Source organism: Streptomyces pimonensis, assembly GCF_041380215.1.
Lineage (GTDB): Bacteria > Actinomycetota > Actinomycetes > Streptomycetales > Streptomycetaceae > Streptomyces > Streptomyces pimonensis.
Map to the genome: position 1 here is coordinate 110,791 of NZ_JAHWZY010000003.1, position 56,035 is coordinate 166,825.

Consider the following 56,035-nt stretch of genomic DNA (forward strand, 5'->3'; position numbering starts at 1 on the left):
GCGACCAGCAGCAGACCCCGGCCCCCCTCGTCCCAGGTCTTGGCCCGACGCAGGTGCGGCGCCGTGTGGCTGGTGTCGGACACCTCGCAGATCAGTGTCGAGGCGTCGTGGATCAGCCGCAGCCGGATGGGCGGGGCGCCGTACCGGATGGCGTTGGTGACCAGCTCGCTCACCACCAGCTCCGCGGTGAACGACGCCTCGGTCAGCGCCCAGGTGGCCAGTCGGTCGAGGACCTGCTTGCGGATGGGGGCGACCAGCGCCGGATCGGCGGGGATGTCCCAGGTGGCGACCTGAGCGGACGGCAGACCGCGGGTACGGGTCAGCAGCAGGGCCACGTCGTCCGTCGCACCGCCCGGCGCGAGCATGGTGTGCAGGACCCGGTCGCAGGTCTCGTCGAGCGGGCCGGCGGCGTGGGACAGCGCCTCACGGAGCAGGACGTGACCGGCCTCGGTGTCCCGTCCGCGGGACTCGACCAGCCCGTCGGTGTAGAACGCCAGTACCGCGTCGTCGGGCAGCTCCAGCTCGACCGACTCGAAGGGCAGCCCGCCCAGGCCCAGCGGCGGTCCGGAGGGCAGTTCGAGGTGCCGGGCCGGGCCGCCCGGCGGGATCAGGACCGGCGGGGGATGCCCCGCCCGGGACAGCGCGCAGCGCCGTGACACCGGGTCGTACACCGCGTACAGACAGGTCGCGCCGACCTCGCCCGTCCCCGGGGCGCCGTCCGACTCGTGCGAGAGGTGGAGCACCAGGTCGTCGAGATGGGTGAGCAGTTCGTCCGGCGCCAGGTCGATGTCGGCGAGGGTGCGCACCGCGGTGCGCAGCCGGCCCATGGCCGCGGACGCCTGGATGCCGTGTCCGACGACGTCCCCGACCACCATGGCCACCCGCATCCCGGACAGCGGGATCACGTCGAACCAGTCGCCGCCCACCCCGGAGCGCGCGGCCGGCAGGTAACGGGTGGCCGCCTCCACGGCGGCCGTACGCGGCAGGGCGCGGGGGAGCAGGCTGCGCTGGAGCGCGAGGGTGGTCTCGCGTTCCCGGGAGTAGCGGCGGGCGTTGTCGATGCAGACGGCGGCGCGCGCGGTGACCTCCTCGGCCAGCAGCACGTCGTCGTGGGTGAACGCCTCGGGGCGGGTGAAGCGGGTGAAGGCGGCCACTCCGAGGGTCGTGCCCCGCGCCTGGAGCGGGACGGACAGCATGGAGTGGACGCCGAACTCCCGGACCTGCCGGGCACGTGTCCCGTCCACCGCGAGCCACGGGTCGAGATCGCCGGACGGCACCGAGGCCACGATGCTGTGGCCCGCGACCAGCGAGTCCGCCTGCGGCGCGGCGGCCGGGTAGACGACCACCTCGCCCATGCGGGCGACCGACTCGGGACTGCCGGGTGTGAGGGACCGGTGGGCGACCCGGCGCAGCGAGACCGGCGTGGTCAGCGGGCCGGTGGGCTCGCCCCCGGGTTCCTCGGGCTCCAGCAGGTCCACGCTGACGAAGTCGGCGAGGGCGGGCACGCACACCTCGGCCAGTTCCTGCGCCGTCCGGGTGACGTCCAGGGTGGTGCCGATACGGATGCTGGCCTCGTTGACCAGCTGCAGCCGTTCCCGCGCCCGGTACTGCTCGGAGAAGTCGTGGGCGGTCACGCACACGCCCCGCACCCGGCCGGACCGGTCGGTGAGCGGGGCGAGCCGGGCCAGCCAGGCGTGCGCGCGGTTCTCGCTGGTGGCCTTCATGTGCGTCTGCATGTCGTACGGCCGTCCGGTGCGCAGCACCTGGCGCAGCTGCCGCTCGAGTTCGGCGTGCTGCGGCCGGCCGCCGATGTCGGTGGGCCTGAGCCCCCGCAGATGGGGGGCCGGCAACGCGAGGAGGTGGGCCATGGCGTCGTTGACCCCGCGCAGGCGCAGCCCCTCGTCGAAGACCATCGTGGCGCAGGGCGACTGGAACACGGCCGTCCTGACCAGCGGGTCGTCGGGCAGCTCCTGGTCCGTGGTCCCCAGCGGGGTGACGGCGAGCCATTCCCCCGGACGGTCATCCGCCGGCTGTCTGTGGTGGGCGAGCACCCACGTCGTGACGGTCCTGCCGTCGCGGTGCCGTAGGGCGAGGGCGCCGTTCCAGCGGGCGGCCGGGAGCCGGGGCGGGCCCGACTCCCCGGCCAGCAGCACGGCGGCCGGGCGGCCGACGACCTCCTCGGCCGTGTGCCCCAGCAGCAGGCGGGCGCCCTCGCTCCACCGCGCGAGCGTGCCGTCGGCGGCGATGACGGCCCGGGCCGTCACGGCATCGTCGAACGGGTCGTCCGGCCTCATCGTCGCCACTCCATCGCGCACACTCACCGTGAACCGGTGCATCGCCTGAGTTCCAGCCTAGTGGTTAGCGGGGCGGCGCGGACCGCGAACCTCCGCCCCGGGCGGTCGTCACCAGTCCTGTCCCAGCCGTTGACGGAGTGTCACCCCTGACACGACCATGGTCCGCGTACGGAGATGGGAGCGCTCCCATATACGCTTCCGCGCCCCCGCACCTCCCCAAGAGGAGCCCAGACGTGAACAGACGCAGAACCGCCCTGCTGTCCCTGACCGGACTGCTGGCGACCGCGCTCGCCGCGCTGCCCGCCGCCCAGGCCGGGGCCGACGAGGTGGAGCAGGTCCGCAACGGTGCCTTCGACAACGGCACCGACTCCTGGTGGGCCTCCGCCGGGGTCGCCGCGGGCCCGTCCGAGGGCCGCCTGTGCGCCGACGTCCCCGGCGGCACCGCCAACCGCTGGGACGCGGCCGTCGGCCAGAACGACATCACCCTGGTGAAGGGGGAGTCGTACCGCTTCTCCTTCAGCGCCACCGGCTCGCCCGCCGGCCATGTCGTGCGGGCGATCGTCGGCCTGCAGGCGGCGCCGTACGACACCTATGGCGAGGTGTCCCCGCAGCTCAGCGTCTCGGGGGACACCTACTCGTACACCTTCACCTCACCCGTCGACACCGCTCAGGCCCAGGTCGGCTTCCAGCTCGGCGGCAGCGCGGACCCCTGGCGGTTCTGCGTGGACGACGTGTCCCTGCTGGGCGGGGCGGCCCCCGAGCCGTACGAGCCCGACACCGGTCCCCGCGTCCGGGTCAACCAGGTCGCCTACCTGCCCTCCGGGCCGAAGAACGCCACCCTGGTCACCGACGCCGGCGAGCGGCTGCCCTGGCGGCTGAAGGACGGAGCCGGCCGGGTGGTCCGCACGGGCTGGACGGTGCCGCGCGGCACCGACGCCTCCTCGGGACAGAACGTCCACTCCCTCGACTTCGGCTCCTACCGGGGGCGCGGCACCGGCTACACCCTGACCGCGGACGGTGAGACCAGCCGGCCCTTCGACATCGACGCGAGCGCCTACGAGCGGCTGCGGCTGGACTCGGCGAAGTACTACTACACCCAGCGCAGCGGCACGGAGATCCGCGACGACCTGCGCCCCGGCTACGGCCGCCCGGCCGGACACGTGGGCACGGCTCCCAACCAGGGCGACAGCCGGGTGCCCTGCCGGCCCGGAGTCTGCGACTACACCCTCGACGTCACCGGCGGCTGGTACGACGCCGGCGACCACGGCAAGTACGTCGTCAACGGCGGCATCAGCACCTGGGAGGTGCTCAGCACCTACGAACGTGCCCGGCACGCCCGCACCGGCGAGGCGGACAAGCTCGGCGACGGCACGCTGGACATCCCGGAGAGCGGCAACAAGGTCCCGGACATCCTCGACGAGGCCCGCTGGGAACTGGACTTCCTGCTGAAGATGCAGGTTCCCGAGGGCGAGCCGCTGGCCGGCATGGCCCACCACAAGATCCACGACGAGCAGTGGACCGGGCTTCCGCTGCTGCCGAGCGACGACCCGCAGAAGCGGGAACTGCACCCGCCGACCACCGCGGCCACCCTGAACCTCGCGGCCACGGCCGCCCAGGCGGCACGGCTCTACCGCTCCTACGACAAGGAGTTCGCGGTCACCACCCTCGCGGCGGCCCGCAAGGCCTGGACGGCGGCCCTCGCCCACCCGGACCTCCTCGCCGACCCGGACGACGGCATCGGCGGCGGCGCCTACCCCGACGACACCGTGGCCGACGAGTTCTACTGGGCGGCCGCGGAACTGTACCTCACCACGGGGGAGCGGCAGTTCCAGGAGTACGTGCTGAACTCCCCGGTGCACACCGCCGACATCTTCGGCCCGACCGGCTTCGACTGGTCGCGCACCGCCGCGGCCGGCCGGCTCGACCTCGCGACCGTGCCGAACCGGCTGCCCGGCAAGGACGAGGTCCGCCGCTCCGTGATCAAGGGCGCCGACGGCTACCTCGCCACGCTGAAGGCCCACCCGTACGGGATGCCGTACGCGCCGGCCGGCAACGTCTACGACTGGGGCTCCAGCCACCAGGTGCTCAACAACGCGGTCGTCCTCGCCACCGCCTACGACCTCACCGGCGCCTCGAAGTACCGGGACGGCGCGCTGCAGAGCATGGACTACATCCTGGGCCGCAACGCCCTCAACATGTCGTACGTCACCGGTTACGGCGAGGTCAACGCGCACAACCAGCACAGCCGCTGGTACGCCCGGCAGCTCGACCCGAACCTGCCGAACCCGCCCGCCGGCACGCTCTCCGGCGGACCCAACTCCAGCATCCAGGACCCCTTCGCCCAGTCGAAACTCCAGGGCTGCGTCGGTCAGTTCTGCTTCGTCGACGACATCCAGTCCTGGTCCACCAACGAACACACCATCAACTGGAACGCGGCCCTGACCCGCATGGCCTCCTTCGTGGCGGATCAGGGCTGACGCCCGCTCCCGGCCGGGGCTGCGGCCACTCGGCCGCAGCCCCGGCCGGTACCCCTTCCCGTACGGCTTGACCTGTGTGTATTTACGATTCAGTACCCGAGCGGTACCGTAAGGGCATGCCAGCTCTCAACGTGGAGTTCAGCGACCGCGAGCTCGAGGACCTGCGGCAGATCGCCAAGGAGCGCGGTACGTCCATGAAGGCGCTCGTGCGGGAGGCGGCCGCGGCGGACATAGCCCGCCACCGCGCCCTGCAGGAGGGCGCGGAAGCCTTCCGCCGGTTCTTCGCCTCCCACGCCGACGAGTTCGCCGCCGCCTTCCCGGACGACGAACCCTCCGCCAGGCGCGAGGGACGGGCTGCCTGACCGATGGCGTCCGTGCTCCACATCGACGTGCCCTGGCTGCTCCAGCGGCACGAGGAGGTCCTCCCGGACCAGCCCACCGTCAACGACTTCTCCGCCCTGGTCGCGGCCGTCGCCCGCCATCGGGTGGACCCGCCCCGGCTGGGCGTCGACTCCGATCCGGCCTGGCGGGCGGCGGCCCTGCTGCACACCCTCGCCGTGCTCCGGCCGCTGCCCTCGGCCAACGCCCGCTTCGCCTGTGCCACGGCGGTCGCCTACATGTTCGTCAGCGGGGCCGGCATCGACCCGCCCTACGGCGCCCTGGTCGATCTGGCGCGGGACCTGATCTCCGGCGAGACGGACATCTACGGCGCGGCCGACCGGCTGCGCTCCTGGCAGATCTGAACCGCGCCGGACGGACCGCGCGGGATACCGGAAGCCCTTCGGGCCCCCTGCCGGGGGCGGGAGGGCCGGGGGCGCCGTCTTCGCACGCAGGAGGGGCGCCGGAGTGCCGCCACTGCCGGAACACGGCCGAGCAACCGAGCCACTTCGAGGGCGGACTGGGCACGCCTCTCGCCGAGGCGGTGCTCGGGTGGGGGCCCGGCGCTACCTCGACTCGCGCCCGGGGCGCACGACGGCCGGCCCGCGCGGCGGACGCGCCGCCCGTCGCCGGCGCGGGGCGGGCGGCCCGGCAGCGGGCCGGCACCGCGTGCTGTCCCGCATCCCCGCCCCCCGGACGGCTGACGGGCCTCGCGTTCCCGGACCCGGTGCGCTCCACCAGGACCCTGCTCACCGGCCTCGGCGCGGTGTCCGCCGGGGTGCTGGTGAGCGTGCTCATCGCCGGGTCCTCCCCTCCCCGGACGGCGGCGCCGCCGACCCGACGGGCTCCACCGGAGCGGCGGGCGGCCGCGCGGCCGTGCCCTCCGCCTCCCGCCCGGCGTCGCCGGGATCCCCACCGCGCCGGAACGGACGCGGCTTCGCAACGTCGCCTCCGGCCTCTGCCTCGACACCCGGGACGAGCCCCGGGACGGCTCCGGGACCCGGCTGGCGGACTGCTGCTCGGCGTGGACCCAGCAGTGGGCGTACGAGGACGACGGGCTGCTGCGCAGCGTGGCCGACCCCGGTCTGTGCCTGGACTCCCGCAAGGGCGCCGGTGCCGTCGTCCTCGGCGCCTGCGCCGACCCCGGTGGCCAGCGGGCGACGTGCGGTACGACCCCACCGTGCAGGGCGAGCTGGTCCCCGCTGGGACGTCCGGCTGACCCTCACTCCGGCGGCCCCTGACGCGAACGCCGACATCGTCGTCGAGGCGCGCGACCGGACCGTGGACCAGCGCTGGATTCCCGAGCCGGTACGGACGGACACGGCCTCCCTGCCCGTCAGCGGCGCGGACACCTCGCCGGCCCGGCACGCGAAACCGGCCGAACCGGTCATGTGATCCCCGGCCGGGGCGGGGACCCGGCCCGGAGGGCCGCCCCGGCCCGTGTCGTGGCGGATCAGTCCGTCGTCTCCGTGAGGACCCCGGGGCCGGTCGCGGACGGGGTGGCGCGCCTCGACAGAGCCATGGTGAGGCCGGGTTCGGCGAGCAGGCAGCGGATCACGTGCTCGACCCCGCCTGTCCGTCGAGGCCGAGCCCGTACCCCCTGCTTCCCGGTGAGCCCGGAGAGCGTCAGGGGATGTACCTCGTGCCCGCCCGCGCGCAGTTCGTCAGCCACCTCGCCCCACGCCCGGGCCCCGGACCGGCCACCCACACGGATCGAGTCGTGCCCGCACCGCGGCGAACGCCACCGACAACACCGTTCACCCGCCGGCGCCGGGCTCCGCCCCCTCCGGCTCGTTGTCCGGCCCCCGCTCCCGCACCCGCCAAACGTGTTCCAGCGACTCGCGCAGCTCGCTGAGCCGGTCGTCGGTGTGCCGCTGGACCAGGTGTACGCACCAGGCCAGTGCCTCGCTGCGGCTGCGGGCCGCCCCGCCCGCGATGAGGGTGTCGGGGACCTGCCGCTCCGGCTGGCGCAGCCGGGTCGTGACGGGCGCCGCCACCTGCGTGAACAGGACGCGCTGCCCGTCGCACTCCACGCCCCGGGAGACCTTCCGGGGGAGACCTTCCGGCCGAAGCGGCGCTCGGCGTCCCGGGCGACCGCGATCCGGTCGTTTCGGGTGCGTTCCCGGAACTCCTGGACGCGGCCCCCGACCGCCGCCTCCCGCTCGGCCGGCGAGGCGTCCCTCCCCCTCCGGGGACCGGGAACGCGGTCGATGGCGGTGATCTCCTCACGGTCGACCGTGACCTCGGTCAGCTCCTCGAAGAGATCGTCGGGGAGCCGGCCGGCGAACCAGCCCCGCAGTTGTTCCCGCTGCTCCTCCGCCCTCATGTAATGACGATTACTCGCCCGGTTCATGAACACAAGACGTCATGGAACGGTCTGCGGAGAGCGGAATCGGAATGTTTCAGGCCGATTAACGAGTGGCCGCATTCCGGCCATCTGGCCGCTTCGCGCATCCGGTCCCCGTGCGGTTACCGGGCTCCGCCCCGCGCGTTCCGTGACTTCGAGCCACTGATTCAACACGCAAGGTTACTGGAATCGACATGCCCGATGTGAAGTTCCGGAGCGGACTCGGCAGACTCCGGCACGCCGGTTCGGCACCGACCGAGCACGAGCCGGCGACTCGTCGACACGAGCGGAAGGATGCACACAATGCGGAACACCGCGCGCTGGGCCACCACCCTCGGCCTCACGGCCGCCGCAGTCTGCGCACCCCTGTCCGGGGCGGCGCTCGCAACCCCGGGGACCGCCCCGTCCGTGCTCTACGCCCCCTCGGCCCTGGTGCTCACCGTGGGCCACGGCGAAAGCGCGACGACCGTCATGCCCGAACGCGCGGTCACCCTGACCTGCGCCCCGGGTCCCTCGGGCACCCACCCGGCCCCGGGAGCGGCCTGCGCGGAGATGAACCGCCTCGGCGGCGACCTCGACACCCTGACGATGCGGGAGGGCGTCCTCTGCACCAAGGAGTACGACCCGGTGCTCGTCACCGTCGACGGGGTGTGGCGGGGACAGCGCGTCTCCTACGAGCGGGTCTTCCCCAACGCGTGCGTGATGAACGCTCACGGTTCGAGCGTCTTCGCGTTCTGAGACCGGGATCGCACGGTTTCCCGTGACCGCGCGGCGGCCGATGGGCTGGGGAGTACCAGGCCTCCCGCGGAACGTGCGATCCCGCGCAAGGAGGCCGGCGGGCGGAGTGGGGCCGCCCGCCGGCCGCCGGGCCCTCACGCGGCCCGGCGGCTCAGGCCCGGTCCCGGTGGCTGGTGTCGCACCACGGATACCGCCGGCTGCGGCGGCAGGTGCACAGGGCCACCCGGAAACGGTCGGAGGCGACGACCGTGCCGTCCTCGAGCTCGACCTCCACCGGCCCCTCCACCAGCAAGGGGCCCTTGCGCCGGACGGTGACGCGACGGGGGGCGTCAGACGGGGAGTTCGGCACGGATCACCACCAGCTCTTCCTTGTCGTCGGTCACGGACAGCAGCCCCCGCTCCCGCAGCCAGCGCTCCCTGCCCCGCAGCACCGGGCCGAAGTCGATGCGCCGGCGCCGGATCACCGCGGCCTTCGTGCCGGCCGCCCGCAGCCCGCCGACCGTCAGCTCGGGGTCGCTGAGCACCGACTGCACCAGCAGCAGGACTCCGCCCGGCCTCAGCAGCGCGGGCGCCTCCCGGCAGATCCGGTCCAGGACGAGCCGTCCGTCGCCGCCCGCGTCCCAGGCCCGGGCCGCGCCCCGCGGCAGCGAGCCGTCGCCGGGTGCCGGAACGTACGGTGGATTGGCGAGGATCAGGTCGAACGACTCACCCCGCACCGGATCGAACAGGTTGCCGCGCCGGACCCGGACCGGCACACCGGCCCGCAACGCGTTCAGTCGCGCCGCGCACACCGCCCGCCGTGAGACGTCGACCGCGGTCACCCGGTAGCCGCGCCGGGCGGCCTCGACCGCCAGCGCGCCGGATCCCGTCCCCACGTCGAGAACGTCCGCGTTCTCAGGGACGGGCTCGTCGGACAGGACATCGGCCAGCAGCTCGGTGTCCTCTTGAGGGGCGTACACGCCCGGTGGCGCCAGTGGAGTCACGGATCGCCGAGTACCCCCGCCGTCAAGAAACATGGGCGAACTCCTGGGGCAGGGGAGTACGCAGCGACGACCGGCCGGCGCTCCAGTCCGCGAGCAGCCTCTCGCCCAGGCGGTCCTCGGCGAACACGGTGGCGTCCACGCCGAAGGCGATGTCCGCCGCGAGGTGCGGCTCCGCCTCCAGCAGACCGGCGATGACCTCGTGGCGCACCACCTGCTCGTGCACCGCGTCCGCCTCCACGTGCTCGTCGTAGAAGTGCTCGGCGGCCGGCCCCGCGCCCGTGCGGCGCATCGCCTCGGCGAGCCGTCGCGAGCCGGGCGACGAGGTGATCTCGACCGTCGCGAAGTGGCCCACCAGGGCGCCCCTGAGGGAGCGGTGGAGACCGAAGAGGGACATCAGGTTCACCGTCACGAGCAGTTCGGCGCAGGCCGCGTCCAGATAGCGGCCGTACGTGGGGTCCAGACCCAGGTCCGTCATCAGATCGGCGAAGAGACGGGCGTGCACCCGGTCGGCGCGACCGCCGCCGTACTCGTCGAACTCGACCGCCGCCATCGCCGCCTTGGCCCGGCCCCACAGCCGGGGCAGCACCCACGCGTGCGGGTCGGCCTCCTTCAGGTGGTACAGGGACCGCTGGACGGCGTACTCACGGACGTGCCACAGTTCGCCCTCGTCGCGCAGGAAGTGGCTGACGCCCGTGCCGTCCACCGGTTCCACCAGGATGCCGGCGAGCGCCTCGTCGACGTCGTCGTGCCGCCGGGCGTCCGCGCGCAGCGCGGTGAGGAAGCGCTCCTCCAGGGCGGCGCGGACGCGCAGCAGCTCCGGGTCCCATTCACACTCCGCCGCCACGCCCGCGAAGCCGCGGTAGTGCAGCTCGTAACAGAGGTACAGGGCGAGCTGGAAGTCGTCGCCGTACACGGGGGCGGCGGTGATCTCCTCGTCGGCAGGCAGCGGGCCGACGGCCCGCAGATGGTCCTCGACCGCTCTGCTCAAGGGGCCGCGCGGCGCCGGCAGCCGGGGTTCTTCGCAGGTGTGCTCCATGGGCCCCGTGTACCCGGACGGCTCGCGGACACCCCCGTCCGCGAGGCAACCGGCCGCCCGCGGGACACTCCGTGACCGTACGGAGGCACCTGGGATCGACTGCACCCTCGAGAAGTCACCGGAGACCTCCGGGGCCGAGGCGCCGCCCGGGACCGTCGTCGGGCAGGTGCGGAAGGACGGCGTGCAGGCCGGCGCCGTCCGCGCGGCGGACCCCGGACATCGCTCCGGGCGGGGGCGGCGGGGCCGCGCACGAGGACGACGCCCGTCCCGTCCACGGGGAGATCCTCGCGTCCGGGACCCTCGTCCTCGCCTCCCGGCCCGGCTCGGGCAGCCCTCGTCGGCGGCCGAACGGGTTTCGGAGCGGACGGGCGCGGTGCTGTCCGAGCCGGACGACGAGGGCCGGCCGGTCTTTTGCAACCGGGCGGCGGAAGCCGTCGTCCCCGGGGACGGGGACGACGCACACCGTGTGATCGGCGAGATCGCCGGCGTCCTTGCGGGCCTCGGCTGCACCGTCCCCGGCCAGGCGCGGACCTGCTGCAGGCCCCGGACCCGGACCGGGCTTCCCGGAGGGCGGAAGCGGTCACGGCTGGTCCCGCAGGACCGCCCGCGCCATGGCCGCCGGCCTGCTGGACGTCGCCCGGGCCCCGGCGGCGCCGCCCTCTCGGCCCGCCGCCGCGGCAGCACCCGCTAGTCGCCCCGGGACTCCTCCTGCGCCTCGATGTTCGGGGTGAGGGCGTCTCCCCCCTCACCCCGGTGGTGGCGCCCGGCGGAGCCCTCGGCGTGCCGCTCGGCGTCCTCGACCTCGCGCAGCACCTCCTCGACGGCCGTCTCGGGCTTCTTGCGGTCGTCCTGCTCGGACACGGGTCTCTCCTTACGTCGTACGTCGGGGTCAGCCGTGCGCGGTGGCGATGCGCAGCGGTACGGGGTCGGCGGCCGCCGCATCCTTCTCGTTGAGGCGGGTGATCTCCGCCCACCAGGAGGGGCCGTCCTCGATATGGCGCAGCAGCACCCCCTCGCGCAGCGCCCAGGGGCAGATCGTCACCGTGTCCAGGCCGGTCAGCTTCATTGCCGTGTGCCCCACGACCGCGCCCGCCAGGCTCTGCGCGGAGCGCGGGGCGGAGATCCCGGGCAGCCGGGCGCGTTCGGCGGCGGACAGGGCGGCCAGCCGGTCGATCGCCCTTCGCAGGTCGGTGCAGGACAGCTCCCGCTCCACGAACGGGCCGTGCCGTCCGGGCGCGGCCCCGCACAGCCGCCCCAACTGCTGGAAGGTGCGGGAGGTGGCCACCGCCGTACGGGGTCCCTCCCAGCGGATCCGGGCCGCCACGTCCCGCAGCTGGTGGCGCACCCGCCGGCGCAACGCCCGCACCTGCTCCCGGGAAGGCGGATCCGCGTCCGCGAAGTGTTCGTGGGTGAGCCGGCCCGCACCCAGCGGCAGGGAGGCGACGAAGTCGGGCAGCCGGCCGCGTCCGAAGGCGACCTCCAGCGAGCCCCCGCCGATGTCCAGCAGCGCCAGCGGCCCGCAGCGCCAGCCCATCCAGCGCCGGGCCGCGAGGAACGTGAGCTCGGCCTCCACCTCGCCGGGCAGCGTGCACAGGTCGACGCCGGCCCGGGCCCGGACCGTGCTCAGCACCTCCTGCCGGTTCGGGGCGCTGCGCACCACGGCGGTCGCGAACGCCAGGGGCCCCGGCGCGCCCCACCGCGCGGCGGTCCTGTCCGCCGCGGCGACGGCGTCCACGAGGCGCTCCACGGCTTCCTCCGGCACCGGCTCCCCGGGCGTGACCTCATCGGACAGCCTGAGCGGCCACTTCGCCGTGTGCACCGGCAGCGGCGCCCCGCCCGCCGTGTCCGCCACGACGAGTCTGACGGTCTTCGATCCGACATCCATCACGCTGGTTCGCATGGCCCGTGGGTACCCGCTTACCGCGCGGAGCAACGGGCGGGCTCCCGCATACGGCGAAGACGTGCCACAGGCGTGACCGTACGGTGACCGTCCGTCGACGTGTGCGCCGTGGACGCCCGGCAGCTCACGCCGGCTGCCGCCGCACCAGCTCGTGCAGCCGCCCGCCGGTGCTGGCCTGGAGCCGGTCCGGCAGGCGACTGCTGGACCACCTTGCCGTCCTCGGGTACGGGACGGCTGTCCCGTCACCGGGCGCGCCCCGGTGGCCGAGGCCCACCGCGGGCGGTCGGTGTGGCCGGGGCCGGACGACCTCGCCGCACAAGCGCAGTCGCGGCGCGTGCCCAGCCGTGACTTCTTCCTGGCGGCGCTGCCCGTGCGCGGCGGCGGCTTCCTGCTCGCGGTCGGCGGGCGCGCCGACGGCTTCGACGCCGACGACCGCCTCTGTCTCGGCCTCGTCGCCGAGGCCCCCGCCCTGCCCGCGCAGGCCGCCCCCGCCGAGGGCGTCTCCCTGGGCCCCGACGGCTTCATCCTCGCCATGGACACCGGGCGGGTCCGGGGCGGCGAGGACATCCTGGAGCTGTTCGGCATCGACCCGGACGGCTTCGACGGACGGGTGGACACCCTGCTGGGCCTGACGGTGCCGGAGGACCTGCCCTCACTGATGTCCGCCGTCGAGGCCGACCACATGACGATCGGCGACCGCGAACTGGAGTTCCGGGTGCTCCAGCCCGCCGGCCCGCCCAAGTGGCGACCCTTCCGGTCAGCGGCGGCCAGCAGGTGTGGGAGGAGTTCGTGGTGCGGCCCTGACGGTCGCCGGGAACACCCGCGCCCGGTGACCCCACCGCTCCGCCGGGCATCCGGGGCGCCACCGGGAGACAGAGAGGGAGACGTCAGGGCACAGCACGTGCGCGACACCACGACCGGTGCTCCGGCGATCGTCGGGCCGCGCACCTCGGTCGCGGAGGCCGCCCGCATCATGCGCGACCGCGGCCTCGGGTCCGTCCTGGTGACCGACGGCGCCCGGCTGCGCAGGCGGTCGTCGCGTCCCGGTCCGCCCCACCGCCGGGAACCCGCCGGGAACCCGCCGGGAACCCGCCGGGACGACCGCCGGCCGACCGGCCCGCCGGGTCGCTCGAGGCGTGGCGCCGCACCGGGGGAGCGGCACCGCATAGTCTGCCGCCCGTGCGACTGCTCCTGACCTCCGACACCCACCTGCCGAAGCGCGCCAAGCGGCTGCCCGCGCGGCTGCTGGACGAACTTCTTCGCGTGGACGTCGTGTTCCACGCGGGGGACTGGGTCGACACCGCCACCCTCGATCTTCTGGAGAGCCGCAGCTGCAGGCTCGTCGGCGTGTACGGCAACAACGACGGGCCCGCGTTGCGGGCCCGTCTGCCGGAGACCGCGTACGCGGATCTCGACGGGGTGCGCTTCGGCGTGGTCCACGAGACGGGCCCGGCGCGGGGGAGGGAGAACCGGTGCGCCGCCCGCTTCCCCGGGGTCGACGTGCTGGTGTTCGGCCACAGTCACATCCCGTGGGACACCACCGCTCCCACAGGACTGCGTCTGCTCAACCCGGGATCGCCGACGGACCGCCGTCGGCAGCCCCACTGCACCTATATGACCGCCACGGTCGCCGGGGGCCGGCTCACGGAGGTGGAACTCCACCGGCTGCCCCGGCGCTGACGGGCCGGACCGCTTCGTGTCGGTGGAAGCGGCCCGGACACTGCGAGTGGATGCGCTCTCACGGACCTCCTTCCCACGATCGGAGGTGGTACCGGGCGACTACCCCCTCCCGCGGGACTCACACGCGTGTCTCCGGGTTTCTCTCCCGTCCGTCCGGTCGGCGTCCCGTCGTGACCGGTGGGAACCAGGGGAGCCGGGTGGATCAGGTGGCTGGAGGGGCCGGAGGGCCGCGCTCTCCGTCACGATCGGCGGAGCGTCCGGCCGACAGGGTGTCGATACTGGTTGCCGCGTCCGGTCGGGCGGGGTGTGCGACGATTTGTCCGTCAGTGTGCTGTCGTGCGTCCCCTTCGGCGTACCGCACGCGCGACCGCCCACCACGCACGCGCGAGCATGTCGCACCGGGAGTGCCCCCATGTCTGACCGGCCGACCCCCCCGAGGGCTTGAACACCCACCCGTACGGCGCCGAGCTCTCTCGGGACCCTCTCCGGGACGCCGTGCCCGGTACGGAGCTGACGCGACGCGGGCTCCTCGGACTCGGCGCAGCGCCGGGGCCGGACGCGGCGGGCGACGCGGACGCCGCCGGCCCGCGGGCACGGCAAACAGGGCCCCGCGCCGCTCACTCGGCCGTCGCGAGGAACTGCGTGGCGGCCAGCTCGGCGTACAGCGGATCGGCGGTCACCAGCTCCCGGTGCGTGCCGACGGCCCGTACCCGGCCCGCGTCCATCACCACGATCCGGTCGGCCGCCGTCACCGTGGACAGCCGGTGCGCGACGACCAGCACCGTCGTCGTGCGCGCCACGTCGGCGACGGTGTCCCGCAGTGCCGCCTCGTTCACCGCGTCGAGCTGCGAGGTCGCCTCGTCGAGCAGCAGCAGCCGGGGGCGGCGCAGCAGGGCGCGGGCTATGGCGACCCGCTGCCGCTCACCACCGGACAGCTTGGTGCCGCGATGCCCGACGAGGGTGTCGAGCCCGTCCGGCAGCCGGGACACCAGTCCGTCGAGCCGGGTCGTCCTCAGCACCCGCGTCAGGGTGTCGCCGTCCGTCTCGGGGTTGCCCAGCAACAGGTTGTCCCGCAGGGAGCCCGACAGCACCGGCGCGTCCTGCTCGACGTACCCGATCGAGGCCCGCAGCCGCGGCAGCTCCCAGTCGGCCAGGTTCCGGCCGTCCAGCGTGATCACGCCGGAGTCGGGCTCGTAGAACCGCTCGATGAGGGAGAAGACGGTGGTCTTGCCCGCTCCGGACGGACCGACGAACGCCGTCATGCCCCGCGCCGGCACGGTGAACGTCACCCCGTGGTGGACGTACGGCAGGTCGTCGGCGTACCGGAAGCGGACGTCCTCGAAGGCGAGCGCGGCGGGTTCGGCGCCGGACACGGGCAACGGCGCGGGCCCGGCGGCAGGCTCGGCGGGAAGCCGCAGCGCCTCCTGGATCCGGGCGAGGGCGGCGCTGCCCGTCTGGTACTGCGTGAGCGCGCCGACGACCTGCTGGATCGGCGCCATCAGATAGAACACGAACAGCAGGAACGCCACCAGCGTCCCGATGTCGATGGCGTCGGTCGCCACCCGCGCGCCGCCCACCGCGAGCACCGTGATGAACGCGACCTGCATCGCGAGCCCGGCCGTGTTGCCCGCCGCGGCCGACCACTTGGCGGCGCGCACGCTCTGCCGCCACGACTCCTGCGCGGCCTCGTGCAGCGTGCGCTCCTCCCGCGGCTCGGCACCGGACGCCTTGATCGTGCGCAGCGCGCCGAGTACCCGCTCCAGCGAGGCGCCCATCACGCCGACCGCGTCCTGCGCCTGCCGGGAGGCCCGGTTGATGTGCGGCACGATCACGCCCAGCACCGTGCCGGCGAGCGCGATCACGCCCAGAGTGACCCCCAGCAGCACCGGGTCCACGAATCCCATCAGCGCCACGGTCGCGATCAGTGTCAGCCCGCCCGTGCCGAGACCCACCAGCGAGTCCGTGGTCACCTCACGCAGCAGGGTGGTGTCGGAGGTGATGCGGGCCATCAGGTCGCCCGGCTCACTGCGGTCGACGGCGGTGACGCGCAGCCGCAGCAGATACGACGACAGCGAGCGCCGCGCCCCGAGCACCACCGACTCGGCGGTCCGCCGCAGCACGTACGAACCCAGCGCCCCCAGCACGGCGTTGGCGACCACGAGCGCCGACATCAGCAGCAGAGCGCCGGTGATCGCCCGGTCGTCCGAGAGGTCACCGATCAGGTCCCGGGCCACCAGCGGCAGCATCAGCCCCGTCGCCCCGGTCATCAGGGACAGCACGGCACCGCCCAGCAGCGCCCACCGGTGCGGTCGTACGTATCCGAGGAGCAGCCGCCAGGCGGGCGGGCCGGACTCCTCTGCCGCGATGCTCACGTCGCCCCCCTCGGCGTCGGTCGGAGGTCCAGGCTACGTCGCGGGGACACTCCCGCTGACGGCGGGCGGCGGGCGGCGGGCGAGATCATTCCCGCGTAGGGTCGGGGGGACGGACACGGGCCGATGTAAGGAGCCAACAGCATGGCGCAGGAAGTACGCGGCGTGATCGCACCCGGCAAGGACGAGCCGGTACGGATCGAGACGATCGTCGTGCCCGATCCCGGCCCCGGCGAGGCGGTCGTCCGGGTGCAGGCCTGCGGGGTGTGCCACACCGACCTGCACTACAAACAGGGCGGGATCAGCGACGACTTCCCGTTCCTGCTCGGGCACGAGGCCGCGGGCGTGGTCGAGTCGGTCGGCGACGGCGTCACCGAGGTCGCACCCGGTGACTTCGTGATCCTCAACTGGCGTGCGGTGTGCGGGAAGTGCCGGGCCTGTCTGCGCGGACGCCCCTGGTACTGCTTCGACACCCACAACGCGAAGCAGAAGATGACCCTCGCCTCCACCGGTCAGGAGCTCTCCCCGGCCCTGGGCATCGGAGCCTTCGCCGAGAAGACCCTCGTCGCCGCCGGACAGTGCACCAAGGTGGACCCCGCCGTCTCCGCGAAGGTCGCCGGGCTGCTCGGCTGTGGGGTGATGGCCGGGATCGGCGCCGCGATCAACACCGGGAACGTCGGCCGGGGCGACTCGGTCGCCGTCATCGGCTGCGGCGGCGTCGGGGACGCGGCGGTCGCCGGGTCCCGGTTGGCCGGAGCGGCGAAGATCATCGCCGTCGACATCGACGACCGCAAGCTCGAGACCGCCCGCTCCATGGGCGCCACCCACACCGTCAACTCGCGCGGGACCGACCCCGTCGAGGCGATCCGCGAACTCACCGGCGGGTTCGGCGCCGACGTCGTCATCGAGGCCGTCGGCCGCCCCGAGACCTACCGGCAGGCCTTCTACGCCCGTGACCTGGCCGGCACGGTCGTCCTGGTCGGCGTGCCCACCCCGGAGATGAAGATCGAACTGCCGCTCCTCGACGTCTTCGGCCGCGGCGGCTCCCTGAAGTCCTCCTGGTACGGCGACTGCCTGCCCTCCCGGGACTTCCCGATGCTGATCGACCTCCATCTCCAGGGCCGCCTGGACCTGGGCGCGTTCGTCACCGAGACCATCCAGCTGGATGAGGTGGAGAAGGCCTTCGAGCGGATGCACCGCGGCGACGTGCTGCGTTCGGTGGTGGTGCTGTGATGGCCGCCCGCATCGAACGACTCGTCACCTCGGGGCAGTTCAGTCTCGACGGCGGTACCTGGGACGTCGACAACAACGTGTGGATCGTCGGCGACGACCACGAGGTGATCGTGATCGACGCGGCCCACGACGCCGATGCCATCGCCGAGGCGGTGGGGGACCGGCGCCTGACGGCCATCGTGTGCACCCACGCCCACAACGACCACATCGACGCCGCCCCCGCCCTCGCCGACCGCACCGGCGCCACCATCTGGCTGCACCCCGACGACCTGCAGCTGTGGAAGCAGACCCACCCCGACCGCGACCCCGACTCCTGGCTGGTCGACGGCCAGGTGATCGAGGCCGCCGGCGCCGACCTCACCGTGCTGCACACCCCCGGGCACGCGCCGGGCGCGGTCTGCCTCCACGACCCGGGCCTGGCGACGGTGTTCACCGGCGACACCCTCTTCCAGGGCGGTCCCGGCGCCACCGGCCGCTCCTTCAGCCACTTCCCGACGATCATCGACTCGATCCGGGACCGGTTGCTCACCCTCCCGCCCGAGACGACGGTCCTCACCGGTCACGGTGACCCCACCACCATCGGCGCGGAGGCCCCGCACCTGGAGGAATGGATCGCGCGGGGCCACTGAGCTGTCCCGGGCGACCGGCGCGAAAAGGTGACAGAAGATGTCCGGCTTACCCGTCACGCTCGAAGCGACAGCAGAGAGCCGTTGACGGGAGGCCGTACATGTCGGAGCAGCTCAAGGGCAGGGTCGCGCTGGTGGCCGGGGCGACCCGGGGCGCCGGGCGGGGCATCGCCGTGGAACTGGGAGCGGCGGGCGCGACCGTCTACGTCACGGGCCGCACCACCCGCGCCCGCCGTTCCGAGTACGACCGTCCCGAGACCATCGAGGACACCGCAGACCTGGTCTCCGAGGCGGGCGGCCGGGGGATCGCGGTGCCGACCGACCACCTGGAGCCGGGGCAGGTGAAGGCACTGGTCGACCGCATCGCCGGCGAACAGGGCCGCCTGGACGTCCTGGTCAACGACATCTGGGGCGGCGAGACCCTCTTCGAGTGGGACGCTCCCCTCTGGGAGCACGACCTGGACAAGGGCCTGCGTCTGCTCCGCCTCGCCGTCGAGACCCACGCCGTCACCAGTCACCACGCGCTGCCCCTGCTGCTGAGCCACCCCGGCGGACTGGTCGTCGAGGTCACCGACGGCACCGCCGACTACAACCGCGACCACTACCGCGTCTCCTTCTTCTACGACCTCGCCAAGGCCTCCGTCCTGCGCATGGCGTTCGCCCTCGGCCATGAACTCGGCCCGCGCGGCGCCACGGCCGTGGCCCTCACCCCGGGCTGGCTGCGCTCGGAGATCATGCTCGACCACTTCGGCGTGCGCGAGGACAACTGGCGCGACGCCCTCGACGACGTCCCCCACTTCGCGATCTCGGAGACCCCGCGCTATGCCGGCCGGGCCGTCGCCGCCCTCGCCGCAGACCCGGACGCGGCCCGCTTCAACGGCACCTCCCTCTCCAGCGGCGGCCTCGCCCGGGAGTACGGATTCACCGACCTCGACGGCAGCCGTCCGGATGCCTGGCGCTACCTCGTAGAGGTCCAGGACGCGGGCAGGCCGGCCGACGTGACCGGCTACCGTTGATCCCGTCCGCCCCTGCCGCCGCAGTCGTCCCGGTGGCCACCTTCGTCCCATGACGACGGACACGAGGCGGTTCGCGGGGTACGGGGTGCTCGTCACCGGGGCGGCGCGCGGCATCGGAGCCGCCACCGCCGCGTGGTTCGCCGGGAGGGGGCGCGGGTCCTGGCGGCCGACGTGGCCCCCGACGAGGCGGAGCGGACGGCGGCGGTGCTGCGGGAGCGGGGGTTCGGCGCCGGCGCCTTCGGCTGTGACGTGACCGACCGGACCTCGGTCGAGGCGGCCGCCGCACATGCCGTGCACACCTTCGGGTCGCTCGACGTACTGGTCGACAACGCCGCCCACCGCACAGCGGACGCGCCCCGCTTCGAGGACGAGCCGGACGACGAGTGGGCCACGGAGGACCTCGACGTCACCCTCACCGGCGCGTACCGCTGCTGCCGCGCCGACTCCGACCGGAGCGGGATCGTGAACGTCGGCTCCGTCAGAGGCCTCCAGGACTCCGGCAACCACGCCTACAGCGCGGCCAAGACGGCCTGGTCTCCCTCGCCCGCACCCTCGCCGGGCACCCCGGGGCCCCGCGGGGGTCCGGGGCGACCTCGTCGCGCCGGGGACCGTGCGCGCCCGTGCCCGGGCGGGCCGGGGCGTGGCGCTCGAAGCGGACCGGCGTCTCCACCCGTTGGGCCGGATCGGCGAGCCCGGGGACATCGCGGCCGCCGTCGCCCGCCTCGCCTCCCGTGACGCGGCGTGGATCACCGGCACCGCCCTCGCCGTCGTCGGCGCCATCACGGCGGTCAACTCGGAGTTCCGGCAGGCGCCGGGCGAGACCCCGCCGCGGTAGCCGGTCGTCGCGACCCCGCCCGCCGAATGCCACCGTTCGGCCGTACAACCGATTCCTCCGCCGGATCGTCTATCTGACAGAGTGCGCACGCCAAGCGCTCACCTCTGGGGAAAGGCGGAAGGGAACATGGGGGACATGCGTAGACGGGGCGCCGTCGTCCTCGGGGTCACCTCGCTGGTGGCTCCGCTCGCACTCGCGCTCGGTGCGACACCGGCGCAGGCCGCGAGCTGCACCACCTCGACGGGCCCGCACCAGAAGAAGGTGGAGAAGTTCCTCGGCCGTCCGGTCGACGGGAAGCAGTCCTCCGCCGACTGCAAGGCCATCCGTTCCTTCCAGACCAAGCACGGCATCACGCCGAACATCGGGTACGCCGGTCCCGTGACCTGGGGCGTGATGAACCTGATGAACAAGCAGAAGGCCGTTGGGAAAAACCCGAACAAATCAGGCAAATGTCCCAAGAACAAGGGGCGTATCGCCTGCGTGGACCTCACGCTCCAGCTCAGCTGGATCCAGGACGGCAAGAAGTTGGTCTACGGACCCGTCCCGGTCCGCACGGGCCGCAACGGGTACGAGACCCGTACCGGCCTGAAGAAGATCTACTGGCGCAACATCGACCACGTCTCGACCATCTACGACGTGCCGATGCCCTACAGCCAGTTCTTCGACGGCGGTCAGGCCTTCCACTCGGCCGGCGTCAGCATGTGGAACCCGCCCGGCTCCCACGGCTGCGTCAACATGACGAAGGCCACCGCCAAGAAGTACTGGTCGCTGCTGAGGAACGGCGACGACGTCTACGTGTACGGCCGCAAGCCGGGCACCTGATCGCCGCGGGCGCCCGGACCGCCGGGCGCCTCGCATCGCGGACGCGTCCCCGCGATCGGGGTGTGAACTCGCCCACGTTCCTTGGTAGATGGACGTGATCAGCGCCACTGACCGAAATGCCCCACGGGCGTGCGTTTACTCACAGCGTCTTCACGTCCGGCCCCGTATGCTTCACGGCATGTCCACCACTGTTGAACCCCTCTCCGAGCGATCGGCTGACGAGGTCAACGAGGAGATCCGGGCCCTGTGGCTCCGGTCGGGCGGGACACTCAGCGTCGAACAGCGCGAGGAATACCGACGTCTGGTCCAGGAGTGGGCCTCGGCCCTCCCTCAGTCGGCCGGAGCCGCCTGAGCGACCGCCGGGCGGCCCCGGGATCGCGATCCCGTCGGCTGGGTGCCTGTCGCTGAACGGGTGCCCTTCTCGCACTGACCTCGGCCCTCTGCTACGGCATCGTCGTCCCCCAGGCTCTCGGCTTCGCTCGAGCAGGGAGGTGCCCCCACCGCCGGCGGACTGCTGTCCCGCCGCGTCCCGCATACGGCCGTCACCTTCCTCGGCCAGCTCGGCGGCCTGCTGCTCGCCACAGGCGCCGCTCTCCTCCTGCCCGCCGACGCCCTCGTCGGCTCCGATCTCCTCTGGGGCGCCCTGTCCGGTGTCGGCAGCGCCACCGCCATGCGCTTCCTCAACCGTGGCCTGAGTCATGGCGTGATGAGCGTGGTCGTGCCGGTGAGCGCCGTCACGGGCGTCGCGCTGTCCGTCCTGTGCGGCGTCCTCCTCCTCGGTGACCGTCCGGGCACCCTGGCCTGGGCGGGGATCGGCGTCACCGGACCCGCCCTGTGGTGGGTGTTCGGCGGCGGCACCCGCATGGGCCGGGAGGCGACGGACGGGCGCCCACCGCCGGATCCGCCACCCCCGTGATCCGTACGCCCCTGCCGCCACCGACGGCCACCACGCCGACGCCCTCGCCGGCGTACTCGATCAGCGAGTAGTCGTCCCCGGGGAAGCTTCCGCCGACCGTGGTCCCGACCTCCTGCTCGCCCCGGTCGTCGGCGGACCACACCGGCCCGTCGGGCCCGCGGTGCCCGGCCGTGAGGATGAAGTCCCGCTCCCGGTCGGTCACGTTGAACCCGGCCGAACAGCGGCCGGCCGTCAACAGGATGGGCCGCCGCGAGGGCCCCCTGGGTCGAACGCCCTCCTCCCATACGGGTCCGTGACCCGGCGCGTTCAGTCCGGGCGCGGTCCCGCCCGGCGGAAGGCGGCCGGCGCCCCGCCGTCCCGGTGTCCACGCGCGCCACGGCCGCCTATCGTGTGCTCATGACCAGGATCCCGCACGAGACGTCCGGTGAACCGAATCCGCTGCGCGCCCTCGACCTGGACCGTCTGCGCCGCCGCACCAGCATGAAGTGGCGCACCCACCCCGAGGACGTACTGCCTCTGTGGGTGGCCGAGATGGACGTGCTCCTGGCCGAACCGGTCGTCCGCGCAGTCACCGAGGCGATGGAGCTCGGCGACACCGGCTATCCCGTCGGTACCGCCTACGCGGAGGCGCTGGCCGCCTTCGCGGGCAAGCGGTGGGACTGGGACGGGCTCGCCGTGGAGCGCACCGCGATCGTGCCCGACGTCATGCTGGGCGTGGTCGAGATGCTGAAACTGGTCACCGGGTACGGGGACGCGGTGGTGGTGAACACACCGGTGTACCCGCCGTTCCACGATTTCGTCGGGCACATGGACCGCCGGGTGGCCGAGGCTCCGCTGGGTGCGGACGGGCGGATCGACCCCGACGTCCTGGAGGCCACCTTCCGGCGGGTGACGGCCGGCCGGCGGCGGGCCGCCTACCTGCTGTGCAGCCCGCACAACCCCACCGGCACCGTGCACACCGCCGACGAGCTGTCCGCCGTCGCCGCTCTCGCCGAGCGGTACGGCGTACGTGTCGTCGCCGACGAGATCCACGCCCCGCTGGTTGTCGGCGACGCACGCTTCGTGCCGTACCTGAGCGTGCCGGGCGGCGGGCGCGGCCTGTCGCTGATGTCGGCGTCGAAGGCGTGGAACCTGGCCGGGCTTAAGGCGGCCCTCGCCGTCGCGGGGCCCGAGGCCGCCGGGGACCTGGCGCGGATGCCCGAGGAGGCCGGTCACGGCGCGAGCCATGTCGGCGTCCTCGCCCACACCGCCGCCCTGCGCGAGGGAACCGGGTGGCTGGACGCCCTGCTCACCGGTCTGGACACCAACCGCCGGCTGCTCGCGGACCTCCTGGCCGAGCGACTGCCGGCGATCCGCTACCGGCCGGGCGACGCCACCTACCTCGCCTGGCTGGACTGCCGCGCCCTCGGTCTCGGTGACGACCCCGCCCAGACCTTCCTCCGGCACGGCCGGGTGGCCCTCAACTCCGGCCTGCCCTTCGGTACGGGAGGAGCAGGTCACGTCCGGCTGAACCTCGCCGCCTCGCCCGAAGTGCTCGAGGAGGCGGTGCGGCGGATGGCGGACGCCGTGGAGCGTGCGGGCGGTGTCCGTGTCTGACGAGTGCTACGGCCACCCGCGGCTCGCCGCGGTCTACGACCCGCTCGACCCCGACCGCGGCGATCTCGGCGCGTACCTCGGCATGGCGGAGGAGTTCGGTGCCCGGCGGGTGCTGGACATCGGCTGCGGAACGGGGGTGTTCGCCCTGCTCCTGGCCGACCGGGGGATCGAGGTGGTCGGCGTCGACCCCGCGGGGGCGTCCCTCGACGTGGCGCGGGGCAAGCCGGGCGGCGCACGGGTCCGCTGGATCGAGGGCGACGCGACGGCGCTGCCACCGCTGCGGGTCGATCTGGTGACCATGACGGCGAACGTCGCCCAGGCCGTCGTCGGTCCCGGCGTCTGGCACGGCACCCTGCGGGGCGCCCGCACGGCACTGCGGCCCGGGGGACGCCTGGTGTTCGAGACCCGCGATCCGGCCCGGCGGGCCTGGGAGGGGTGGACCCGTGAGGAGTCGTACACCAGGGCGGACGTACCCGGTGTCGGCACGGTCGAGAGCCGGCACCGGGTGACCGCGGTGGACGGCCCGCTGGTGACGTTCCGCACCGTCTACGTGTTCGCCGCGGACGGGGCGGTGCTGACGTCGGACTCGACGCTGCGCTTCCGTGGGCGGGAGGAGGTCGAGGCGGACCTGGCCGGGCACGGCTTCGCGGTGGACGAGGTGCGGGACGCCCCTGACCGCCCGGGCCGGGAGCTCGTCTTCGTCGCCCGGCGTCCGGACGTCTGAGCGCTTCGCCGGGGGCACAGCGATGTGCCGTCGGCGGAGCGCTCAGGCGTCCGTGGCGCCTTCGTGGCCGGTCGCTCCCACGCGGCGGCAGCCGCACGTCGGTACGGTCCCGCACCCCTTCAGGGAACTGCCGAACCACAGCGGAATCCGCCGGAGCTGCTTAGACTTCCCCGCATGGACGACGCGTTGAGGGACCGGCTCGGGGCGGGGAAGTACCTGTTGGTCACCAGCTACCGCAAGAACGGCACGCCCGTCGCCACGCCGGTGTGGGTGGTGCGGGATGGTGACGCGCTCGGGGTGTGGACCGTCGCCGACTCGTGGAAGGTGAAGCGGATCCGCGCCCGCGCCGACGTCCTCGTCGGGCCCTGCGACGTGCGTGGCAACCCGACCGGCGACCAGGTCCCCGCCACCGCGGAGGTCTGCGACCCGGCGACCACGGCCCGTTACCGCAAGCTGCTCGCCCGCAAGTACGGCGTCCTGGGACGGCTGACCCTCCTGGGCAGCCGGCTGCGCCGGGGAACGGACGGCACGGTCGGGATCCGCATCACCCTCTGAGCCGCGTGCCGGTCCGCCCGGCGGTCCGTCAGGTCCAGGCCCGGAAGGGCTCGTCCACCAGTTGGAAGACCGGCTCGCCCCGCACCGGGTCCTCGGCCGTCGACAGCCGTACCCGGTCGCCGCCGTGGATGCCGATGGGCGGCCCGATGACCCGGCCACGCACCACGAACCCCTCGGCCATCTCGATCAGCGACACACTGCGGGCCGCCGGGGTGTTGCGGTGCAGCACCGTGGAGTGGCGGACCGTCCCGAGGCCCTCGCTGCGCTCCGTGCGCAGGTCGCTGCCCTGGCAGACCGGACAGAGCAGCCGGCGGTACATGGCGGTGCCGCACCAGGTGCAGCGCTGGAAGAGCATGGCCTGCACGCGGTCCTTGCCCCGGGGGTCGAGGATGCCCGTCACGGAGCCGGCTGTCTGCTGTGCGACGCTTCCTGAGTGGTGGTACACGCTGGTCAACTCCCTGCACTCGGCCGGAATCCCGCGTGCGCGGTCACTCCGCACGCATGTGCCGGTGCGTCCTGCCACCGTGCACGGCCACAGGGTATGGCACTCAGTGCCACCAGTAAAGGCACTCCGTACCCTCGCGGGTGGGCGAGCGTCCGCGCCGGGTCACCCGCCTCGGGGGACCGCCTTGCCGGAGCTCATGCACGGAACGTAGCAGCGGGAGGTCACTGGTGGCACTCGGTGCACATCGGCCACGGAACCCGGTACCGTCACGCCCCTCTCCGCAGGGCCGTTCCTATGATCGGGCCACCGCCGTCCCGAGGAGCCCGTATGCCGCCCGCCCGCCCACGCGTCCTGTACGTCACCGACCTGGCCTACCCGGCCCGCGGACGCCGCTACGGCGACGAGGACGTCTTCCTCACCTCCCGGCTGTGCGAGCACATCGACCTCGCCCTGTGCCATCCGCGGGACGCCGTCGCCCTGATGGACGGCTTCGACGCCGTCGTGGTCCGCAACAGCGGTCCCGTACTGGAGTACCCGGACGCCTACGAGGCCTTCCGCGAGCGTGCCGCCGCGACCGGAACACCGGTCTACAACCCGCTCACCGGCCGGGGCGACATGGCCGGCAAGCAGTACCTGCTCGACCTGACCGCCGCCGGCCGTCCGGTGATCCCCACCGTCGACCGGCCGGAGGACCTGCACCGGCTGCCCACGACGGAACGGTACGTGGTCAAGCCCAGGCTCGGCGCCGACTCCATCGGCCTGCGCGTCGTCCCCGCGGACGAGGTGCGAGGACTCGCCGACGGGGACGTCCTGGTGCAGCCGCACATCGACTTCGCCTACGAGGTCTCCTTCTACTTCGTCGACCACGACTTCCAGTACGCCCTGTACGCCCCGCACGCCGGGCGACGCTGGCAGCTGGAGCCGTACGAACCAGGCCCGGACGACCTGGACTTCGCCCGGGACTTCGTCGACTGGAACACCCTCGACCACGGCATCCAGCGCGTCGACGCCTGCCGTGCGCCGGGCGGCGAACTGCTGCTGGTCGAACTGGAGGACCTCAACCCCTATCTGTCCCTCGACGCCCTCGACGACACCGGCCGGGAGGCGTTCGTGTCCGCCCTGACGATGTCCCTGCGCCGTTTCCTCCACGCCGCCTGAACCCGCGGCCCCCTCGCCGCGTATCCCTCCGTGCGGGCGGATCGGCTCCTTCGCGGCACGGAGGGAGAGCGACGTGACGGCACCGCCCGGACCGGGACGGCCGCATGGCGGACCGCCCCCGAACTCGTCCACGTCCTGCGTCCGCGCCGCACCGACGCGCTCGCGGAGCTGTTCCGGGAGTGCGAGCGGGAGGAGGGGAGCGGGTGCGAGTCGGTGCCGCCGCCCCGGCCGCCGCACGGGCCGAGGGCCGGAGCCAGGGATCCCGCCCGTCCCCGCCGCCCGCCACACCTCAGGGATCCGCCGCACCGCCCTCGCCGTGGCCGCCACCGCGGTGGCCGGTTTCGGCGGCGCGCTCCTGCTCACGGGACACGACGCCGACGACCGCGCGGCCCCCGCCTCGCGTCCGTCCACGACCGCTCTTCCCCGGCCCTGTCTGCCGCCCCCCGCCGAGCAGGGGCTCCTGCGGGAGAGCGGCTCGGGTCCCCGGGCGCCCGAATTCCAGGAGCGGCTGCTGCGCGTCCCGGACGTCCACCGGTCCGGTGCCGCCGACGGCCGCTACGCCGCCGGCCTCTCCGTCGTCGCCCCTTCTTGGCTCCGGTACGGCGTCCGGGGCGACAGGACCGGCCTTCCACGGCGGCGACACCCGTCTCACGCCGGAGGCCCGCACCGGTCGACCGGGTGGCCGGCCCGGCGGCTATCGCTCCTTAGGGACCCGGATGTCCAGCACGCACACGTCGTCGCGGCGCTCGTCCTCCAGCATCGCCTCCAGCAGCGTCCCCAGGGACCCGGCCGCGTCGCCGGGGCGGGCCGCCACGGCCTCGGCGAGACGCGCGAGGCCCACGTCGATGTTCTCCGGGGGCCGCTCCACCAGGCCGTCGGTGTACAGCAGCACCCGGTCGCCCGGTTCGAGACGGCACTCGGCCTCCTCGAAACGCGGTGCGGTGGCCCCGCCGAGCAGCATGCCGCCGGGCCGGCGCAGATACGTCACCTCGCCGTCGCGCAGCATCAGGGGCGGGGTGTGTCCCGCCTGCGCCCAGACCAGGCGCCGGTCCGCCGGCCGGTAGCGGGCGAGCACCATGGTCGCGGTGGCGTGGCTGTCGCGGGAGTGCAGCAGCAGGGTGTTGAGCCGGGCGAGCGCGCCGGTCAGCGAGGAGCCGGTGATGACCATGCCCTTGGCGGTGAACCGCAGCTGGGCCATGGTGGCCACGGCGCCGATCCCGTGCCCGGCGACGTCGCCGACGACGAACAGGGCGTCGCCGTCGGGCAGCTCGATGGCGCTGAACCAGTCGCCGCCGACGTGTATGCCGACCTGGGCGGGGAGGTAGGCGACCTCGACGCGCAGTCCGGCCAGGTCGACCGCCCGCTCGGGCAACGGCAGCAGGGCGTTCTGCAGCCGGGCGACCAGGGACCGCTCGGCCTGGAGCACGTCGTGCTGGGTGAGGATGGCCCGCTCGGTCTCCACCAGGGCGAGCTCGGCCCGCCGCCGTGCGGTCAGATCCTGCACGAAGCCGTGCACCTCGACGGGCGTGCCGTGCAGGTCGGCCACCGCCTCGGCGGCGAGCCGCAGATGCCGGACCCCGCGCGTGCCGCGGACCCGGAACGGGGTGTCCGACGGAAGCCCCTTGTGGATCAGGATGTCGACGGCGTGGCTCAGCGCGGACCGGTCCTCGGGCACCGCGAGTCCGGGGAGATCGGCCAGCCGGACGGGTCCGTCCGCCGGGTCGCGGCCGAGGATCGCGAAGACCTGCGACGACCATGATGCCTCGGACGTGGCCAGGTTCCAGTTGGCCCAGCCGAGGTTGCCCAGCCGCTGCAGGTCGGCGAGCCGCTGTTCCCGCCGGTCGCAGGAGGCGTGCCGGATCCAGGTGACGACCAGCGCGTCCCCGGGTCGAGTCACCCGTACGGAGTACATCGCCAGCTCGGCGGCGCCGTTCACCACCTCCTGGTGGGCGAACGGCTCGCTCTCGTACGTATCCCCGCCGGCCAGGGTGTCCAGACAGCCCTGCCACACCGGTGTGTCCGCCAGGCCGGGCCACACCTCCCGCAGCCGCCGTCCGGCCGGATCGCCCCCGGTGCCGCCCAGGACGGCGGTGGCCTGCGCCGTCACGGCGTCGACCCGGAAGTCCTCGGTCCCGCCGGAGGAGTCGCGCAGCGGGGTCAGCAGCATCGCCGCGACCGGCAGCGCCGCGAGGAGCGCCCTTACGGAGTCCGGGAGCGGGTCGGCCGGGGGCCCGGACAGGGCCGTGAACGTACGCAGCCGGCCGGCGCAGAGCAGGACCGCTCCGCGCAGATGGGCGCGGTCGCGCGGGGTGAAGGGACCGGAGCGCCCGCGCAGCACACCGACGCAGACCTCGGGGGCGCCCCCGCCGGGCACCGGCAGCCAGGCGCGGGACCGCCATCGGCCGGGCGATTCGCCGATCAGCAGGTGCCGCGCGCTGTCCTCGGCGCAGTCCTCCAGCCAGAGAGGCTCACCGGCCTCGAGCGCGTCCAGCGCGGCGACCCCGCTGGTGGGGGACACCCGACGCCACCGGGCGGCCAGCCGTTCGTCGATGCCGGCGTGCCCGAGCAGTTCGAGGCCACCGCCGGAGCGACGGGCGTAGATCATGACCGAGTCCGCGGCCAGGTCAGGCCCGAGGTGGTCCAGCAGGCACCGGGCCAGCTCCTGGGGGGTGCCGGTGCGCACCAGGACCCGGGCGAGGCGGCTGAGGGCGTCGGCGACGTCGTCGGGGGGCGAGGGCATCACCGGCGGGTCGGTCCCGGGAAGGCCGGCCACCGCGTCCACGGCGGCCTCGCCAGGCCGTGCGGGCGGCCCGCCGGGCGGGGCGGGCGTCAGTTCCCCCAGAGTGATCCAGCACTCCTCCAGAAGGGTGCGGCGGGCCGCCCCGGCACGCTGGAGCAGGATCTCGCCGGCGGCGCCGGCGGAGCACCCGTCCAGCACCATCACCACGCCCTTGGCCCGTTCCACGACGGCCGATGCCGTGGCCTGCTCGCGCAGCCGGTCCATCTCGGCACGCTGCCGGGCGACGACCCTGGCCAGTTCCATCGGGTCCGGCGCGGCTCCGGACCCCACCGGGACAACGGGCTCCCTCATCACGTCATGAGCATCGCACACGTCTCCCGGCCGTTGACCGGCCTGCTCGTCCGGAATCCTCGCACGGTCCGAGTCGAGGAGGCGGGGCGTGCGCGGTCGGCGGGAGCAGGGGGCAGCGGCCGGGCTCGGCCAGGGCCCGGGTGACCGCCCGTACGCTGCGGGCGATGTACTGGAGCCGGGCGACCCCGGCCGAGCAGAGCTTGATCGTGTGCGCTTCCTTCGTCTCCCACGAGGGTTCGACACAGCCACCCACCGTGGCGGCCGGGCCGCTCGCCGGAGCGCACCGGACCGCTGTACCGGGGATATCCGCGCCGGTGGTGGGCACCCGACGGTACAGCGAAGCAGAAACCCCCTGACACACCAGGAGCCACCGGACATGACCGTCCCCGAGGAGAACCGGCCGAAGACCCGGGACACCGACGCCATCGTCGAGCAGCAGCAGGACAAGGAGACGCACGATCAGGGCGGCACCGGCCGCACGATGCGCGAGGCACTGGAGGAGGCCGAGGTCAAGCCCGACGACTTCCAGGAACGCTAGACCACCCGCCCGTCCTCCCCGCCCCGACCACGTTCCGAGCAGGTGAAAGCATGAGCGCCCTGAGCGCGCTGGAAGACGCCCTGGAGAACCGGTGGGAAGCGCTGCGGACGCGTCTGTCCGGCCGGGAGCCGGCCGAACTCGCCGACGCCCTGCGGCGCGAGTGCGACAGCCACGCCGTGGTGGGCCGGGCGGGCCGGGTGATGGTTCCCAACGCCTACGACGTGGAGCTCGCCGGACCCGTGCACGAGGAACTGAACCGCCACGGCGATCGCGTGGGCCAGGCGCTCACCGACCGGCTGGCCCGGCACGCGGCACGCCACGGCTACGAGTGGGCGGGCCCGCTCGCCGTGCACGTCCGTCGGTCCGCAGAGGTCCCCGACGGCCGCTTCCGCGTGGCGAGCAGCGTGATGCCCCACGTGAGCGCGGACGCCTTCCAGCGCGTGGGACGGCCGGGGCCGGTCTGAGCCCCGGCCGCCCCGGCCGCGGGTGAGGGCACCGGGCCGCGCCCTACGCCCCGGTGTCCGCGCCCGGCAGGGCGGACTCCGGTACGACGAGGTCGGCCCGGTCCCGTGCCGCGGCCACCAGCGCGGCGTTGCGCTCGTCCGTGCGCAGCACCCACGCCACCGCCTCCTCGTGGCTCTTGCCGAACTCCTCGTGCCGGGCCACCAGCCTCCGCACCCGCTCCTCCTCGTCCAGGACGCAGAACCACACCTCGTCGAGCTGCGGCCGCACCCGCGCCCAGGCGCCGGTGTCCAGCAGCAGGTAGTTGCCCTCCGTCACCACCAGCCGGGCCGTCGGTGGCACCGGGAGCGCGCCCGCCACCGGCTGCTCCAGCACCCGCTCGAAACCGGGCGCGTACACCACGTCGTCGTACGTCTCCTCGCGCAGCCGCCGCAGCAGCGCCGCGTACCCGGCCGCGTCGAAGGTGTCCGGGGCGCCCTTGCGGTCGCGGCGGCCGAGGCGGTCCAGTTCGGCGTCGGCAAGGTGGAAGCCGTCCATCGGCACCTGCGCCACCCACGGCTCCCCGGTGCCGTTCAGCTCCCGTGCCAGCCGCTCCGCGAGCGTGGACTTGCCCGCACCCGGGCTGCCCGCGATGCCGAGGATCGCACGCCGTCCGCCCCGCGGCAGGGCGCGGGCGCGACGGAGGAGGTCGTCGAAGGTCGGTGCCACAGGTGTCACACCGGAGAGTGTGTCACTCGGGAAGCAGGCGTCCTGCCGCCATGTGGCCCGCACCGCTCACTGTTCGGCGCCGTACGGAGAAACGATGTCGGACATGACGGATCTGGGTCTGCCCGTTGGCGTCCTCGCCTGCCTCCTCGACCTCGACGGGGTGGTCACGAAGACGGCCGTCGTCCACGCGGCCGCCTGGAGGGAGACGTTCGACGCCTTCCTCCGCGAACGGGACGGCGCGGCCTTCCGGCCTTTCACCGACGCCGACTACGACGAGTACGTCGACGGCCGCCCGCGCGCCGACGGCGTCCGCGCCTTCCTTGCCTCCCGCTCCGTCGAACTGCCCGAGGGCGGCCCCGGCGACCCGCCCGGCGCCCGCACCGTGCACGGCCTCGGCAACCGCAAGAACGAGCTGCTGCTGGCGAGGATCCGCACCGGCGGCGTGGAGGCCTACGACGGGACCCTGCGCTACCTCGCCGCGGTCCGCGCCCGTGGACTGCGCACCGCGATCGTCTCCTCCAGTGCCAACTGCCGTGACGTACTGCGGTCGATCGGAGCCGAGGACCTCTTCGACGTCCGGATCGACGGCGTGGTCGCCGCCGAGCGCGGGCTGCCGGGGAAGCCGGAGCCCGACACCTTCCTCGCTGCCGCGGCGGACCTCGGCGTCGAGCCGTCCCGGGCCGCCGTGTTCGAGGACGCGCTGGCCGGCATGGACGCGGGCCGCGCCGGGCAGTTCGGATACGTCGTCGGCGTGGACCGCGTGGGCCGGGCCGACGCCCTGTACGCGCACGGCGCCGACCGGGTCGTGACGGACCTGGCCGAACTCGGGAGCGGTGAGTGACCGCACAGCGGGCGTACGACGTCGAGCCGTGGACGGTGCGCGAACGGAGCCTGGACCCGGACCCCCTGCGACGACGGACTCGGCGCGCACGAACAGCACACGGGCTTCACCCGCTGCCGGCGCCGGGACCTCGCCCGCACCCGCGCCGACCCGTACCCGCTGATGCTGCACTTCCCCTGCTTCGACCTCTACCGCGAACAGGTGGTCGAACAGGCGGACCCGGTGCCGGCGACGCACACCTGCACCGCCTTTTTCGAGGAGGTCTCCGGCGAGGAGCAGATCGTCCGCGACTTCGCCTGCTACGAGCCGCTGACCGTGCGGGACTCCTCGCTGCCGGCCCGCGTCCAGGCCGTCCTCGCCGCCCGCACCGGCCACCTGGACCCGGGCCGGCCCACGCCCACACCGCCGAGGCCGCTCTGACGGACCTCGCGGACCTGCAGCACAGCACCCGGGACGGACTGCACATCGCCTCCCTGGCCGGTACCCGGACGGCGCCGGTCGCCGGATTCGGCGGCATGCGCCGGGACGACGGCAGCCTCCGGTCCGTCCCCCGGCTGCCGTCGAGGTTGCGCCGTCCGGCCTCCACCCTGCAGTTCCTCGGCCGGCGCCCGCGCGTGGAGGTCACCGCGGACCGGGCCACGTACAGGCTGCGGTCCGGGGCGCCGCTGACCGTCCGTCACCACGGCGCCGAGCCGACCGTGCGCGAGGGCGCCCCCGTCGAGCGTCCGCTTCCGGTGCCCAGGTCCCGCCCGGCGCCCGAGCAGCCCCTGCACCGGGGCCGCGCCCGCGCTGAGCGGCGGCGGCCCTCCGGCGCGGGGGCCGCAGCCCGCCCTGCGAGCCCGTCGTACGCGGGTTAAGTTGTCGAAGAACTCCGGAACACCGGTTTCCCGGAACCCGTCCCTCGGAGCGCAGGGCCCGTGGACCCCGGGACCCGACGACACGCGGGAATGAGGGACGGACGATGACCGACGGCACCGGTGCCCTTCTCACCGGCACACGGCGGCGCGAGCAGCGGACCGGACCGGGCCCGTCACGGCGCGGCGGCACCCGCCCCCTCGCGGTGCTGGCCGCCGTCTTCACCCTCGCCCAACTCGTCCTGGTCCGGCCCGTGCTGGGCCTGGGCTGGGACGAGATCGTCTACACCAGCCAGGTCACCTCCCACCACCCGGCCGCCTTCTTCAGCGCGCCCCGCTCCCGGGGCGTGTCCCTGCTGGTGGCGCCCGTCGCGTCCTGGTCCGAGTCCACCGTCCTGCTGCGCGTCTACCTCGCCCTCCTCTCCGGCCTCGCCCTCCACCTGGCCCTGCGCTCCTGGCGCGGTCTGTTCCCCACCCGCGTCCTGGTCACCGCCGGCGCCTTCTTCGCCTCCCTGTGGGTGACGCTCTTCTACGGCCCTCAGGCCATGCCCAACTACTGGGTCGCCGTCGGCGCGCTGACCGCGGTCGGCTGCTTCCTGCGCCACCGCGCGGACCCCTCGCCCGGCGGTCCCCTGTGGGGGGTCGTGGCGGGGGCCGCGCTCATGGCCTGGATGCGGCCCACCGACGCCGTCTGGGTGACGCTCCCACTCCTCGTCCTCGCCCTGGCCGGCCGGCCAGGGCGGCCGCTGCCCGCCCTGGCCGGCGGTCTGCTGGCGGGAGGAGTCCCCTGGGTGGTCGAGGCGTACACCGCGTTCGGCGGCCTGCGGGAGCGGCTCGCCGAGGCCTCTCGCATCCAGGGCGGGCTCGGCCTGAACATCGCCGTCGACGACCAGCTGCGCAGCCTGGGCGGGCGTGCCCTGTGCCGTCCCTGCACGGGCTCGATGCCCCACCCGGTGATCACCCTGTGGTGGTTCGTCCTGCCGCTGCTCGCCGTCCTCGGGCTGATCGTCGCGGTACGGGCCCGCCGCACCCTGCGCACCGCGGTGCCGCTGGCCTGTGCCACGACCGCCGCCCTGCCGTACCTGTTCATGATCGAGTACGCGGCGCCCCGCTTCCTCCAGCCCGCCTACGCCCTGCTCGCGATCCCGGTCGCAGACGCGCTGTGGCACCTGGTCACGGCAGCGCGAGGGAAGTGGCGGCCGGCCGCCAGGGCCCTGGTCGCACTCGGGCTGGCCGGTCATCTCACGGTGCAGCTGACCGTCCTCGTGCACACGGTGGACCGCAACACCGACAGTCGCCGGGACTGGGCCCGCACGGCCGACGGCCTGCACCGGCTCGGTGTCCGCCCGCCCTGTCTGATCACCGGCCACGAGGCGATCCCCATCGGCTACTACACCGGCTGCTCCTCCGGCGCGACCGCCGGGAACAACGAGAACACCACGGCCGGGGAGATCCTGCGGACCGCGGAGCGCATCCCGGTCGCCACCCTCACCGGGCCCGGCGGCACACCGCCCGGGTACGCCGAAGCCTGGCCCGTCCACCGGCTCGGCGACCTCCAGGTCCGTATCGCCCCGGCGCCCTGGTCCGACCGCGCGACGGGTGTCCCGCGCGCCCGGTGACGGGGGTGCACCGCGCTTTGCGACGCCGTCGAGCACGACCTCGCGACCGGCGGGGCCCGGACCCCGCCCGCCGCGTCGTCCCGGTCGTGGTTCCGGTCGTCCCGGCCGGTGGGGCAGCGCCGTGGCCGGCCGTCGCCCCGCCTCCGTCCGGGCGGGCCCACCACGCCCGCGACCTCGCCGGGACGCCTCGCGCACCCGACGCCACGAGGTTAGGGAGCGCCTGACGGGAAACGCGGATCTGGCACCGGGCCGAACGAGCCGACGCAGCGGAACAGGGAGGAAGACATGGGCACCGAGCCGATGGGGGACGACGCGTACCAGCCCACCGGGAGCAACGAGGAGCAGGAGGACGCCGCGCCGCTCGACATGCAGGACGCCCTCGACGAACGGACCTACGACGACACCCTCGACGAGGGCTACTCCCCGCCGGAGAAACCGCTCGGTGTGACCAAGCACGGCACCACGGCCTCGGAGCAGCACGAGGGGGAGACCCTCGACCAGCGGCTGGCCCAGGAGACGCCGGACGTGTCCGGGCCTGCCGGGGACGGGGTGGGCGACCTCCCCGGCGGCGCGGGCGAGCCGGTCGACCCGGAGGCGGGCGCCGGCCGCGCCGGACGCCTGGTCGCCCCGGACGAGGGCGCCCACCCCGACACCACCAAGGAGGCCGTGGCCGAGGACGTCGGCATCGACGCCGGGGCGGCCGGCGCGGAGGAGGCCGCGATGCACGTCGTGGAGGACGGGGCGGCGCTCCCGGAGGACCAGGACAGAATCTGACCCCGGCACGCCGCCGGCCCGGTGCGCGATCGCACCGGGCCGGCGGCGTGCCGTCCCGCGAACGGGTGCACAGGGTTCAGGGCAGCATCTTGTCCAGGGCGGCGGGCCCCTCCTCGTCCAGCTTCCGCCTGGCCCACTCGAGGTTGTGCTGGGTGAGGTCCTTGCCCGAGGCAAGAACGAGGTCTTCCGGCGACACGTCGGTGCCGGTGCGGGCGTGGAGCAGGCTGTCCGGGGTGGCGCTGTCCTCGGGCTGCCGGGACGCGTCGGGCTGGGACGTCGACATCTTCTGGCTCCTCGGGTCCGGGTCGCTGGAGCGGCCCCGGTGCTGTCATCGGGTCCGGTACCCGACCGTTCAGCGCGGAAGTGCGCCGTGCATCCGGAACGCGCGCGGCGCCGCGGTGAAGGGCCGCTCCTCCTGGATGCCGGGGTACCTTCCCCGGCCCGCGGGAAACCTGCTCCTCGGGCCGCCTAGAAGGCCGTGAGCGTCAGCCGCAGGCCCGTGGGCGCCGTGTCCTGGACGTAGGAGGCGAAGTCGGCCACGTCGTCGAAGGCGAAACCGTACGCCCTGCCGTCCTCGGTCGCCGTGTGGACGGCCTTGGAGTAGTGGTTGGTGAGTTCGGTCCGGTAGAAGACCGAGGCGTCGGCCGTCGGCTGGTCCGGGTGGCTGAGCAGCGTCGAGCGGTTGAAGCCGGCGCCCGGCACGGCGGCCACCGGGCCGGTCGTGCCGTCGTGGGGGGCCGCGAGGGCGCCGTCGCAGAACAGCACGTCCCGCGTGGAGGGCACGTCCCGCGTGGAGGGCTTGCCGAAGGAGACCTGGGCGGGCCCGTCGAAGACGAACCGTCCGCCGCGTACCCGGCCGGTGAAGGTGCCGGCGTTCGTGGTGACCTTGAGGTCCCGGCCGGTGTAGGTGCTCCACACCTCGTCGATGCACGGGGCGAGGTAGTCCTTCGCGAACAGACCGGCGTCCAGACCGTGCCCGGGGGCGATGATCCGGGTGTCGTCCACGACCAGCCGGGAGAACGCCTCCACCTGCTCGACGGCGGCGAACGCGGCCGCGCGGCCGCCCTCGCGCACGGTGCCGGTCGTCTGGTCCCTGGCACCGGTGAGCCGGATGCTCATCGGCACGCTGAACATGTCGACCATGGTCGTGTTGCAGAACATGCCCGAGGAGTTGTACGTGGACTCGGCGCAGTCGTGGAGCACGCCGTGGTTGGGGCCGGAGGCGACCCAGCCGGCCGGGTACTGCAGCGCCGCGTTGCCGTTGCCGTCCGTGACGGCCTTGAACCTCAGCTTCGCGCCGAGGGAGACGTAGATCCGGCCGGACATGTACGGCAGGGAGAGCCTGGTCTCGCCGCTGCGGGCCGGGCGAGCGCCGGTGCCGAGCAGTCCGATCCGCATCCCGCCGCCTCTCCCGGTACGGCGGCCGCCGTCGTACCGGTGTCCTGTCGCGCTCCGCCGGCGCGCTCCGGTCGGTACGGTGGTACCCGCCGGAACGCCGTGTCAACGGCCGCCCGCCGGGGAACCGTCCAGGGCTCAGCCCCCGGGCTGGTTGATGTTGACCATCCAGGGGACGCCGAAGCGGTCCGTGCACATCCCGAACACGTCCCCCCACATCTGCTTCTCCAGGGGGACGGCCACCGAGCCGCCGCCGGACAGCTTCTCCCAGTAGCCGCGCAGCGCGGACTCGTCCTCGCCGCTGAGGCACACGGCGAAGGTGTTCCCCGGGGCGTACTCCATACCCGGCGGCATGTCGGCGCCCATGAAGGCGAAGCCGGCCGGGCTCGCCAGCATGCCGTGCATGATCTTGTCGGTGTTGTCGGCTCCGGACCGGCCGAAGTCGCCGTACGTGTTGAGCCGCAGCTCGCCGCCGAAGACCTCCTTGTAGAACTCCAGCGCCTGCCGTGCGTTCCCGTCGAAGCTGAGATACGGATTGAGGAGCGAGGCCATGGTTGTCTCCCGGAACGTCCGCGAAGGGCCGGCTGCGCGCAGCGTAACGCCGGGCCCCGGCGCCCGCACGGCGGCGGCGTGGCGGGCGGGCCCCGATTCAGCGCCCCGCCTGCTGAATGCGTTCGCTTTCTTCTATTGGATTCCGGGCCGTGCAAAGACCAGGCTGGTACGCGCTTCCCGAGACCGTGGGACGACAGCCGGAAACGGCCGAGGACGCCGCGGAGCCGGACGCCGTCTGATCCCACCGCGCCCGTCCCAGGCGGCCGGACGCCGTGGGCGGACACCTCGCGCGCCTGGTGCGCTCCTGGCGCGCAGGTGGAGAAAGCGCTTGCCGAAAAAAGTCACAGGAGGACCACCGCCCATGGCGTCGTCGCTGGAAAGACCGCTCGACCACCGCTACCGCGGCGAGCACCCGATCCGCACCCTCGCCTATCTGTTCCGCGCCGACCGCGGTCGGCTCGCCGCCGCGGTCGGCATCTTCACGGTCAAGCACAGCCCGGTCTGGCTGCTGCCGCTGATCACCGCCTCCATCATCGACACCGTCGTGCAGCACCAGCCGATCTCCCGGCTGTGGACCAGCGCCGGCGTCATCATGTTCATCCTGCTGGTCAACTACCCGCTCCACGTGCTCTACGTCCGCCTGCTGTACGGCAGCGTCCGCCGCATGGGCACCGCCCTGCGCTCCGCGCTGTGCACCCGTATGCAGCAGCTCTCCATCGGCTACCACTCCCGGGTCAGCGCCGGTGTGCTCCAGGCCAAGGTCGTGCGGGACGTGGAGACCGTCGAGCAGATGGTGCAGCAGACCGCGGAGAACGGCCTCGGCGCGCTCACCGTCCTCACCGGCGGACTCGTCATCATCGCCGTCCGCACCCCCGAGTTCCTCCCCGTCTTCCTGATCGTCGTGCCCGCCGCCGCCCTGCTCGTCGCCCGGCTCCGGTCCCGGCTGCGCGCGCACAACGAGCACTTCCGCCACGAGGTGGAGACCCTGTCCTCCCGGGTGACGGAGATGACCCGGCTCATCCCCGTCACCCGCGCCCACGGCCTGGAGGGCAAGGCGCTGCGCCGGATGAACGGCACCCTGAACCGGCTGCTCACCTCCGGAATGCGCCTGGACCTGGTCAACGGCCGGTTCGGCTCGCTGGCCTGGGTTGTCCTCAACGTCGTCGGCGTGTGCGTGCTGACCGGCGCGGCCCTCATCTCGTACTACGACGTCTGGGGCGTCACCGCCGGCGACGTCGTGATGCTCAGCGCCTTTCTGACCACGCTCACCAACTCCACGACCACACTGGCGGGGCTGGCCCCGGTCATCACCAAGGGGCTGGAGTCCGTCCGCTCGGTCGGTGAGGTCCTCCAGGCCCCCGAACTGGAGGACAACGAGGGCAAGACGGAGGTCTGCGAAGTGCGCGGCGCGATCACCTTCGAGGGCGTCGGCCACGCGTACGAGACCGACGGGCGCCCCGCCGTGCGCGACTTCACTCTCGACGTCGCCCCGGGCGAGACCGTCGCGCTCGTCGGCGCCTCCGGAGCGGGCAAGTCCACCGTGCTCAACCTGGTCATAGGCTTCATACGCCCGACCTCCGGCCGGCTGCTGCTCGACGGCGCCGACATGGGCGGCCTCGACCTGCGCACCTACCGGCGCTTCCTGTCGGTGGTGCCCCAGGAGTCGATCCTGTTCGACGGCACCGTCCGGGAGAACGTCGCCTACGGCATGGACGACGCCGACGAGGAAGCGGTACGGGCCGCGCTGCGCGACGCCAACGCGCTGGAGTTCGTCGACCGGCTGCCCCAGGGTCTCGACACCCTCGTCGGGGAGCGCGGCGCACGGCTGTCCGGCGGGCAGCGCCAGCGGCTGGCCATCGCCCGCGCGCTGATCCGGGACCCGAAGGTGCTGGTCCTGGACGAGGCGACCTCGGCCCTCGACACCCGCTCGGAGGCGCTGGTGCAGGAGGCCCTCGCCCGGCTGCTGCGCGGGCGCACCACGTTCGTGGTGGCCCACCGGCTCTCCACCGTGCGCGGCGCCGACCGGATCGTGGTGATGGCGGACGGCCGGGTTCAGGAGATCGGCACCCACGAGGACCTGCTGTGCCGGGGAGGGGCGTACACGGCGCTGCACAGCGGTCAGGTGGCCTGATCGCCCGGTCATGATGTGACGGTTTTCGGTCAACTTCGGTCGGTCGGACAAGTGGGGGGAGTGCTTCCGCCTACCCCGGGCATACGCAGCGGAAACCAGAGAGGGGCGCTTCGTGCTCGCACCGGATCCCAAGGCCGTCAGACGGCTGCTCACACGGTACGCGACGCTGCGGATAGCTCAGGCGGAACGGTATTCGTCGGAGGCGGCGCGTGAACTGGACGACGTCAGCGAGACGCTCTGCGTGATGACGGGGGCGTCCCGCGTCCAGGACGCCATCGCCCTGGCCGACGCCCTGCTGGAGGAGGCACGGCGGCCCGCCGCCGACCGGGCGGCCCCGCGGGCGGGCGGGGAGAGAGGCCTGCCCCTGGCCGTCTGAGCCACCGGTCCGTTCAGCCGCCGCCCGCGACGGCGGCGCGCCGTCCGGTGAACGCCGAGCGGTAGGCGTACGGCGTCGTGCCCACGACCTTGCGGAACCGCTCGCGGAACGCCGTGGGCGAACCGAACCCGGCCTGCTGGGCGATCCGCTCGACCGTGTGGTCGCTGTTCTCCAGCAGGTACTGGGCGCGCCGCACCCGCGCCCGCAGCAGCCACTGCAGCGGCGTGGTGCCCGTCTGCTCACGGAACCGGCGGCTGAAGGTGCGCTCGCTCATGCCGGCCCGTGCCGCCATCGCCCCGAGGGTGACCTCGTGCGCCAGATTGTCCTCGATCCAGTCCAGCAGCGGTTCCAGATCCGACCCGCGGGGCACGGGCGGGTGCTCGTGCACGATGAACTGGGCCTGGCCGCCCTCCCGCTCCAGCGGCATCACCGACATCCGGGCGGCGTTCGCGGCCACGGCCGAGCCCAGGTCCCGGCGGATCATGTGCAGGCACATGTCCAGCGCGGCGGCGGCGCCGGCCGAGGTGAGGATCTGTCCGTTGTCGACGTAGAGCACGTCCGGCTGCACGTCGACGCGGGGGAAGGCCCGGGCGAGCTGCCCGGCTGCCACCCAGTGCGTGGTGGCGCGCAGACCGTCCAGCAGTCCGGCCTCCGCCAGCACGAACGCGCCCACGCACACCGAGGCGATCCGGGTGCCCGTCCCGGCCGCGTCCCGCAGGGCCGTGAGCACGGCGGGCGAGAGCGGGGACGCGCCCTCGGCGCGGCCCGGCACGATGATCGTGTCGGCGTCGGCCAGCGTCCGGAGCCCGCGCTCGATGCGCAGGGTGAAACCGCCGTCCGCGCTCACCTCCGGCCGCTCGGCGCACAGCCGGACCCGGTAGGGGCGCCGGCCGTCGGGCAGCCGCGTCCAGTCGAAGACCTGCATGGGCGCAGCCATGTCGAACGGCACGACCCCATCGAGAACCAGAATCGTCACGGAGTGCATGACCGCCACGATAGGCGGATTCCCGCCACCCTCGGAACCAGGGACACGAGAGCGGTGGCACGGGCGAGCCGTGGTCGACGGTGTTGGCGAGAACCCGTTGGAACCTGTCGTTCCAGCCCCTGGGTGAGCATCCGGCGTGCCCCTAACGTGAGCCCGGCACCGCCGATCACACCATGGAGAGAGTTCCGGTGACCAAGCTCCTGCTGTCCCTCCACGTCCTGGCCGCCATCGTCGCCGTCGGTCCCGTCACCGTCGCGGCCAGCATGTTCCCGCCGGCCGTACGCCGCGCTCTCCCGTCGGAGGGCGGCGAACCCGTCACGACGGCCGTGACCACCGTCGCGCTGCTCCACCGCATCTGCCGGGTCTACGCCCGCGTGGGGATCGCGGTGCCCGTCCTCGGCCTCGCCACCGCCCTGGCGATGGGCGTCCTGGACGACGGCTGGCTCGTCACCTCGATCGGCCTCACCGCGGCCGCCGCCGGGGTCCTGCTCGCCTTCGTGCTGCCCCGGCAGGACGAACTCGTCGGACGGCTGCAGGGGAGCCGGTCCGTCGACCGCCGGAGTACGGTGCGACTCGCCATGTTCACCGGGGTGTTCAACCTGCTGTGGGCGACCGTCACCGTCCTGATGATCGTCCGTCCCGGCTCGACGACGGGCGCCTGACCCTCCGGCCCGCCGGCCCGCCCGATCTGCGCCGGACTTCCGGAGCATCCGTTACGTGTTCCGTCGTACAGGGGAATTGCCTCCTCGGGAGGGTCGGCCGCCTAGACTCTGCAGTCGCGTCCCGCATCGGGGCCGACGAGCAGAAAGGCACGTTGACGGGTGTTCCAGGATTCCCCCATCTACGACCGACTCATCGCGGAGTGCGGCGATGTGCCCGCACAGGTGCGACGCGAGGCCGAACGCGTGAGCAGGGAGCTGGAGCTGGTCATGCGGCCCCTGCAGTCCCCCGGTTACGGCCCCGGCCTCGGCCGGCCGCACTCCCCGGGCAACGGCTGGCAGCGCACCGCCCTGCTGCCGGGACCGCGGTCGCACTGAGCACGGTGCGGCGACGGTCCCCTCACCGCGCCGTGCTGCCCGCGCCGTCCAGCTCCGCGGGCTCGTCGGGGACGGGGCGGGACAGCCACTCGGCGATGGTCCGGGCGATCGGCTGCCCCGTCTCCACCTCCACGAACCCGAACTGCCCCGACTGGTTGCACTCCAGGAACCACCAGGTCCCGTCGGCGTCCTCGGCGAAGTCGAAAGCCCCGTACGCCAGTTCGGACCGGCTCAGATACGCGCGTACGGCGTCGGCGGTGCGCGCCGGGACCTCGACCGGCTCCCAGGGGGACCCGGGAGCGGCGAAACGCACGTCCACCTCCTCCGGATCGGCGTCCGGCCGCGTCGCCTTGCGGGCCGCCAGCAGTCGCTCGCCCACCGCGGTGAGCCGGATGTCGGCCCGCTTGGCGATCCGCCGCTGCAGCAGCGTCGGGCCGAACGCGACGGCGGAGAAGTCCGTGTCCGGCGCCACCCTGCTGGTCGGCACCGCCCTCGGCGGGTCCTGTGGATGCGCCCCCGACACCGGCTTGACCACCAGGTCCGGAAAACGCTCCGCGAACTCCCGCGCGGCACGTGGAAACGTGGTGATCACCGTGGCCGGTACGGGCAGGCCGCAGCGCTGGGCCAGTCGCAGCTGCCACGGCTTGTGGCGGGCCTGCCGGGCCGCGTCCGGATGGTTCATCCACCGCGCGTCACAGCCGCGCAGCATGCCGTAGAGGGCCTGTGAGGCCTCCTCGGTCAGCCATGCGGACGGCTGCGCCGCACGTCCGGCCGGCGTGCCGGGCCGGCGCACCCACACGGACCGCAGCCCGTCGATGCTCACCAGCCTCCCGCCGACGGACAGATGGCCGCGGAAGCGGCCATGGACGTACTCGCCGGACAGCGCGACGCCGTCCGTCAGATCGGCGGGATCGAGGCGCACCACCGGGACACCGGAGCCGTTCAGATGGACGACCACCATGTCGGCGGTCACATCCTCCTCGCAGGTGAGGATCAGCACGGTCATGGTTCACGGTCCGCGTTCAGTCGTCGAAGTGGGTCTTGGAGCCCGCGGTGGACGTCGTCGTCCCCGCCTCGCGCAACAGCGCGTGGTCGCAGGCCGCGATCCGCCCGTCGCCGAGTACGTTCAACTGCAGTCCGGAGTCGTAAGCGTACGGAGTGGAAACAGCCAACTCCGCCGCCGGACGTGCGTAGTTGAGCGCGAACGGTTGCATCGTCTCTCCCTCGTCGGTGCTGCGCCGAGCAGGCAACGGCCCGCGGTGCGCCGTTGCTTGGTTCGCCGACTTCTTTTGGCTTCCAGAGACTTATACGAATCGAACGAGTGGTTGGTTTCCTCACGGAGCGTAATCACCGGCGGGTCGCCGGCCGCCCCGCCGGAGGGTCCCCCCGGGCGCCCGGGCACCGGAGGAACCCCGCATGGTGCGCAGAGCGAGCAGAAGTACGCCCACGTCGTCCAGGTAGACCGGATCGGGCAACAGGTCGGCCGGCAGTACCAGATAGAGAACCGCGCCCCAGAACACCCAGCGGGGGCCCGTGGGCAGACCCGCGTGACGCAACTCACGCCGCGTGCGCACCAGCCGGACCAGGACGGCGACGGCGCCGGCCAGCACCACGGCCGCGAGGACCGCGGCGACGACGAGTACCACGGTGGTCGTCTCCAACGGACCACCCTCCTCCCGTGACCCGCGCCGCGGTCTCGCCGCGGCACAGCCTGCACTGAGCGGATTCCCGCTCGCGGCGCCGGTATGGCGGCGGGGACCGGCCATGCGCGCATGCGCCCCGTGCCCCGTGAAATCCGTGCGAAACGCAGGATCGCCGCAGGTCGTCCCGATGGCTCAACCCGGTGACGGCGAGGGGCGGGGGCGCCTGGAAATGGCCATCGGCCTTCCCCTGGAGCCGATCATGACCGCCTGCTCCTCGTCGCCCTCCCCGAACGAAGGGGCATACCCGCCGGGGTGGCCCAGCCCTCCGCCACGACGGCCACGGTGCCCGGCCGCCCGGCGGCCGGTGACGGCCGGGCCCCACGCCGCCGGGGACGAGGGCGGCCACCGGCCCGGCAGCCGCACGCCCGAGCCGGTCGACGGGCCCGTGGTCCGGTCGGGGCGGCCCGGCCCGCGGTGGTGGCCCTCGCGGTGTGCGCGATGGCCCACGCCCCGGTGCGGCACGACGGTGTGCCCCTGGGCCCGCACGCCCTCACCGTCCGCCTGTCGGTGTGCTGCGCGGCGCTCGCGCTGATCCTGGTGGTACGCCCCGGTGCGGTGGTCCTCGCGGGAGCGGTCGTGGTCCCGGCGGTCCTGGCCGTGGCCCACGTCCACGGCGGCTCCCTCCCGTCGGCCGACCTGCCCCGGTCCGTGGGCCTCGTCCTCGCGTCCGGTGGTTCGCCGCCCCGCCGGCCCTGGCGGCGCTGGTCGTACGCGTGGTGTCCGCGCTCCCCGCCACCCGCCGGGTCCCTCGTCGCCCCCGAAGGCCCGCCGCGCGGCAGGCTGACGCCCCGACCGGCCTCCGAGCCCGCGGCGGGGTCCGCCAGCACGGTCGCCCGCGCCGCCCGTGGCCACGGGCAGTCGTGTCCCCCCCGGCGCCTCGAGGGCCCGGGGGCGCCCCGTCGGCGCCGGGCCGCGTGCCCGCCCCGGTCCGCGACCACCCCGGGCCCCGCCCCTCGCGGGATCTCCGCCGGTGTCGTCCGCGGAACAGGGCCCGTACGCCCACGTGGGCGCGCCCCGGCGACCGTCCTTCCCGCACACCGCGTCCGGGCCGGGCCGGAAGTGACTAGTGGTCCGGTGCGGCCGGCTCCTCGATGGCGGGGCGACGGGCCCTGGCTCCCGCCCTGAGGCGTTCCAGGGTGCGCGTCAGGGGGGACGGGACCCTGGGTGCGGGGGGACGCTCCGGACTCGGGGACCCGGCGGGCTCCTGGTACGCGGCCAACGCCTCGTGCGCGCGTTCCGCGGCCTCCCGGTACAGGTCCCGGGACTTCGTCATCGCCTCCAGCGCCTCGGCGTACATCGCCACCAGCGCCCGCTCGCGGACGAGTTCCTCCGCCGTCGTCAACAGGCGCCACTCCTCCCGCAGCGCCGTCAGCGCCTCCTGCGCCCCGTCCGGCAGCGTCCGCGGCAGCGCGTCGTACCGGACCACCGCCTCCACGAGGTCGACCGGTTCCGTGCCGTCCAGGAACACCGCGCGCACGGCGAAGGCGTCGGCGTCGTAGCCCTCCGGGGCAGGGCCGCCGGGCAGCACCACCGCGCCCCCGCGCGGAACCTCCACGCCGAACTCCCGCAGCGCCCAGTTCGCCACCCGCAACTGCTGGGGTGCGGCCCGGTGCTCCACCACCCGGTCCCGCAGCCCCGGCGGCAGCCAGTGCGCGAGCGGCACCCGGCCGCGCTCGTCCGTGGTCATGGCCTCGTGGACGACGGCATGGACGTGCCACGGGTCGCGCGCGCAGTCGCGCAGCAGCCGTCGTACGGCCTTGTCGTCCCCGGGAAGCGGGTTGATCACGCCCGGCCGCAGCCCCGTCGCCGGGTCGGTGTTCCACCCCGCGCCCGGCTCCGACGGCCAGAACATGGCGGCCGGGGACGGCCAGGAGGGGTCCCAGGGCTGCTCCGCCTCGGCGACCAGGACCCAGTCCCGGCCGGCGTCCGTACCGGGCGCGAGGATCAGCCGGGCGCGCACGGTGACCCCGCCGGCGACCCGCGTCCGGGACTCGAACACCAGGTCGGGGGAGGTCTCCGCCGCGGGGAGTTCCAGGAAGTCGTCGATGTCCTGGCCGGCCTTGAGCCAGTGCAGGGTGTGCCGGAGCGCCGTGTCGGGGGTGGCGCCGGTGTGGCGGCCGCGGGCCAGCCATACGGTGGGAGGGACGGTGGGGCGGGCTGAGGGGGAGGTCGGCATGGGTCCAGTTGTGAGCGGGGGCACGTGCTCCTGCCAGTATCGTCGGGGCCGACCGGAGGATGGAGCCGGGGCTCCACCGGTCGGCGTGTCGTACACGGGGGTGTGCGCGGCGCACCCGCGGTGACGGCGGTTCCCCCGTGGCTCCGGCGGCCGGCCTCTCACCGCAACGGGTCCCGCGGGCGGGACCGGCCCACCCTCCGCCCCGGGGCCGGACCCACCCGCGCCCGGCCGGGTTGCCGCCCCTCGCTCCGGCGGCAGGGCCCGGACCCTACCAGCGGCGCACCCCCCTCGTCGCATATTCCCCCGGAAAACGCCAAAGCCCTCACTTTGATCGAGCACTCACCGTAACGTCGATATCACGTTCGCGGTACAGCCGTGCGAGAAGGGGGATCCGGCGTGCCCGGAATCGACGAGAGCCTGCTGGAGGCCATGCGACTGCCGGGGGCGCGCGGTGCCCTGGTGGTCGACTGGATCAGCGGGCTCGCCCTGGGGGCAGTGGGCGAGACACCCGGCGAGGACGTGGAGGCCGCGGCCGCGGAGACCGCCGAACTCGCCCGGCTGGCCATGGAGAGCGGCACACTCGCGCCCGCCGACGGCGGGGCCGGGACGGGCAAGGAACCACCCGTCGACGACCTGATCCTCACCACCGCCGACGCGTACCACCTCCTGCGCTTCGTCGTCACGACCTTCGACAGCACGGTGTTCCTGTACCTCTGGCTCGACCGCGCCGACGGCAACCTCGCCCTGGCCCGGATCCGGCTGGCCGAGATGGCGGAGCGGCTGGTGCTCGGATGACCACGACGTGCACCGACGGAACCACGTCGGAACTGCTGGGCACCCTCGCGGCCGACCACGCCACCGGGGCGCTCTCCACGGAGTCCGGAGTCTTCTACCTCTCGGCCGGCCGCGTCGTCCACGTCGAGTCCGCGCACAGCCCGGACCTCGGCGACCTGCTGACCCGCAGCGGCGCCGTCGCCCCGGCCGGCTGGTGGGACGCCGTCGAACGGGCGGGGGCGGCGCACCGCGTCGGCCGCCAACTGGTCGACAGCGGGCGGCTCACCACCGGGGCGCTGGAGCTGTGCCATCTGGGCGCCCTGTTCGACGCGGCGTACTTCGCGCTCGCCCACCACGGCGCCACGCTCCGCTTCCGTCCCGGAGTCGCGCACTGGCTCGGCGCGGTCCGCCCCGTGCCCGTGGCGACCGTGCTCGGCGAGTCACGGCGCCGCCACGACCTGCTGCACCGCATCTGGCCCGACCCGGCCGTCGACACCGCGCCGCTCACCCGCGTGCCCGACGCCCTCCCCGCCGAACTGCCGCCCCGCCGCGCCCGCATCCTCGCCCAGGTCGACGGCGCCCGCACCGCCGTACAGATCGCCGCTGTCCTCGCCCACCGCACCTTCCACACCCTCGTCGAACTGCGCCGCCTGGCCGCCGGCGGGCTGGTCACCCCCGCGCCACCCCCGCCCGCCACGTCCGTCCACGCCGTCCCCGACGCGGTCGGCGCGGTGTGGGACGAGCCCGACACGGCGCTGCTGAGACGGCTCCTGGACGCCTTGGAGGCACTGTGATCCGCGCGCGCCGACAGCGTGCCGAAAGGAGACTGCTCATGGCCGTCGAGACCGACGTGCTGGACGAACTGCGTCGGCTCCGCACCCGTGTGCCCAAACTGGCGGGCTCCCTCGCGGCCACCGTCGACGGACTCGTCCTCGCCCACGACGTACCGGACACCGAACCGGAAGGGCTGGCCGCGCTCACCGCCGCCGCGCTCGGCGTCGCGTACCGCATGGCGGACGCCGCCGCCCGTGGCGAGTTCCGCGAACTGCTGGTGCGGGGCAGCCAGGGCTACATCGCCACCTACGCGGCCGGCACCACCGCGGTCCTCACGCTCCTCGCCGACGACCGGGTCAACGTGGGCCGGCTGCACCTCGAGGGGCGGCGCAGCGGCGCCCGGATCGCGGAACTGGTCGACACCGGCATCGGCCCGGGCGGAGGGCGGCACGCCGACCGGCCCGCGGCCCAGGACCCCCCCGCCCGGCCCGTCGGCGCCCTCCCGGTGCGGACCCCGCAGCGGCCCGCACACCGGCCCCGGCCCCAGCCCGGCGGCTGACCACCGGCTTCTCCCCCGGCCGGGCCTCCGTACGACCAGGCGGCCGGCCCGAATCACCCATCACCACCGAAAGGACACGGCCCATGGCCAACACCGAGACCGCGCTCAAGGAATGCCTCAGCTCCATCGACGGCGCGACGGCCGCCGCACTCGTCGACTACACCAGCGGCATGGCCCTCGGCACGCTGGGCGGAGGCAAGGACTTCAACCTGGAGGTCGCCGCCGCCGGCAACACCGACGTGGTGCGGTCCAAGCTGCGCACCATGGAGCACCTGGGGCTGAACGAGGAGATCGAGGACATCCTGATCACCCTGAGCAGCCAGTACCACCTCATCCGTCTGCTCAAGGGGCGCGGCGGGAACGGCCTCTTCCTGTACCTGGTGCTCGATGCCGGCCGGGCCAACCTGGCCATGGCGCGGCACCAGTTGCGCCGTATCGAGACAGAGCTCGAGGTCTGATCCGGTGCCCGGGCCCTTTGCGCCGCCGTGGGCGCAAAGGGCCCGGGGCGGTCGGGCCGCCGACCGCCACAGGTCGGGGCCGAAGACCTCGTGGCGGAGGGAGCGGCACGGTGGACCGGGCGACCGTGGTCCCCGCCGGTCCGGCCGCCCGGCCGATGTCGTACCGTCACTTTTGCCGGACCGCTGCCGGGCACCGGCCGGGTGGCCGCCGGGCGGCGGCGTCGGACGAGGGGACGGAGGCACACGGGTGGCAGGCTCCGGGCGGGGCGAGGACGCCCGCGTACGGCTACCGCAGCTGAGACTCGACGAGCTGCTGGAGGAGCTCCAGGCGCGGATCGACGCGGCCCGTGGCACCCGCGACCGGGTGCGCAGTCTGCTGGAGGCCGTTCTCTCGGTCGGCCGGGAACTCGATCTGGAGCAGGTGCTGCACAGCATCGTGGAGGCCGCCGCGACGCTGGTGGACGCGGAGTACGCCGCGCTGGGCGTGATCGGCCCGGACGGCAAGCGGCTGTCCGCCTTCCACACCGTCGGGGTCGGCGAGGAGGTGATCGCCCGCATCGGCCACTACCCCGAGGGCCACGGCATCCTCGGCGAGCTGATCCGCCGCCCGGAGCCGCTGCGGGCGCCGAAGCTCTCCGACCACCCCGCCTCGTACGGGTTCCCGCCCCACCACCCGCCGATGAACACCTTCCTCGGGGTTCCCATCCGGGTCCGCGACCAGGTCTTCGGCAACCTGTACCTGACCGAGAAGCGGGGCAGTGCGCACTTCGACGAGGAGGACGAGTCGGTCCTGTCCACGCTCGCGGTCGCCGCCGGCGTCGCCATCGACAACGCCCGTCTGTACGAGGAGTCCCGGCTGCGCGAGCGGTGGCTGCGGGCCAACGCCGAGATCACCCACGGGCTGATGTCCGGCAGCGAACGCGGCGCGGCCCTCCTGCTCATCGCGGAACGCGCCCGCGAGATCACCGGGGCCGCCCTCGCCGTGGTCGCGGTGCCCATGGCGGACACCGGCTCACTGACCGTGGAACTGGCCATCGGGCAGGGCGCGGACACCCATCAGGGGCTCGTCGTGCCCGTCGACGACAGCCTGCTGGGCCGCGTCTTCACCAGTGCCGCCCCCGTCATCAGCGCGGACATCGCCTGCGACGACCGGGCCTTCCCGGGCCCCCAGCGGTACACGGACCTCGGTCCGGCGGTCGCCGTGCCCGTCGGATCGGGCGAGGGCGTGCGCGGCATCGTCCTGCTGGTGCGGGCCGCTGGCCACAACGCGTTCACGGACAAGGAGATCGAACCGCTGCGGGGTTTCGCCGCCCAGGCGGCCGTGGCGATGGAGCTGGCCGAACGCCGTCAGGACGCCGAGCAGATCGCCGTGCTCGAGGACCGGGACCGGATCGCCCGCGATCTGCACGATCTGGCGATCCAGCGGTTGTTCGCCACCGGCATGACGCTGCAGAGCGTCGGCCGGTTCATCGAGCACAAGGATGCCTCGGAACGGGTGCTGCGGGCCGTGGACGACCTGGACGAGACCATCAAGATCATCCGGTCGACCATCTTCGGCCTGCGCTCGCCCGCCGACGAGGGCGCGGGCGGAACCGGCCTGCGGGCCCGCGCCGTACGGGTGGTCGGCGAGGCCGCGTCGGTGCTGGGCTTTCCCCCGAGCGTGCGCATGGAGGGGCTGATCGACACCCACGTCTCCCAGGAGACCGCCGGCCACCTGGTGGCCGTGCTCTCCGAGGCGCTGACCAACATCGCCCGGCACGCCCGCGCCGACCGCGCCGAGGTGGTCCTCGAGACCGACGGACGCGAGGTGCGGCTGACGGTCGCGGACAACGGCGTGGGCATCCTGGACGGGGGCCGCCGCAGCGGACTGCGCAACATGGCCGAACGCGCGGAACAGCTGGGCGGCACGTTCGAGGTCACCGGCTCCGCCGACCGGGGCACCACCCTGCTGTGGCGCGTGCCGGTGGGAGAACGGTAGACGGCTCCCCCCTCGGGCCGTGTGTGCCGGGCACCCGCCACGGGTACTCCGGTGATCGGCCGTCGGCCGTGGCGGTCGTCCGCCCGCCACCGGCGGAGGCCTCACCGCCGGTGACGGCTCCGGGACGGACCGCCGCGGCGCGCAGCCGCGCGGCAGCCGTCGGCGGGAGGAGCGTCGCAGTGACGGACTGGACCTGGGAGCACGAGGGGTACGACGCCGCCGACGCGCGCCTGCGGGAGTCGCTGTGCACCCTCGGCAACGGATACTTCGCCACCCGGGGCGCGTTGCCGGAGTGCTCCGCGGACGAGGTGCACTACCCGGGCACGTACGCGGCAGGCGTCTACAACCGGCTCGTCTCGGTGGTCGCCGGACGGCACGTCGAGAACGAGGACATGGTCAACCTGCCCAACTGGCTGCCGCTGCGCTTCCGGCTCCCCGGCGAGCCCTGGCTCACTCCCGACACCGCACCCGTGCTCGACCACGGCGAGACCCTGCACCTGTCCTCGGGGCTCCTGGAGCGCAGGACGCGGTACGGCCTCGGCGCCGGACGGGCGCTCCTGGTGCGCCAGCACCGCTTCGTGCACATGGCCGACCCCCATCTGGCGGGCCTGCGCACCGAGTTCACCGCCGAGGGCTTCTCCGGCCCTCTGGAGACCGAGGCGGCGCTCGACGGGGACGTCACCAACGCCGGGGTGCCGCGCTACCGGGAGCTGGACGGCCGTCATCTGACCCATGTGCTCACCGGAACGACCGCCGCGGACACGGTGTGGCTGCGCTGCCGCACCCGCACCTCGGACATCCGGATCGCGCTCGCCGCCCGGCTGACGGCACCCGCGCCCGTCACGAACCGGCACGACCGCCCGCGCGCCCTGCAGACCACCCGGCTGGACCTGACCGCCGGACACACCGTCACCGTCGACAAGATCGTCGCCCTGCACACCTCCCGGGACCCCGCGATCAGCGATCCGTTGCACGCCGCCGTCGACCGGGTGGTCCGGGCGGGCGGCTTCGACGAGCTGCTCCCGCCGCACCTGACGGCCTGGGCGCAGCTGTGGCGCCGGGCCGAGCTGGACGTGCCCGGCGCGGCGGGCCGCATCCTGCGGCTGCACCTCTTCCACGTCCTGCAGACCCTCTCCCCGCACACCGCGGACCTGGACGTGGGGGTCCCGGCCCGGGGACTGCACGGCGAGGCGTACCGGGGGCACGTCTTCTGGGACGAGCTGTTCGTGCTGCCGTACCTCAACCTGCACTTCCCCGAGGTCTCCCGCGCGCTGCTGCACCATCGTCACCGTCGCCTGGAGCGGGCCCGCACCGCTGCCAGGGACGCCGGGCGCCGCGGCGCGATGTACCCCTGGCAGAGCGGCAGCGACGGCCGGGAGGAGACCCAGCAACTGCACCTCAACCCCCGCTCAGGCCGCTGGCTGCCCGACCACTCCCACCTCCAGCACCACGTCGGATCGGCGATCGCGTACAACGTCTGGCAGTACTGCGAGGCCAGCGGCGACCAGGAGTTCCTGCACACCAAGGGCGCCGAGATGCTGCTGAACGTCTCCCGCTTCTGGGCGGACTCCGCCACCTTCGACGACCGTCTGGGCCGCTACCGCATCAAGGGCGTGCTCGGCCCCGACGAGTACCACGACGCCTACCCGGACGCCACCGAACCGGGCCTCGACGACAACGCGTACACCAATGTCACGGCCGCCTGGGTGCTCGCCCGCACCCTGGACGTGCTGCGCGGTCTGCCCGAACCGCGCCGCCGTGAACTCGCCGAGCGGGCGGGTCTGGACGCGAGGGAGCCGGAGAAGTGGGAGGAGGTCTCCCGCACCCTCCACGTCCCCCTCCACCACGGCGTCATCAGCCAGTTCGAGGGCTACGGCGAACTCGCCGAACTCGACTGGCGGGGCTACCGGCACCGGTACGGCGACATCCGGCGCCTGGACCGGCTGCTGGAGGCCGAGGGCGACTCCGTCAACCGGTACCAGGCCTCCAAGCAGGCGGACGTCCTGATGCTGGGCTACCTCTTCTCGCCCGCCGAACTCCAGGGGATCTTCCGCAGGCTGGGCATGAGCCTGGACGAACGGACCTGGCGGCGCACGGTCGACCACTACCTCCACCGCACCAGTCACGGCTCCACCCTCAGCGGCCTGGTCCACGGCTGGGTACTGGCCCGGGCCCGGCGCGCGGATGCCTGGAAGTTCTGCCAGGAGGCCCTGCGGGCGGACATCGCGGACATCCAGGGCGGCACCACCGGGGAGGGCATCCACCTCGGCGCCATGGCCGGCACCCTCGACCTCGTCCAGCGCGGGCTGACCGGTCTCGAGACCCGTGGCGGAGCCCTGTGGCTCGACCCGGTGCCCCTGCCCGAACTCTCCTCCTACGGCTTCACCCTGCGCTATCACGGCCACTGGGGCGTCCGGCTGCGGCTGGAACACGGCCTGCTGGAGATCACCGTGCCCTCCTCCGGCCGCACCGCGATCGAGGTCCACCTCCCGGACCGCACGGTCCGCCTCCAGCCCGGCGGGACGGGCCGCCTGGCCCTGCCGGACTGACGCATGCGGGCGCCCGTCCGGTCCGGGGAGCGGACCGGACGGGCGCCCGGCGGTGAGCCCGCGCGGGGCAGGGGGTCAGGCGCCGCTCGCGCGCAGCATGTCCTCGCGCTCCACGAGCTTCACGCGCTCGCGGCCCTGCGGTTCGCCCAGCGCCTTCTCCGCGGCGTCCAGGCGGTACCAGCCGCCCCAGGTGGTGAAGCGGATGCCGCGCTCGGCGAGGAACGTCTCCACGGCCTCCGGGGCCGGCGACGCGGGCTCCTGGAGCCGGCCGTCCGCGTAGTCCTTCAGCAGGTTCCCCACCGTTTCGTTGGCGTCGCCCTTGGTGTGGCCGATCAGACCCACCGGACCGCGCCGGATCCAGCCGGTGACGTACGTGGAGTCCAGGTACTCGCCGGTCTCCTGGACGACGCGCCCGCCCTCGTCCGGGACCGTGCCGGAGGCGATGTCCCAGGGCAGCTTGGGGAGCCTGTCGGAGAGGTAGCCCACGGCCCGGTAGACCGCGGTGACGTCCCAGTCCTTGAACTCGCCGGTCCCCTTCACATTGCCGGTGCCGTCGAGTGCGGTGCGCTCGGTGCGCAGGCCGACGACCTTGCCGTCCTCACCTAGGATCTCGGCGGGGGACTCGAAGAAGTGCAGGAACAGCTTGTGCGGACGGTCGCCGACATCGCGGATCGCCCAGTTCTCCAGGGTCTTGGCGACCATGTCGGCCTGCTTGTTGCCGCGCCGGGTGGCGATCGAACCGTCGTCGTAGTCGATGTCCTCGGGGTCGACGATCACCTCGATGGTGGGGGAGTGGTCCAGCTCCCGCAGCTCCATCGGGCTGAACTTCGCCTGTGCCGGACCGCGGCGGCCGAAGACGTGGATCTCCATCGCCTTGTTGGCCTTCAGGCCTTCGTAGACGTTCGGCGGGATCTCGGTGGGCAGCAGCTCGTCGGCCGTCTTGGCCAGGATGCGGGCCACGTCGAGGGCGACGTTGCCGACGCCGAGCACGGCGACCTTCTCGGCCTCCAGGGGCCAGGTGCGCGGCACGTCCGGGTGGCCGTCGTACCAGGAGACGAAGTCCGCGGCGCCGTAGGAGCCGTCGAGGTCGATGCCCGGCACGTCCAGCGCGCGGTCGGCCATGGCGCCGGTGGCGAAGATCACGCCGTCGTAGAACGCGCGCAGGTCGTCGAGGTGGATGTCGGTGCCGTAGTCCACGTTGCCGAACAGCCGGACCTGCGGCTTGTCGAGCACCTGGTGCAGGGCGGTGATGATGCCCTTGATCCGCGGATGGTCGGGGGCGACGCCGTAACGGATCAGTCCGAACGGTGCCGGCATGCGCTCGAAGATGTCGATGGACACGCCCGGTTCGGCGGCAACGTCGGACTTGAGCAGGGCGTCGGCGGCGTAGATCCCGGCGGGGCCGGATCCGACGATGGCTACCCGCAGGGGGCGGGGCATGGTCAGGTTCCCTTCGAGTGATGACAGGCGACTCGGTGGGAAGCCTAACTGAGGCATGCCTTACCTGGTACGCGGGTCCCGTCTATGAACTCATAAGTCTGTCTTATGAGACCCCCTGCAAGGGCTTATGTCTCATGGGGCGGGCTGTTCCGACCAGATGACCTTGCCGGCGGGCAGGTAGCGGGTGCCCCAGCGCTCGGCGAGCTGGGCTACCAGGAACAGACCGCGGCCGCCCTCGTCCGTCATGGTGGCGTACCGCAGATGGGGCGAGGTGCTGCTGCCGTCGTACACCTCGCAGATCAGGTTGCGGTCGTACAGCATCCGCACCCGGATGGGGGTGCCACCGTAGCGGAGCGCGTTGGTGACCAGCTCGCTCAGGATCAGCTCCGTGCCGAACGCCAGCTCGTCCAGCCCCCACTCGGTCAGCTTCCGGGTGACAGCCGCCCGCACCTCGCCGACGGCCGCCGGGTCCGCCGGCACCGGCCACTGGGCGATCCGGTCGGCGGCCAGCGCCCGGGTCCGCGCCACGAGCAGCGCGATGTCGTCACCGGCCCGTACCGGGCGCCGGGACTCCAGTGCGATCCTGCACATGTCCTCCGGGGAGTCGCCGGCCCGGGACAGCGCCTCACGCAGCCGTTCCAGGCCGACGTCGATGTCGTGCCCGCGGTCCTCGACCAGTCCGTCGGTGTAGAGGACGAGCCGGCTGCCCTCCGGCAGTTCCAGACCGGCCGACTCGAACGGCAGACCGCCGAGCCCCAGCGGGGGGCCGGCGGGCACGTCCCAGAACTCCGCCCCGCCGTCCGGGCGGACCACGGCCGGCGGCGGGTGGCCCGCGCGGGCCACGGTGCAGCGCCGGGAGACCGGGTCGTAGACCGCGTACAGACAGGTCGCCCCCGTCACCGGCGCGCTCTGCTCGTCCTGCGCCTCGTCCTGGTCGATGCGCCCGACCAGCTCGTCGAGCAGGGTCAGGAGCTCGCCGGGCGGAAGGTCCAGCGCGGAGAAGTTGTGCACCGCCGTGCGCAGCCGCCCCATCGTGGCCGCCGCGTGCAGGCCGTGGCCGACGACGTCGCCGACCACGAGCGCGACCCGGGCCCCGGACAGCGGCAGCACGTCGAACCAGTCCCCGCCCACCCCGGCCTGCGCGGGAAGGTAGCGGTAGGCGATCTCCAGGGCGCTCTGTTCGGGCAGGGTGCGCGGCAGCAGACTCCGCTGGAGCGTCACCGCCATGCTGTGCTCGCGCGTGTAACGGCGGGCGTTGTCGATGGAGACCGCGGCCCGGGCGACCAGCTCCTCCGCGAGGGCCAGCTCCTCGACGTCGAACGGCTCCGCCTTCCGCGAACGCCAGAAGCTGACCACCCCGAGCACCAGCGCCCCGGCCCGCAGCGGCACGGTGATCAGCGAATGGATGCCGTACTCCATGACCTGCCCGGAACGCTCCACGTCCTGGGCGTGCCAGCCCGGCGCCTCGCCGAGCCGGGGCTCCAGGACCGGCCGGCCGGTGGCGAGGCTGACACCCTGCGGGGACGACGCGACGAAGCGGATCCGCTCGTCCTCGGGGTAGAGCGGGGCGCCCACGGCGATCCCCGCCGACGCCGCGCGGCGCAGTGTGCCGGCCGCGTCGGGGTGGCCGCCGGCCAGCACCGACTCGAACAGGTCCACCGTGACGAAGTCGGCGAACCGCGGCACGGCCAGCTCGGCGAGTTCCTCGGCCGTGCGGATGACGTCCAGGCTCGTCCCGATGCCCACTCCCGCGTCGTACAGCATGGTGAGCCGCTCGCGTGACTCCTCCGCCCGGCCGGAGAGGGCGCGCAGCTCGGTGGAGTCGCGGACCGTGGCCACGCTGCCGGGCGGACCGCCCGCCCGGTCGGTGGGCCGCTGGTTGACCGCCAGCAGCCGGTCCGCCACCAGATGCACCTCGTCCGTGGCGGTGCGGCCCGAGGACAGCAGCTCGGCGGTGCCCGGGTCCAGGCCGAGGGCCGGCACGGGCCGGCCCTCGGCGTCCTCGGGCAGGCCGAGCAGCCGGCGCGCCTCGTCGTTGGCGAGCATGAGCGTCCCGTCCCCGTCGACGATGATCACCCCTTCGCGCACCGCGTGCAGCACCGCGTCGTGGTGTTCGTACATCCGGGTCATCTC

At 73.7% G+C, this 56,035-nt stretch carries 52 protein-coding genes and 7 pseudogenes (2 of these 59 running past the window's edge); 35 read left to right on the forward strand and 24 right to left on the reverse strand.

What is annotated here, in order from left to right; genetic code table 11:
• Positions 1–2,294: the 5' portion of a SpoIIE family protein phosphatase gene (locus KYY02_RS04675; protein WP_371236133.1), read on the reverse strand. 85 nt of this gene lie to the left of the window's left edge; only the first 2,294 of its 2,379 coding nucleotides appear in the window; it begins with the start codon at positions 2,292–2,294; its stop codon lies beyond the left edge, outside the window.
• 233 nt (positions 2,295–2,527) lie between these two features.
• On the opposite strand from KYY02_RS04675, the gene KYY02_RS04680 reads away from it, so the two are divergent.
• The 4 genes from KYY02_RS04680 (at position 2,528) to KYY02_RS04695 (ending at position 6,390) form a co-directional block, all read left to right on the forward strand.
• Complete coding sequence (locus KYY02_RS04680) at positions 2,528–4,771, forward strand: glycoside hydrolase family 9 protein (RefSeq protein WP_371236134.1); 2,244 nt, start codon at positions 2,528–2,530, stop codon at positions 4,769–4,771.
• Positions 4,772–4,887: 116 nt separating this feature from the next.
• Entirely contained in the window at positions 4,888–5,133 is a 246-nt protein-coding gene (locus tag KYY02_RS04685) for a hypothetical protein (protein ID WP_371236135.1), read from the forward strand.
• 3 nt (positions 5,134–5,136) lie between these two features.
• Positions 5,137–5,514: a toxin Doc gene (locus tag KYY02_RS04690; RefSeq protein ID WP_371236136.1), complete on the forward strand. Its 378-nt coding sequence runs from the start codon at positions 5,137–5,139 to the stop codon at positions 5,512–5,514.
• A gap of 543 nt (positions 5,515–6,057) precedes the next feature.
• Positions 6,058–6,390, forward strand: coding sequence for a ricin-type beta-trefoil lectin domain protein (locus tag KYY02_RS04695; protein WP_371236282.1), 333 nt, complete (start codon positions 6,058–6,060; stop codon positions 6,388–6,390).
• A 212-nt stretch (positions 6,391–6,602) separates the two neighbouring features.
• On the opposite strand, the pseudogene KYY02_RS04700 reads toward KYY02_RS04695, so the two are convergent.
• Both KYY02_RS04700 and abmR read right to left on the reverse strand, forming a co-directional pair.
• Positions 6,603–6,745 (reverse strand): annotated as a pseudogene (locus tag KYY02_RS04700) (alpha-hydroxy-acid oxidizing protein); the annotation flags it as partial.
• A gap of 161 nt (positions 6,746–6,906) precedes the next feature.
• Positions 6,907–7,475: pseudogene (gene abmR / locus KYY02_RS04705) on the reverse strand (ATP-binding transcription factor AbmR).
• Between the two features lie 324 nt (positions 7,476–7,799).
• On the opposite strand from abmR, the gene KYY02_RS04710 reads away from it, so the two are divergent.
• Positions 7,800–8,234, forward strand: a complete 435-nt coding sequence (locus tag KYY02_RS04710; RefSeq protein ID WP_371236137.1) for a subtilase-type protease inhibitor — start codon at positions 7,800–7,802, stop codon at positions 8,232–8,234.
• 151 nt (positions 8,235–8,385) lie between these two features.
• On the opposite strand, the gene KYY02_RS04715 is transcribed toward KYY02_RS04710, so the two are convergent.
• From KYY02_RS04715 to KYY02_RS04735, 5 genes are all read right to left on the reverse strand, one after another.
• Complete coding sequence (locus tag KYY02_RS04715; protein ID WP_351997790.1) at positions 8,386–8,583, reverse strand: CDGSH iron-sulfur domain-containing protein; 198 nt, start codon at positions 8,581–8,583, stop codon at positions 8,386–8,388.
• A complete protein-coding gene (locus KYY02_RS04720) occupies positions 8,564–9,250 on the reverse strand; it encodes a HemK2/MTQ2 family protein methyltransferase (RefSeq protein WP_371236138.1) in 687 nt (228 codons plus the stop codon). Before KYY02_RS04720 ends, KYY02_RS04715 begins: the two co-directional genes overlap by 20 nt.
• Entirely contained in the window at positions 9,240–10,253 is a 1,014-nt protein-coding gene (locus KYY02_RS04725) for an iron-containing redox enzyme family protein (RefSeq protein ID WP_371236139.1), read from the reverse strand. Before KYY02_RS04725 ends, KYY02_RS04720 begins: the two co-directional genes overlap by 11 nt.
• Positions 10,254–10,940: 687 nt before the next feature.
• Positions 10,941–11,114 (reverse strand): hypothetical protein, encoded by a 174-nt coding sequence (locus tag KYY02_RS04730; RefSeq protein ID WP_371236140.1) that lies wholly within the window; start codon positions 11,112–11,114, stop codon positions 10,941–10,943.
• A gap of 28 nt (positions 11,115–11,142) precedes the next feature.
• Entirely contained in the window at positions 11,143–12,153 is a 1,011-nt protein-coding gene (locus KYY02_RS04735) for a Ppx/GppA family phosphatase (RefSeq protein WP_371236141.1), read from the reverse strand.
• A gap of 223 nt (positions 12,154–12,376) precedes the next feature.
• Here KYY02_RS04735 and KYY02_RS04740 point away from each other — a divergent pair.
• Positions 12,377–12,910 (forward strand): annotated as a pseudogene (locus KYY02_RS04740) (PAS domain-containing protein); the annotation flags it as partial.
• Between the two features lie 422 nt (positions 12,911–13,332).
• Complete coding sequence (locus KYY02_RS04745) at positions 13,333–13,833, forward strand: metallophosphoesterase family protein (RefSeq protein ID WP_371236142.1); 501 nt, start codon at positions 13,333–13,335, stop codon at positions 13,831–13,833.
• A gap of 617 nt (positions 13,834–14,450) precedes the next feature.
• On the opposite strand, the gene KYY02_RS04750 is transcribed toward KYY02_RS04745, so the two are convergent.
• The gene (locus KYY02_RS04750) at positions 14,451–16,205 is read right to left on the reverse strand and encodes an ABC transporter ATP-binding protein (RefSeq protein ID WP_371236143.1); all 1,755 of its coding nucleotides are present in this window, start codon (positions 16,203–16,205) and stop codon (positions 14,451–14,453) included.
• A gap of 141 nt (positions 16,206–16,346) precedes the next feature.
• Here KYY02_RS04750 and KYY02_RS04755 point away from each other — a divergent pair, with 141 nt between their 5' ends.
• The 7 genes and pseudogenes from KYY02_RS04755 to KYY02_RS04785 all read left to right on the forward strand — a co-directional run bounded on the left by KYY02_RS04755 (position 16,347) and on the right by KYY02_RS04785 (position 21,650).
• Positions 16,347–17,435 carry an S-(hydroxymethyl)mycothiol dehydrogenase gene (locus KYY02_RS04755; RefSeq protein WP_371236144.1) on the forward strand — a complete coding sequence of 363 codons (1,089 nt, stop codon included), beginning with the start codon at positions 16,347–16,349 and terminating at the stop codon, positions 17,433–17,435.
• Positions 17,435–18,064 (forward strand): MBL fold metallo-hydrolase, encoded by a 630-nt coding sequence (locus KYY02_RS04760; protein WP_371236145.1) that lies wholly within the window; start codon positions 17,435–17,437, stop codon positions 18,062–18,064. The genes KYY02_RS04755 and KYY02_RS04760 overlap by 1 nt, the downstream gene beginning before the upstream one ends.
• A 98-nt stretch (positions 18,065–18,162) precedes the next feature.
• Positions 18,163–19,077: an SDR family oxidoreductase gene (locus KYY02_RS04765; protein ID WP_371236146.1), complete on the forward strand. Its 915-nt coding sequence runs from the start codon at positions 18,163–18,165 to the stop codon at positions 19,075–19,077.
• A gap of 49 nt (positions 19,078–19,126) precedes the next feature.
• Positions 19,127–19,912: pseudogene (locus KYY02_RS04770) on the forward strand (SDR family NAD(P)-dependent oxidoreductase).
• A gap of 126 nt (positions 19,913–20,038) precedes the next feature.
• Complete coding sequence (locus KYY02_RS04775; RefSeq protein WP_371236147.1) at positions 20,039–20,734, forward strand: L,D-transpeptidase family protein; 696 nt, start codon at positions 20,039–20,041, stop codon at positions 20,732–20,734.
• Positions 20,735–20,900: 166 nt separating this feature from the next.
• Positions 20,901–21,086, forward strand: coding sequence for a hypothetical protein (locus tag KYY02_RS04780; RefSeq protein ID WP_371236148.1), 186 nt, complete (start codon positions 20,901–20,903; stop codon positions 21,084–21,086).
• Between the two features lie 354 nt (positions 21,087–21,440).
• Positions 21,441–21,650: a hypothetical protein gene (locus tag KYY02_RS04785; RefSeq protein WP_371236149.1), complete on the forward strand. Its 210-nt coding sequence runs from the start codon at positions 21,441–21,443 to the stop codon at positions 21,648–21,650.
• Here KYY02_RS04785 and KYY02_RS04790 read toward each other — a convergent pair.
• A pseudogene (locus KYY02_RS04790) lies at positions 21,616–21,894 on the reverse strand (chymotrypsin family serine protease); the annotation flags it as partial. The gene KYY02_RS04785 and the pseudogene KYY02_RS04790 sit on opposite strands and share 35 nt — an antisense overlap.
• Before the next feature lie 152 nt (positions 21,895–22,046).
• Between KYY02_RS04790 and KYY02_RS04795 the strand changes: the two are divergent.
• From KYY02_RS04795 to KYY02_RS04805, 3 genes are all read left to right on the forward strand, one after another.
• Positions 22,047–23,246 (forward strand): MalY/PatB family protein, encoded by a 1,200-nt coding sequence (locus KYY02_RS04795; RefSeq protein ID WP_371236150.1) that lies wholly within the window; start codon positions 22,047–22,049, stop codon positions 23,244–23,246.
• Complete coding sequence (locus KYY02_RS04800; RefSeq protein ID WP_371236283.1) at positions 23,239–23,970, forward strand: class I SAM-dependent methyltransferase; 732 nt, start codon at positions 23,239–23,241, stop codon at positions 23,968–23,970. The genes KYY02_RS04795 and KYY02_RS04800 overlap by 8 nt, the downstream gene beginning before the upstream one ends.
• Before the next feature lie 174 nt (positions 23,971–24,144).
• A complete protein-coding gene (locus KYY02_RS04805; RefSeq protein WP_030821294.1) occupies positions 24,145–24,525 on the forward strand; it encodes a PPOX class F420-dependent oxidoreductase in 381 nt (126 codons plus the stop codon).
• Between the two features lie 28 nt (positions 24,526–24,553).
• Here KYY02_RS04805 and KYY02_RS04810 read toward each other — a convergent pair whose 3' ends face one another.
• On the reverse strand, positions 24,554–24,970 hold the full coding sequence (locus tag KYY02_RS04810; protein ID WP_371236151.1) for a Zn-ribbon domain-containing OB-fold protein: 417 nt from the start codon (positions 24,968–24,970) through the stop codon (positions 24,554–24,556).
• Between the two features lie 327 nt (positions 24,971–25,297).
• Here KYY02_RS04810 and KYY02_RS04815 point away from each other — a divergent pair, with 327 nt between their 5' ends.
• A complete protein-coding gene (locus KYY02_RS04815; protein ID WP_371236152.1) occupies positions 25,298–26,128 on the forward strand; it encodes an ATP-grasp domain-containing protein in 831 nt (276 codons plus the stop codon).
• Positions 26,129–26,822: 694 nt separating this feature from the next.
• Here the strand turns inward: KYY02_RS04815 and KYY02_RS04820 are convergent.
• Positions 26,823–29,219, reverse strand: coding sequence for a SpoIIE family protein phosphatase (locus tag KYY02_RS04820; RefSeq protein WP_371236153.1), 2,397 nt, complete (start codon positions 29,217–29,219; stop codon positions 26,823–26,825).
• Positions 29,220–29,595: 376 nt separating this feature from the next.
• Between KYY02_RS04820 and KYY02_RS04825 the strand changes: the two genes are divergently transcribed.
• Both KYY02_RS04825 and KYY02_RS04830 read left to right on the forward strand, forming a co-directional pair.
• The gene (locus KYY02_RS04825) at positions 29,596–29,757 is read left to right on the forward strand and encodes a hypothetical protein (protein ID WP_371236154.1); all 162 of its coding nucleotides are present in this window, start codon (positions 29,596–29,598) and stop codon (positions 29,755–29,757) included.
• A gap of 50 nt (positions 29,758–29,807) precedes the next feature.
• Positions 29,808–30,221, forward strand: a complete 414-nt coding sequence (locus KYY02_RS04830; protein WP_371236155.1) for a DUF3662 domain-containing protein — start codon at positions 29,808–29,810, stop codon at positions 30,219–30,221.
• Positions 30,222–30,264: 43 nt separating this feature from the next.
• On the opposite strand, the gene KYY02_RS04835 is transcribed toward KYY02_RS04830, so the two are convergent.
• The gene (locus KYY02_RS04835; RefSeq protein WP_371236284.1) at positions 30,265–30,927 is read right to left on the reverse strand and encodes a nucleoside/nucleotide kinase family protein; all 663 of its coding nucleotides are present in this window, start codon (positions 30,925–30,927) and stop codon (positions 30,265–30,267) included.
• Positions 30,928–31,030: 103 nt separating this feature from the next.
• Between KYY02_RS04835 and KYY02_RS04840 the strand changes: the two genes are divergently transcribed.
• The 5 genes and pseudogenes from KYY02_RS04840 (at position 31,031) to KYY02_RS04860 (ending at position 35,015) form a co-directional block, all read left to right on the forward strand.
• Positions 31,031–31,768, forward strand: a complete 738-nt coding sequence (locus KYY02_RS04840; RefSeq protein WP_371236156.1) for a beta-phosphoglucomutase family hydrolase — start codon at positions 31,031–31,033, stop codon at positions 31,766–31,768.
• Between the two features lie 123 nt (positions 31,769–31,891).
• Positions 31,892–32,188 (forward strand): annotated as a pseudogene (locus KYY02_RS04845) (hypothetical protein); the annotation flags it as partial.
• A 95-nt stretch (positions 32,189–32,283) separates the two neighbouring features.
• Positions 32,284–32,625 carry a glycosyl hydrolase family 65 domain-containing protein gene (locus tag KYY02_RS04850; protein WP_371236157.1) on the forward strand — a complete coding sequence of 114 codons (342 nt, stop codon included), beginning with the start codon at positions 32,284–32,286 and terminating at the stop codon, positions 32,623–32,625.
• A gap of 104 nt (positions 32,626–32,729) precedes the next feature.
• Positions 32,730–34,241 (forward strand): hypothetical protein, encoded by a 1,512-nt coding sequence (locus KYY02_RS04855; RefSeq protein ID WP_371236158.1) that lies wholly within the window; start codon positions 32,730–32,732, stop codon positions 34,239–34,241.
• 285 nt (positions 34,242–34,526) lie between these two features.
• Complete coding sequence (locus KYY02_RS04860; RefSeq protein ID WP_371236159.1) at positions 34,527–35,015, forward strand: DUF5709 domain-containing protein; 489 nt, start codon at positions 34,527–34,529, stop codon at positions 35,013–35,015.
• A gap of 76 nt (positions 35,016–35,091) precedes the next feature.
• On the opposite strand, the gene KYY02_RS04865 is transcribed toward KYY02_RS04860, so the two are convergent.
• The 3 genes and pseudogenes from KYY02_RS04865 to KYY02_RS04875 form a co-directional block, all read right to left on the reverse strand.
• Positions 35,092–35,298: a hypothetical protein gene (locus KYY02_RS04865; protein WP_371236160.1), complete on the reverse strand. Its 207-nt coding sequence runs from the start codon at positions 35,296–35,298 to the stop codon at positions 35,092–35,094.
• Positions 35,299–35,483: 185 nt separating this feature from the next.
• Positions 35,484–36,377 (reverse strand): annotated as a pseudogene (locus tag KYY02_RS04870) (beta-1,3-glucanase family protein); the annotation flags it as partial.
• A gap of 171 nt (positions 36,378–36,548) precedes the next feature.
• Positions 36,549–36,962: a VOC family protein gene (locus KYY02_RS04875; RefSeq protein WP_371236161.1), complete on the reverse strand. Its 414-nt coding sequence runs from the start codon at positions 36,960–36,962 to the stop codon at positions 36,549–36,551.
• 361 nt (positions 36,963–37,323) lie between these two features.
• Between KYY02_RS04875 and KYY02_RS04880 the strand changes: the two genes are divergently transcribed.
• On the forward strand, positions 37,324–39,093 hold the full coding sequence (locus KYY02_RS04880) for an ABC transporter ATP-binding protein (RefSeq protein ID WP_371236162.1): 1,770 nt from the start codon (positions 37,324–37,326) through the stop codon (positions 39,091–39,093).
• 112 nt (positions 39,094–39,205) lie between these two features.
• Positions 39,206–39,469, forward strand: a complete 264-nt coding sequence (locus tag KYY02_RS04885; protein WP_371236163.1) for a DUF5133 domain-containing protein — start codon at positions 39,206–39,208, stop codon at positions 39,467–39,469.
• Positions 39,470–39,482: 13 nt separating this feature from the next.
• Here the strand turns inward: KYY02_RS04885 and KYY02_RS04890 are convergent, their stop codons facing one another.
• The gene (locus tag KYY02_RS04890; protein WP_371236164.1) at positions 39,483–40,454 is read right to left on the reverse strand and encodes a GlxA family transcriptional regulator; all 972 of its coding nucleotides are present in this window, start codon (positions 40,452–40,454) and stop codon (positions 39,483–39,485) included.
• Positions 40,455–40,642: 188 nt separating this feature from the next.
• Here KYY02_RS04890 and KYY02_RS04895 point away from each other — a divergent pair, with 188 nt between their 5' ends.
• Complete coding sequence (locus tag KYY02_RS04895) at positions 40,643–41,116, forward strand: hypothetical protein (RefSeq protein WP_371236165.1); 474 nt, start codon at positions 40,643–40,645, stop codon at positions 41,114–41,116.
• A 159-nt stretch (positions 41,117–41,275) separates the two neighbouring features.
• Complete coding sequence (locus KYY02_RS04900; RefSeq protein WP_371236166.1) at positions 41,276–41,491, forward strand: hypothetical protein; 216 nt, start codon at positions 41,276–41,278, stop codon at positions 41,489–41,491.
• Between the two features lie 22 nt (positions 41,492–41,513).
• Here KYY02_RS04900 and tgmB read toward each other — a convergent pair whose 3' ends face one another.
• The 5 genes from tgmB to KYY02_RS04925 all read right to left on the reverse strand — a co-directional run bounded on the left by tgmB (position 41,514) and on the right by KYY02_RS04925 (position 45,370).
• Positions 41,514–42,497, reverse strand: a complete 984-nt coding sequence (gene tgmB / locus KYY02_RS04905; protein WP_371236167.1) for an ATP-grasp ribosomal peptide maturase — start codon at positions 42,495–42,497, stop codon at positions 41,514–41,516.
• Between the two features lie 16 nt (positions 42,498–42,513).
• A complete protein-coding gene (gene tgmA, locus KYY02_RS04910; RefSeq protein ID WP_371236168.1) occupies positions 42,514–42,705 on the reverse strand; it encodes a putative ATP-grasp-modified RiPP in 192 nt (63 codons plus the stop codon).
• 120 nt (positions 42,706–42,825) lie between these two features.
• Positions 42,826–43,152: a YkvA family protein gene (locus KYY02_RS04915; RefSeq protein WP_371236169.1), complete on the reverse strand. Its 327-nt coding sequence runs from the start codon at positions 43,150–43,152 to the stop codon at positions 42,826–42,828.
• A 174-nt stretch (positions 43,153–43,326) separates the two neighbouring features.
• Positions 43,327–43,806, reverse strand: coding sequence for a hypothetical protein (locus KYY02_RS04920; RefSeq protein WP_371236170.1), 480 nt, complete (start codon positions 43,804–43,806; stop codon positions 43,327–43,329).
• A 451-nt stretch (positions 43,807–44,257) separates the two neighbouring features.
• A complete protein-coding gene (locus KYY02_RS04925) occupies positions 44,258–45,370 on the reverse strand; it encodes a hypothetical protein (RefSeq protein WP_371236171.1) in 1,113 nt (370 codons plus the stop codon).
• A gap of 396 nt (positions 45,371–45,766) precedes the next feature.
• On the opposite strand from KYY02_RS04925, the gene KYY02_RS04930 reads away from it, so the two are divergent.
• From KYY02_RS04930 to KYY02_RS04955, 6 genes are all read left to right on the forward strand, one after another.
• Complete coding sequence (locus tag KYY02_RS04930) at positions 45,767–46,165, forward strand: hypothetical protein (protein WP_371236172.1); 399 nt, start codon at positions 45,767–45,769, stop codon at positions 46,163–46,165.
• Positions 46,162–46,938 (forward strand): hypothetical protein, encoded by a 777-nt coding sequence (locus tag KYY02_RS04935; RefSeq protein ID WP_371236173.1) that lies wholly within the window; start codon positions 46,162–46,164, stop codon positions 46,936–46,938. The genes KYY02_RS04930 and KYY02_RS04935 overlap by 4 nt, the downstream gene beginning before the upstream one ends.
• A gap of 38 nt (positions 46,939–46,976) precedes the next feature.
• Complete coding sequence (locus tag KYY02_RS04940) at positions 46,977–47,477, forward strand: roadblock/LC7 domain-containing protein (RefSeq protein WP_371236174.1); 501 nt, start codon at positions 46,977–46,979, stop codon at positions 47,475–47,477.
• Positions 47,478–47,560: 83 nt separating this feature from the next.
• Positions 47,561–47,935: a roadblock/LC7 domain-containing protein gene (locus KYY02_RS04945; protein WP_371236175.1), complete on the forward strand. Its 375-nt coding sequence runs from the start codon at positions 47,561–47,563 to the stop codon at positions 47,933–47,935.
• 247 nt (positions 47,936–48,182) lie between these two features.
• Positions 48,183–49,913 carry a sensor histidine kinase gene (locus tag KYY02_RS04950; protein ID WP_371236176.1) on the forward strand — a complete coding sequence of 577 codons (1,731 nt, stop codon included), beginning with the start codon at positions 48,183–48,185 and terminating at the stop codon, positions 49,911–49,913.
• A gap of 179 nt (positions 49,914–50,092) precedes the next feature.
• Positions 50,093–52,462, forward strand: a complete 2,370-nt coding sequence (locus tag KYY02_RS04955; RefSeq protein ID WP_371236177.1) for a glycoside hydrolase family 65 protein — start codon at positions 50,093–50,095, stop codon at positions 52,460–52,462.
• Between the two features lie 75 nt (positions 52,463–52,537).
• Here the strand turns inward: KYY02_RS04955 and KYY02_RS04960 are convergent, their stop codons facing one another.
• Both KYY02_RS04960 and KYY02_RS04965 read right to left on the reverse strand, forming a co-directional pair.
• Positions 52,538–53,902, reverse strand: a complete 1,365-nt coding sequence (locus KYY02_RS04960) for an FAD-dependent oxidoreductase (RefSeq protein ID WP_371236178.1) — start codon at positions 53,900–53,902, stop codon at positions 52,538–52,540.
• Between the two features lie 132 nt (positions 53,903–54,034).
• On the reverse strand, positions 54,035–56,035 hold the 3' portion of the coding sequence (locus KYY02_RS04965; RefSeq protein ID WP_371236179.1) for a SpoIIE family protein phosphatase. 699 nt of this gene lie beyond the right edge of the window; 2,001 of the gene's 2,700 nt are visible here — the last part of the coding sequence; its start codon lies off the right edge, out of view — the gene reads right to left on this strand; it ends in the stop codon at positions 54,035–54,037.

Bases quoted from the DNA above. Each gene is read 5' to 3' on its own strand.
- KYY02_RS04890 (WP_371236164.1), bottom strand. From the start codon at position 40,454: ATGCACTCCGTGACGATTCTGGTTCTCGATGGGGTCGTGCCGTTCGAC.
- KYY02_RS04830 (WP_371236155.1), top strand. From the start codon at position 29,808: ATGAGCGCCCTGAGCGCGCTGGAAGACGCCCTGGAGAACCGGTGGGAA.
- KYY02_RS04685 (WP_371236135.1), top strand. From the start codon at position 4,888: ATGCCAGCTCTCAACGTGGAGTTCAGCGACCGCGAGCTCGAGGACCTG.
- KYY02_RS04755 (WP_371236144.1), top strand. From the start codon at position 16,347: ATGGCGCAGGAAGTACGCGGCGTGATCGCACCCGGCAAGGACGAGCCG.
- KYY02_RS04840 (WP_371236156.1), top strand. From the start codon at position 31,031: ATGACGGATCTGGGTCTGCCCGTTGGCGTCCTCGCCTGCCTCCTCGAC.
- KYY02_RS04725 (WP_371236139.1), bottom strand. From the start codon at position 10,253: ATGGAGCACACCTGCGAAGAACCCCGGCTGCCGGCGCCGCGCGGCCCC.
- KYY02_RS04945 (WP_371236175.1), top strand. From the start codon at position 47,561: ATGGCCAACACCGAGACCGCGCTCAAGGAATGCCTCAGCTCCATCGAC.
- tgmB (WP_371236167.1), bottom strand. From the start codon at position 42,497: ATGACCGTGCTGATCCTCACCTGCGAGGAGGATGTGACCGCCGACATG.
- KYY02_RS04960 (WP_371236178.1), bottom strand. From the start codon at position 53,902: ATGCCCCGCCCCCTGCGGGTAGCCATCGTCGGATCCGGCCCCGCCGGG.
- KYY02_RS04855 (WP_371236158.1), top strand. From the start codon at position 32,730: ATGACCGACGGCACCGGTGCCCTTCTCACCGGCACACGGCGGCGCGAG.
- tgmA (WP_371236168.1), bottom strand. From the start codon at position 42,705: ATGCAACCGTTCGCGCTCAACTACGCACGTCCGGCGGCGGAGTTGGCT.
- KYY02_RS04775 (WP_371236147.1), top strand. From the start codon at position 20,039: ATGGGGGACATGCGTAGACGGGGCGCCGTCGTCCTCGGGGTCACCTCG.
- KYY02_RS04805 (WP_030821294.1), top strand. From the start codon at position 24,145: ATGGACGACGCGTTGAGGGACCGGCTCGGGGCGGGGAAGTACCTGTTG.
- KYY02_RS04825 (WP_371236154.1), top strand. From the start codon at position 29,596: ATGACCGTCCCCGAGGAGAACCGGCCGAAGACCCGGGACACCGACGCC.
- KYY02_RS04765 (WP_371236146.1), top strand. From the start codon at position 18,163: ATGTCGGAGCAGCTCAAGGGCAGGGTCGCGCTGGTGGCCGGGGCGACC.
- KYY02_RS04720 (WP_371236138.1), bottom strand. From the start codon at position 9,250: ATGTTTCTTGACGGCGGGGGTACTCGGCGATCCGTGACTCCACTGGCG.
- KYY02_RS04760 (WP_371236145.1), top strand. From the start codon at position 17,435: ATGGCCGCCCGCATCGAACGACTCGTCACCTCGGGGCAGTTCAGTCTC.
- KYY02_RS04795 (WP_371236150.1), top strand. From the start codon at position 22,047: ATGACCAGGATCCCGCACGAGACGTCCGGTGAACCGAATCCGCTGCGC.
- KYY02_RS04925 (WP_371236171.1), bottom strand. From the start codon at position 45,370: ATGCCGACCTCCCCCTCAGCCCGCCCCACCGTCCCTCCCACCGTATGG.
- KYY02_RS04940 (WP_371236174.1), top strand. From the start codon at position 46,977: ATGGCCGTCGAGACCGACGTGCTGGACGAACTGCGTCGGCTCCGCACC.
- KYY02_RS04710 (WP_371236137.1), top strand. From the start codon at position 7,800: ATGCGGAACACCGCGCGCTGGGCCACCACCCTCGGCCTCACGGCCGCC.
- KYY02_RS04815 (WP_371236152.1), top strand. From the start codon at position 25,298: ATGCCGCCCGCCCGCCCACGCGTCCTGTACGTCACCGACCTGGCCTAC.
- KYY02_RS04860 (WP_371236159.1), top strand. From the start codon at position 34,527: ATGGGCACCGAGCCGATGGGGGACGACGCGTACCAGCCCACCGGGAGC.
- KYY02_RS04935 (WP_371236173.1), top strand. From the start codon at position 46,162: ATGACCACGACGTGCACCGACGGAACCACGTCGGAACTGCTGGGCACC.
- KYY02_RS04780 (WP_371236148.1), top strand. From the start codon at position 20,901: ATGCTTCACGGCATGTCCACCACTGTTGAACCCCTCTCCGAGCGATCG.
- KYY02_RS04820 (WP_371236153.1), bottom strand. From the start codon at position 29,219: ATGAGGGAGCCCGTTGTCCCGGTGGGGTCCGGAGCCGCGCCGGACCCG.
- KYY02_RS04735 (WP_371236141.1), bottom strand. From the start codon at position 12,153: ATGCGAACCAGCGTGATGGATGTCGGATCGAAGACCGTCAGACTCGTC.
- KYY02_RS04690 (WP_371236136.1), top strand. From the start codon at position 5,137: ATGGCGTCCGTGCTCCACATCGACGTGCCCTGGCTGCTCCAGCGGCAC.
- KYY02_RS04865 (WP_371236160.1), bottom strand. From the start codon at position 35,298: ATGTCGACGTCCCAGCCCGACGCGTCCCGGCAGCCCGAGGACAGCGCC.
- KYY02_RS04880 (WP_371236162.1), top strand. From the start codon at position 37,324: ATGGCGTCGTCGCTGGAAAGACCGCTCGACCACCGCTACCGCGGCGAG.
- KYY02_RS04785 (WP_371236149.1), top strand. From the start codon at position 21,441: ATGAGCGTGGTCGTGCCGGTGAGCGCCGTCACGGGCGTCGCGCTGTCC.
- KYY02_RS04850 (WP_371236157.1), top strand. From the start codon at position 32,284: ATGCGCCGGGACGACGGCAGCCTCCGGTCCGTCCCCCGGCTGCCGTCG.
- KYY02_RS04875 (WP_371236161.1), bottom strand. From the start codon at position 36,962: ATGGCCTCGCTCCTCAATCCGTATCTCAGCTTCGACGGGAACGCACGG.